Source organism: Rhodococcus sp. IEGM 27 (genome assembly GCF_033142305.1).
Lineage (GTDB): Bacteria > Actinomycetota > Actinomycetes > Mycobacteriales > Mycobacteriaceae > Rhodococcus_F > Rhodococcus_F oxybenzonivorans.
On the sequence record NZ_JAWLSG010000021.1, the window covers coordinates 1 to 57,490 of the forward strand.

The following is a 57,490-nucleotide window of genomic DNA, read 5'->3' on the forward strand; positions in this document are numbered from 1 at the left end:
GCGCTGCTCCCGGCGCTCCGCGCCGGGAGACGGAGCGAGTCGCTTCGCTCCCCGCCAGGGAGCCGCTGCGCGGCTCGCAGTGGGTCGATTCCCGTTGCCGTCGATCGAGTCGCTTCGCTCCTCTGAGTTTCAGAGATTAGGCTCCTACCAGTGCTTTTCATCGTCCTGTTCGATCCGGTCCCCCGCACCCCAACGAGGCTGGGGAGGCCGGCGGGAGTGCCCGGCCTGCCGCCCGCTCGCCTTCCCGCGCTGCTCCATGTCATACCCACAGCATACCACCCACCCCCACGCAACCCCAAACAACTGAAAACCAATAAATCACCAAATATGTTGTCTCGACACATATTACGAACCTTACAAGCTGACATTCGTGCATAACGCTTCTAAAACCTTATATTCCAAGTTATTAACCAAACATGTTGTAAATCAACCACTTTCAAAACGAGCAAAACCGGGCAAAACAGACACCTCCGCGCCCACCGACACCCCGGCGCCGGCGCTCGCTCGAACAGGTCGCCGGCACCCCACATCACACATCGGGGACATGTCATCACATCAGGTCACAGCACCATTACGGCCCCACACCGTACACGGCCCGCACCCCGGAAGTCGGGTGCGGGCCGTGTACGGAGAGAGGTGATCTAGGCTGCGGGGTCCAGCCAGGGCCGATCCTCGCGGCCCTCCACATACTTCCCGCCGGGCGGACCATCGAGCAGCCCCAGCAGCAACTCACGCGCCGCAGGAGAGGCACCGGCGAGCAACTCGTCCCGGTGCTCGGTCCAGTCCTCCCACTCCCAGCCCGCACCAGCATCGACGCAGCTCTCCACCACCTCGACCGGCACACCATCGACGAACACCCACAAACTGGTCGGCCCATCGGGATCGCGGAGGATCACTGCTTCCACCGTCACGACTGGCTTGCCTTCGTCACCGTGTAACCCAGCGACTCCGCGAGCAGGTGCATCAAGTCCTCCGCCGTGGGCAGATACACCTTGTCCATCCGCTCCCGGATCGCATCGCACTCCGCCTGGTCCTCGCACATGCACTCGGAGTTGCGGGCACCGTCCTCGAGACCCGAATCCAAACCGCACCCATCCACCGTCACCGGGTCCAGCACCCACCGATCGGTGCCGTCCCAGTCCCGCATCAGATACACCCAGACCGATTCTTCGATGTAATGGGTGCCGCGCCCGAGGGCACGCTCAGCCTGTGACATATACGCCTCCGGTGCGGGGATCTTCGTCGTTGTCGCTGTCGCGGGTGCTGCGGGTGCTGCGGCCGGGGTCATCGGCTCACCGCCGCCGTACGGGTGAGGATCGCACCGGACAGCAAGGCATCGCGCACCCGCTCAGACAGGCCCACAGTCTCACCGTGGCGGTCATGGGATGCGAACACCGCGACACCACAGAACGGCTGCCAGATCGCCCCATCGGCCCGCGCAATCGCCGTCGCAACAACGTTGACCTGTGCGTCCGCCAACACCGCGCCATCGTCGTCGATCCACATATCCAAATCCCGGCCCAACCGCACCACATCGAACCAACGGCACCCAATCGCCGCACGGATCACCGCCCCGGTACTCTCCCCCACCCCGAGATCGATCACCTCCAGGCGCCCGTCCAACCCGACCCGCACCGCCTGCACCCGCATCCGCTTCTGCCCCTGGTTCTGGTTCTGTTCGCTCATGCCGCTCAGTCCTCCGACGCGCTCTCGACCGTGAAGTCGTCAATAGTGAACTCCTCGTACGACCCGAACCGGCTGCGCAGCGCCTCCTCCACGTCGTACCTGTCGACCCGGTCCTCCGCGTCGGACTCCCCTGTCGCCGAAATCGTCAACGACACCGACACCGACAGGCTCACCGACACATCCACCGTGAAATCGCGGGAACGGCCCGCCAGACCGTGCTCCTCCATGAACCGATCGAACTGACCGCACAAACTGTTGTCATCGGCCCACTCCCGCGCATCCGAGGCCAGCGATTCGATCCACTCCCTGTGCCCGGTCTGCGTCGTCGTCAATTGCTCCCGCAACGCCCGCGTCTGACGACGCTCCGCCAACACCTGCGCCAACGGACCCGCTACCCGGTCCCACCACACCGGCACCGGACGCTGCAACGACGCGATCACCACCTGATCCGGGCGCACCCGCCCGAACCACGGCGGCGCATCCGGCGACACCGGCACCAACACCACCGACACCCACCGCTCCACCGCAACATCCGCGGCACCCGCCACCGACAACGCCGCCACCTCCGCACGGTCCGCGACCAGCCATCCCGCCGTCCACGCCGCACTCTCACGCACCTCGACGAACACCCCATCCGCCGGGAACACCCCACCGGCAGACGGCGCACCCGCACCATTCGACACGTTTCCGGCAACCGCAACGTCCACAGACATACACACACTCCCAACCCCGGAGAACAACCCCGGGAAACGGGCAGAACGGAAGTGGTCAGTTCCCGCCCCGCACTGACTAAGGCACCCAAAACATAACCCATCCCACCGACACCATGCAACACGAAATACCCTGCACAACATAGGTTTTCGAGCCGTACACCGCTCATAAGAACACGCCTGAATCAAGCCCTCAGACCCCTAAAACACCACCTACTCATCCCGTGCCGGGGCACGGGATGAGTAGGTGCAAGGGCGCATCGCGGGTCGACAACGATGATGGATTCCACCGCCGATGTCGTCGCATCGGTGATCACCAGAGCCCGAGCGATCGTGGCAGGCGTTGATGCCGTGGCCGGGTCTGTGCTTCGTTCGCCACCGGTCGCACAAGGTGTCGGCGGGCACGGTTCTAAGCTGGGTGCTCGTGCATGCCTTCGTCGATGAGAACACCGTCCGCGGGATCATGGTGGCCGCCGCCATCGCCGATCCTCAGTCGCTGGCGCATGCGCGGAAGGTGCTCACCGAACTTCGCCTGAAAGGGCAAGAGCGCCTGCATTTCAAATCCGAACGCGATTCCCGCAGGCGGGAGATCTGTTCCGCACTGGTGAAACTGGATGTACGCGTGCATGTCTACAACGCCGCCACCCTCACCCCGAAACAGGGCCGACCACGCTGCCTGGAGATGCTGGTGGCGGACCTGGCCCAGTTGTCGGCCTCCCGCCTGGTCCTCGAGCAAGACGATTCGACAATGAAGGCGGACCGGCGGGTGCTGTACGAAGCCGTCGGCAAGCACGGTATCCGCGAGCACCTGACGTACCACCACCTGCGGGCTACTGGTGGAGATCCGTTATTCGTTGTGCGCGATATTCCCGGAGCGCTCTGTTCGGTTCTCGGCGCGGAGTGCGGTGTAGCCCGCCCAGTCTTGTGACGCGAGAGCAGCCCAGATAACAGCTGTGCCCGGTTTGATGCCGAGGAGGTCAGCGAGGATGGGGGCGGGAACCTCTGCTGCGAGCTGGAGGAGTGCGGCGTTTCGCGCCGCGCGGACGGTGACCCCGGCTTGCGCGAGTTGGTTGCGGAGCACCTCTGCGCTTCGATGTCGGCCGGGGTGCCCACCTGGAAACAACCAGCGTGTGGGTTTGCTTGCGTAAGAGGATCTTCCACGCCGGTGTAGTAGTGCCCGGGTGAGTTCGTCGAGCGGTGTGGGCAGCAGGATGGGATCGTCGCCGAATCGGACGGTGACCTCGGGGCCGGTAGTGGCGATCTGGTCGGGTGTCATGCGGCAGATTCGTGTGACGGGCTGTCCGAAGAGGAGGACGAACAGGCCCGCGACACGGGTATCGAGGGGCAGGGTCTCGTCGTGGAGAAGTTCCTCGACGATCGACCAGCGATGATCGTCGGCGAGAGTGACATCGGGCTCGCTGCGCTGCTGACGGGGTGTGCGTAAATCGGCGATGAGGCGTCGGTCGTGTGCCCAGGTGAGGAAGCCATCGAGGAACCGGACGCGGCCGGGGTGTTCGACGAGGTACTCGTCCAGGTGGGATTGCCGTGCCGTCGTCAGCGTTGTGCCGTGCTCGGTGAGCCAGCCGAGGAAGTGGCCGGCGGCGCGGATCAGTGCCCGACCGTTGCGGGCGCCGGCTGCGGTGAGTTGTCCACGGTCGGCCTTTGCTCGGGTGCGACGGAGCACGTGCCATTCGGCGTAGGCGTGCACCACTCGTGCATCTGCAACGGGCAAGTCGGCGAGGATGGTGCGCAGCCAGGGAGTGAGGCGTTCGAGCTCGACGTGCTGCGGCGGCAGGACGCCCAGGGCGGCGAGGAAGTCCCTGAGATAGTCCAGTGCGCGAGTGCGCGGCAAGGCGTCGAGGGCGTCGTGGCTGATTGCGATGTCGCCGACGGCCATTCGCCGCAACAGGCTGGCCCCTTGGCTTTGCTGGAGCCAGAACAGGGTCGATTTGGGCCGGTCGACGGCAAGGAGTGCAGAAAGGACGGGCTCGAGGCCACGATTGACGGTGCCGTCGGCAGTGGTGAGCAGGGCAGTGGCTCGCTCGGTGAGCACGCAGACTGCGCATCTTCGTCCGTATTGGTGGTCCTCGCGTCCGCAGTCGGCGCACGCGAACGGAGAAGGTTCGCCAGCACATGTCGCGCAGATTCGGCGTTCGTCGTCGGAGAGGTAGGCGAGGATCTTGATCTGCCCGCATGCGGGGCAGGTGCCGGGATTGCGGCGCAGCTGTTCGTAGCAGAGCCGGCATATGGGTGCTCCGAGCAGGATCGTTCGTGGGTTGCGGTCGTGCCCGCATTGGCCACATCGATCGAGTTTGCGTGGCGCGCAGGTGGTGCATAGCCATCCGGACTTGATTCGGGCGACAGCGTAGGTGTTACGTCCGCAGCGCGAACATGTCTTGTGTGAGATCGGGTCGTGCCGGTAGCAGCGCAGGCAGAGCTGCTCGGTGCTGGTCCGGCGCGTGATGACCCGCATGTTTCCGCACCGGGAGCACGGTTTGGGGTCGGCCTCCCGTCCGCAATGCGCGCAGGCCTTCCGGCCATCGGCGAGACGTCGGCACAGGATCTTCGCACCGCCACAGACCGCGCAGCGCGGCCGGACGATTCTCACCGCGCCAGCGGCGGCCAACCGTTCGAGTAACCGTTGAACGATGGGTGGGATGAGTGGATCACCTGAGGTCAACAGATTCGGAAAACGGTCGAAGTGCTGCAGGAGGATTGTTCGTTTCTCGGGTCGCGGGACCAGGACTTCCAGGATGCCGCGGATGGTCATTTCGGCCAGTTCCGGCTCGACCGTTGCGATCTCGGCGACCAGTGCGTCGAGCGTCTGCGTGGAGGTGAGCGTGCTGCACCGAACCATCAGACAGACGGCCCCGGACGATTCTGATCGGGTCGACGGACACGGGCGCGGACGGGCCGGAGCTCGCCGATGCCCGACGGCCCCGCCTCCTCGGTACCGGTCTTGCTCTCGTGCCGTGGTTGCGCGATCGGTTCGATCAGGTCGCTGGGGCCGACATTGAGGATGTCGCACAGTGCGGCCAGGATCTCCATGTTCAGTCGCTGCGGTGTCTTGGTGACCAGACGGAAGACCTGCTCGCGTGACAAATGGATGTCGCGCTCAGCGAGCAGCGGGACCAGGTCGGTGGTTTGGAACATGCCGCGGGTCGCCATGATCTGGCGCAGATGCCAGCGGATGGTCAACTTGTCGGTCACGGTTGCTCTCCTGTCGTGGAGTACACCCTGCTCAGCGCTGACGCCAGGGTGCGGTTCTTGAAGTCGTTGCTGACCGAGGTGTAGATCGCGGTCGTGGCGGCAAACGCATGACCTACCTGTTCCTGTACGAACCTTTCGGGATAGCCGAACTCGACCAGATGCGTGACATACGAGTGCCGAAGACAGTGCAGCGTCAGTTCTGGCGGCAACCCAACTTCATTGCGTAACTGCGCAAATCGCTCGTCGATGTAACGCATCGAGACGCGGCTGACCCGCTCGGTCACCCACAGGGCCGGATGCTGCCGCGCTCGGTACTTTGGTCTACCTTGCTCGACCCACTGGCGCATTCCTTCCAATGCCCAGTCGAACTCCGGCACGGCGAGCACTGTCCGCCGTCGTGGTGGCCCGCCCTTGACGGACTTGCCGTACCGCACATGCAACGACCCGAATTGGCCCCACTTCCTGACGTGGGGGTTCGGCCGCAAGTCGGCCAAGTCGAGCCTCGCGAGCTCGCGGCGCCGTAGCCCGAAACCGTAGGCAGTCTTGAACATCTGCGCATCTCGAAGAGCTGTCAACGCACCCTTACGGCCCGTCCGGGCGAGCTTGTCGACCCGGTCGTCGGCGTGATCGAAGAAGGCCTGCAGCTCGTCGTAGCTCATCGGTCTGCGCTCCGGGTTCCCTTCGTAGTCGCTCAAGTGCGCCACGGTGTTCCATTCGTGGCAGACCTGCGTCGGAATCACGCCGAACCGGTTGCGGCACTGCTCCAACCACTCGTATCGCGGATCCGTGACGTAGTCGAGAAACATACGCAGAGCCAGGTGATAACCGCGGATCGTCGATGGAGCTCGCCGATCCGTTCCCGAGGTCAGCGAGGTCGTGAAGTCCTCGACGTCGCCCGGCGTCCACCGCCAGGGATACTCGCTGGTGAACTCTGCAAACCGCCGCACCAACCGAGCCCTCGAACCGATCGTCGACGCAGCCAACAACCGGCTCCGTTGTTGCAGTGACCAGCCCTCGACCATGGCTTTGAAGACTGCGGTCGGCTCGTCGAGGTGAATGACCCCATTTACCAACACTAATCGGGCGGAACCGGGCACTTCCGTCACGCTTCACCCCCAAAAACGGCGGTTGCATTTGAAGCAACATACTTGCACCGGGTCCGGCATTGCGTCAACGATGCTGGTAGATCCGATCACGTCTAGAGTCGGAAGGGTTCGTAAATCTCCAGATCAGGCCCTGCTTGTTGCATCTGCTACGACAATGCGCGGTTCAAGCAGGAACCTATGTTGTGGATCCCCGACGCTGTGGCCTGGTGCCTGGCCAAGGGCGGAGAGTGGCCCGCCCGGGTGCGGCCACTAGTGACGAAGACCGTGGACGTCCGGTAGAAACGCGAAACCCGGCTCACCTACCGTCCGGAAGGCTGCCGGGTCCACTTCACCAGGACTAGTGCCCTGGGCACCACCATCATGGCAAGAAATCCTGCCGCGTTCAAGGCGCGGGCCTCCACCGCCACCTCGGCAGCGCCCGGAAGGCCGAATTCACCCAAGCCCATCACCTAGAAGTTTCACACAAGCGCGAACGCCTATCGGCTCCCAACCTGCAGTCACGTTGCCGGTAGCACAACGTGGCTACGGCGGGTGGGGTGCATGTACGGCGGCCGAAGCCCCATTGGCCCCTCGCCGCCCGTTCGCATCTCACCGTGGTCGCGCAGACATGCAGTTGGGACAGTGCGGCCAAGGCTGCCGTCCGGGTGCAGATGCGCAAATTCCCACCGGCCGCCGTCGGAATGTTCGTCGACCGTCCAGGACAGAACGTGACCGTGGCCCGCCCCACGTTTCTTCCCGATCGACACGATCGGCGCGAGGAGCTCGGCGACCGCGGCCGGGTCGCCGACCGCCCGCCACACCAAGTTCCGGCAGATGGTGAGCGGCAGCGGCATCACCCGCGAGCGGTAGCGGCCCTGCCGCTCGGACACCAACGCCGGCAACGCGGCCGACATGTGGGCGAGGGCCTGTTGATCCGGGCGGGCCGACCAGTACTGCACGTGCGGGCCCGGGACCTCGTCCTCCGGGTAGGCGAACGTCGCCGCCCAATGCCAGTGCTCATCGCCACCGGTGGTGCAGCGGGCGAGTGGCAGGTCCAGGTCCTCCGGGACGGTGTCGAGGCTGTAGGGCGGGTAGTCGGTGCCGGCCTCGCGTGCAGCGGCCTTGGTGTTCTCCCGGATCTCGGAGGCGAGGAGGCCGTCGAGGCTGATGCCCCACGGCACACCGTGCGCAACCCCGGCGGCCAACTTTGCGCGGATGACCAGCGGCACCATCCCCTCCGCGATCTGAACGGTCATGCCGGGAGGGAAAGCAGCATTTGCAGGGCCTCATCGCGTCGTGCGGCGACGATCTCCCGCCAATCGACCATCGGGGCGCCTCCGGTGGGTTCGGTGAGTGTGGTGGCGATCTGGCCGTGCCCGATCCCCGTGCGTCCACCCAGCCAGCCGGCCCGGGTGAACTCGGCCAGCGCGTCGGCGGCGAAGGCGTGATCGAGGTCCGAGCCGCGGCTCAGCTGCACCCAGGACTCGAACCGGGTGCCCGGGGCCAGGGTTTCGATGTCGTACCGCATCACCGGGGACCCGGAACCGGAACCGTCGTCGGTGGGGTCGGTGAGGTTCCGGCCGGTGGCGACGTCGTCGAGGTGTGAATAGGACTCGAGGGCCTCGATATCGAACCGGGACGGCAACGGGCCCGGATACTCCCGCCGCAGGATCGGGGCGGCTTCGGTGACGATCGGCACGACATGCCCGACCCGTAGGCAGCCGTCGATCGGTGCCGCCCCGACCGCACCGCCGAACACACTGATCTGCGGGATCAGCTCCCGCAGCTGCTGCAGGCGCCGCCCGGTGACCGGTTCCGCCGAGGTTTTCACGATCGCGCCGCCGTTGCGGAGGGTATGTGCGACCGCCAGGGGCAGCTGGTTCTCGTAACCGAGGACATCGCGCAGCAGCTCCTCACCGATCCGGCGCAACACCCCACGAAACGAGTTGCCGGAGATCACCGGAACCAACTCCACCGACCCATCCTGTTGCAGGATCTTCATCCGCCGGCCGATCGCGGTGGTACCGATCAGCTCCCCGCGGTGCGAGATCGGGGACTTCGCGGCCATTTCGATCTCCCACACCCGGGTCACGCTCACGACGCCAACCCGTGCTCGGTGCGGGCGGTGCGGACCGCGTCGGCGACGATCCGGGTCCGCAAGGTCAGCGCGGTGGTCTGATCGCGCATCACCTGCAGCACCGGCCGCGGCTCGTAGGTGAGCAGCAACGCCAGCTCGGCGCGTTGCTCGTCGGTGCGCGGGGCCGAGCCGAGCCGGGCCGCCGAGGCGGTCCACCACTGGTGCAGATTCACGCTGTTGTAGGTGGCCAATCGGATCCGGGTGGGCAGCAGGTTGTCCCAGTAGTCACCGCGGCGGGCGGCCACCCAATTTCCGTCCGACCAATCGACTCCGTAGTGCAGCAACAACATCAACCGCTCCGCCACGACCGCGGCCGGGTCCGACAATGCCGGCAGTTGCCAGGCCGTGGCCAACCACCGATCCGTGACCGAAAACGTGTTCTCCCCCAACGTGTTCATCACGGTCGATCCTAGAGAAGATCCGGGATTTTCTCGAGTCCAGAGTTCTTCGATCCCTAGCGGGTGGCGCGGATGCCGACCTCCCACCAGGGCTGCGCGCGCCGCCACGGCGCCAAGCGGTTCCAGTCGTCGAAGACCTGCGGCCACTGGTCGGCTGGTATGCGCCGTAGCACGGCATAGGCGGGAGTGTCCTCGCGGAGCACGGTCTCGGTGAAGCCGTGGCCGCGGAGCCGGTGCAGCACCGCCAACCGTCCGGCATCGTGATCCTGCCAGGGCAGGCGGGTGTCATCGACCGTGACCAGACCCCAACGGGCATCGGGGATCAAGTGTTTACGGCCTGGGCGGAGCGGCACGATCACCGCCGTGTCCGCGTCGACCGTGGTGGAGAGGACTCGGTGTAGCAGTGCCGGGGTTGCCGATGTCAGCGTGGCCGGATTACGGGTGACGACATGCACGTCAGTGCGCAACGGGCGGTGCCGGTACCCCCACACGCACACCTGACACAGGTTGCGGCCGGACAGGTTCGTCCACGATTCGAAGCCGGTGAACCGCCGGGAGATCACCTGACCGACCGGGGACATCACCGCAGTGGTCCGCCCGCACCGCGCGCACCCGGTCATCCGATCATCAGGCGAGGCCGCGTCGACAGGCTCCACGGCGGCGGTGTAGGCGGCCCAGACGACATCGATGTCGGCAGCGATGCTCATGCGCGGCACCGTAACCTGCCACCTGTGATGGATGCAGCGGACCCCGGCCTGGACCTGAGCGTGCTCCGTGGTCTGCAGGCACCGTCGGCGAAGGCCGGCGCGGCCGCCGTCGACGCAATCCTGACGCGGATCGAGGCCCATCTCACACGACATGACGGATACGTCGCGTTCTCCGGTGGCAAGGACTCCCTCGTCGTCCTCGACCTCGCTCGCCGCGTGGACCCGGATGTGCCGGTGGTGTTCTTCGACTCCGGCCTCGACTACCCCGAAACCTACGCCTACCTCATTGAACTGGCTGCTCGGTGGCGGTTGGATCTGCACCGCATCCCCACCGATCCGCCGCTGTTGCAGGTGCTCGCCGACTCCGGGTTGTGGGATCACCACGCACCCACCGACACCACCGCGGCCGCCGTGGATCTGCACCAAGTACTGATCACCGAGCCCGCCCACCGCGCCCACCAGCTCCTCGGACCGGGCGAGTTGTGGGGTGTGCGCGCCGACGAATCCGCCGCCCGCCGAATGCTCTACACCCGCGACGGTCTCCGCAACGGGACCATCACCCGCACGGACGGCACCACTGCGTACGGGCCGATCTGGAACTGGGCCACCACCGACGTCTGGTCCCACATCGCCCGACACCAACTCCCCGTCAACCCCCTCTACGCCAGACTCCACCGGCTCGGGGTCCCCGAGCACCAGCACCGGCTCTCACACCTGATCGACGGCAGTCACCTCGACCGCGGACGGTTGACCTGGCTGCGGCGGGGCTGGCCTGCGCTGTTCGAGGAACTCGCCGATAGACTGCCGCGCCTACGGCAGATGACCTGACGGCCTTGTACCGCAATCGGCACTCCGCCTTGTATCCTCAGAACACTGAAGATGCACAGGATGAGCCGGAGGCGTCACCCCTACTCGGGGTTGGTGTCTCCGGTCTTCTCTTTCTTCTTCTCCCGTGCACGCTTCTCAGCGCCCAACCGCGTCTTCAGCTCGCGCCGCGCGCGCTGCTTCGGTGTTTCCTCCCGCTCCGGCTCGTCGTCGACAGGCCGGAAATGTGCACGGCTACCGAGAAGGACGTCCGGGTTCATGACCAGCTCCGGTCGGCCCTTGCCGTCGGTGAACAGTCCCATGTCTATCCCTCACCCTCCGTTGTGATGTCTCTGAGCTGCACGATCATTCGCTCGCCGATCGACCCATCCGGGCGGCGGTAGCGTCCCGGACCGGACGAGACCACCTCGAACCGCATTCCGCGCGGCAACAAGTGCGCGGTGTCGTCGACCGAGTCCGACCGGCCCAGATACATGCCCCGGTCGGTTGCGATCTCGAACACCACATCCCGATCGGTCAGCGTCGGGTCGAACTGGTGAATCGTGTGCGCCGCAGAAGTGTGCCGATCGAACTCGAGACGCGAACCCGGCTGCAAGGTCGACGGCAGGTTCACCGCTTCCTGCGGGGCGGCGTGCGGGAGCCGGACTGCGGCGTAGAGGATGTGGCCGCGGTCGTTGAATCGTTCCACAGTCTGAATCGCGCGGTCGACGCGCTGGACCTGTGAGCGCATCGTCTCCTCCAGCTGCTGGGCATCGCCGCGCGCGCGGGAGAGCGCGCCACCGACCTCCTCCCACCGGGCCGGGTCGGTGATCAGTTTCTGCACCGCGGTGTAGCCGACCTTCGGTAACTGGGTTTGCGCCCGGTTCTTGTTCACCGACCGGACCTTGCGCTGCCGCGAACTCGGAGGCTGGCGAATCGAATCCGGGATCGGCAACTCCCGCCGCTTGCGCACCGGCACCTCGGGCACCGTAGCCCGGGGAAAGGCCCGCTCCAAGTCCTTACGGGCGCGGGTGAACTCCGCGTCTTCGACCATCCCGTCCAATACCCGGGCCCCGTCGCGGTCGGCGGCGCGGTCGTCATAATTCGCCGCCGGCCGGTAACCGGCGGGTTTGGCCGCCGGAGTGTTGCCGATGCCGGCCTCGGGGTCCAGCCGGGTCGCCGGCGCGTCCGGACTCAGTTGGTACGCCACCGACGATCGCCTCCCCGACCTTGAGCCCCTGGATACGACGAAGCGTGGCAGACGGGCCTTAGTAACCATCTGCCACGCTCGGACCCACTTCAGGGTGGGTGCCACCGGAACGTGCGTCACCTGGCGACCAAACCATCAACAACGTTCCCGTGCGTATCGCCGGCCTCACCGCCGGATGCCCGTCACTATACCGAAACATCCAGTCGCAGCTCAGCCTCCGCTTCTTCGTCTCCACCGATCAGCAGTGGATTTTATCCGCCGGCCGCGCCGTGGTCTCCGAACCCATGAAGATTCCCCGACCCGCCGGTGCAGGGTTGTATTTCTTTCGCTCCCGGATCGATCTGCCGCCCGTCGCGCTCGCCCACGCAGAACGGGTGCTCGTCGACCTCGGGCATCCCGGTTCACTGCCTACGCCGTGGCCACTACGTCCGCTCCCCAGCCTCCGGACCGCTCTGCTCGGACTACGGGATCTGGTGAGTGTGTGGGAGCCCCAGGGGTGAGAATCCGTGGCAGCGGCTCCGGGATTGTGCGGTTTCACCGTGCGGGTGTGAGCACCCGTTGAGATGACAGATGAGGGAAAGCCTGCTAGAACGGGCCGGTGCCCGGGACGCCACCGAGGCCGAGCCAGTAGAAAATCCACATGAAGAGGGGCAATGTATTCACCTTTCGGGGTGCTGTGAACACCGGACTGTGTGACCGGCGAGCGTCGAATGCGTTCGTGTGGGCTCCGATCCTGTTGCGGTCCTTTAGTCATCGGTCCACCGTCAGCGTGTACGAGGGTTATGGCATGTCATGACTGACCTCGATCGAGGATGTCGAGTTGAACACGGTTGCGGTGACTAATCTTCGACCGGCCGGCGTCGAGGTCGTCGACGAGGAGCTGGCATTGTTCGTCGGTGCGCACGTCCCAGGCCTGCCCGATGACGTTGATGGGTCCGCGGACCCCGTTCCTCCAGTCGATGACGGTGTAGACGACGTCACCTTTGGGGGCGAAGTCGCGTTGGCGGGTGCAGACAACGAAGTGTTCGGACGTCGCCCGGACGGTGTAGGGGCGGCGTGGTTCGAGTCCGAAGCGGATCCGGTCACCGGGTTCGAAGGTGATGGGTGTCGTCGGCGTACCGGTCGCATTCATCAACGTCACCATGCACCCCCGGTGTCGCGATGTCGTTGATGGAGCGAAACTCGTTGGCTCTCGACAAGTGCGTCGCGGCCGATGCAACCCCGAGTAAGACCCTTAGGTCGGTGCCCGATGTGGAAGCCGTCGCCGGCATCGCCTTGGTGTGGGCAGGGGTAGATCGACAGGCCGCGCCGTTTTTCGTGGTGTGTGCGGGCTGCGCGGGCGTCTTTGCGTGTGAAGTAGGTGCGTTTGTTGCAGTGTGGGCAGGTCGCCCAACGGGCGGTAGGTCGGTGGGCGCGAGGGGACAATTCGGTGCTCCTATTCGACTGGGAAGGCTGCCGGGGATGGTCAGACGGCGCGGGTGATCTGCAGGTTCAGCCAATCGGAGACCCATTCGATGGCATTGCGGCCGGCGTTGTCGACGACCAGGGTGTGGTAGCTCTGGTGGGCTCCGGAGGCGAAGAAGCTGGCCGCGTTCAGGCCCTCCCCGACGACCGCGGCGAGATCCTCGGCTCCCTGCGATTGCGCCATCGTCGATACCGATCCGGCGAGTCCTTGCAGGTCGAGGGTTTGCGCTTGCGTGGTGATCGCGTCACCCACGGGGTTGGCGTGCTTGCCCAGTAGCGTGGGGTCGGTCTTGCTGGCTTTGCCGGTGAGCATGTTCGCGGCCACCGAGGCGAGTTCGAGTCCGAGGGGGATCAACGCCGCGGTCTGCGACGCGGCACCGACCGGGTCGGGAAGCACTCCGGGCGGGGGGAAGAGTTTGTCGGCGGCGGCCCACGCGATTTCCTGGGCCTGACCGGCGATGTTGGCCAGCTTGATCACGTCGACGTTGCCGAGAATGCTGGTGACCAGTGCTGCGATCTGGGTGTAGCCGGTCGGGTCCGGGATGATCGAGAGGATCTGGGAGATCCACTTCAGGTCGACACCGGCGACCATCTTCACCAGGGGTTCGAAGTGCACGTTCAGCTCCCGGGCGGCGTCCCGGGCGGCGCGGACATCGCCGGCGGCGATCTTCTGCGGGAGCACGATCAGGTTGTGCAGGATTGTCGGGATGTCGAGCGCGGTGATGCCGGTGACGACGCCCAGGGCTTGGTCGACGACGACTGTCGGTTTGAGGACCGATAACACGCTCGACGCGGTCGACAGGGCATCCGCCGGGGTGGTTGCCACAGGGGCGATCTGGCTACCGAGTGACGCGGCCGTGGTGGAGAGCTGCGAGATGTGAGGGTCGGTGGCGGGCAGTGTGGTGGTGCCAGAATTGGACAGCCTGGCCGCGGTGTTCGCGATGGTGGCTACCGAGTCCAGCGCACCGGTCAGGTCCGCGTGGCTGGCTGTGGTGAGGACCTGCGCGGCCGCGTTTTCCGGCGTGCCGGCCGGGGCTGCGGCAAGACCCTTGGTGGCGGCACTGTTTGCGGCCCCGGACTCGAGCAGCTCGGCCAAGGGACCGAGGGTCTTCGACAGCGAGGTCGCAGTCTCGGCGATCTGGTTCACATCGACCGAGCCGCCGGTGTCGATGCCGGACAGTTGCTTTCCGAGAGCGTCGACATTCGTGCCGAGACCGGGCAGGTCGGCGTCGGTGAAATCGGAGGTCAGCGCGGTGGCGATTGCCGCGTTATCTCCACCGGCACTGGCATCGGTGTTGCCTGTGGTCTTCGACAGGATCGAGCCGAGCGATCCGAGGAACGGGTTGGCGCCCTTGTGGATCGAGCAGTACAGGTCTTTCGGATCACAGATCGATGCCACCCGCCCCGATAGCTTGCCCATGCCCTGTTCCCGGGGACCGGCGATCCCCTCCCCGGAGGTCTTCGGTCCGACCGTCGCGGCGCCCTTCGTACCGGCACCGGGATCGGCGAGCAAAGCCACACCGAGGACCCGGTCCGCATCGACGGGTCCGTGATCGTTTCCGATTGCCGACGCGAGATCGCCTGCTGCATCGGAACCTTGGGAGTATCCGGTGATGGTGATCTTCGCGTCCGGGCATTTGTCGGTGTAATTCTTCAGCACGGCGGTGGCCTTGCTGACCGCGTCGGCTTTGCTGTCGGCGTAGGTGTGGCCGTTGTCGAACGCGCTCGCCATGTACGGCAGCGTGTATACCTGCGCGCGGGCACCGTTCTTCGCCTTGATCGCCTCGGCGACGGGAGCCAACATCCCCACGGGCTGTTGCGGGTCGGCGTTCTCGTTGGTTTCCCATGTGCCTGGGATGAACAGGTTGAACGCCGCTGCGCAGTTCATCGGGGCGGCGTTGACGATCGCGGGTGCGGTAAGCGCGACGCCGCCGCCGGCGACGGTCGCAGTGGCGATCAGCGCGACGGTGCGACGGGTTCTCGAACGTCTGGCGGGCATTGGCACCTCGATTACCGGAACGGACACTGACGCCTACCTTCACCCATTTCGGCGTTTCGCCTCAACGGGGTATCGGCGTGACCCAGGCTCCTTTTTCGTCCTCTGACCGGCGAATATGTCCGCCGGAGGGTGTTTCAGTCGCGATGCGACAAGGGCCACCCGGTCGGTGCCGCAGCGATCCGGTCATGGTGGCTTCCGGCGTTTAGTTCTAGTCGATGTGGACGGAGTCGATGGAGTCGAAGTGGAATCCGAACTGGTCGCTGTACTTGTCGAATCCTTTGTTCTCGGGGTAGTCGAGGGTGGCGTGCCATTCGAGGAGTGCAACGACCCGGGCGTGGTCGTCGTTGGCCAGGGCGGCGGCGAGTTCGCGCGATTCGTCGGTGCCGAACGGGGTGTCGGAGTTCGCGAAATCCAAGGTGCGAACTCGGTAGTCGTAGCCCTCGTCGGCACCGTTGCGGACCATGACACCACCCTTGACCCGGATGACCGCCGTCTTCGGTGTTCCGTCCGGCCGCAACACCCCGGCGCGTTTCATGATGTCCTCGGCCCGGACATTCCTGAGTTTCTTACTGGTGTCCGCCCGCAACTCGTTCGCTTCCCCGGATCGGTACCGGGCATCTGCTGCGCCATCACCGGGCGCCCCTCCGCGTCGAGCCCGGTCATGGTCTCGATATCCGCAGGAAACTGCGCGAGCACGGGAACCGTGATCGCGTCCCAGAAGGACAACCGCTCCGCGACATCGCCCACAGGAATCGCTCCCGGGTAATGACTGGACTGCTCACCCTGCTCCTGGCGCGCGGTAATGCCACGCCCGCCCCGCTCCGAGGTCATCCCGATCGATCGTCGATCTGGTGCAGCCCGCCTCCCCGGCACGGTCGGCGGTGGCCGAACTGCGCGAGCTCAAACTCGGTTCCATCGATCTGAATTTCGACGGCACGCGCATATGCATCTACGCCACGCACTTCGAGGTCATCCCCGCGAACCGGAGATGCTACAACATCTCCGTGAACAACTTCGGCGCTGCAGTCCTTCACATCTGACGAACTCCAGCACGGTCTTACTTGCGGCCTGCAGAGCGCCCCGCGCACCGACGATGGCCTCGGGATCACGACGCAGCGATGTGATGCGCCGCACCGATTGTTGCCGGTCAAGGCGCGACGATGCAGGCGGGTCCGATCGGTGTACCCGGGTTCACCGTGACGGTCTCGACGGGCCCACCCGCCGAAGTCTGATACGCCATGAGGTTGTGTTCGCCCGGAACGGTCGGGGTCCAGAGAACGAGCGCGTGATCGAACACGACGGGTGTCACGTAGTAGTCGGAGACGAAATTCTGCGGAAAGAAGGTAGCGATTTCCGGCCCGAACGAACCGCGGGTCTCGGAGTTGTAGTCGAGAAATGTCACATCCCGCTCACTTGGAGTCGACAACGAATCTGCGGTCGTGGCCACCGCGAGATAGGTGCAACCGACGCCGAACGCAGTCGTGGGGCCTACGCTCAACCCGGGCACGATCGTGACGTCGACGACGTCGGCTGCGGCCGACGGTGAAACCCAGACGGCCGCAGCTGCGCAGAAAGCCACCAGCAACGGGAAGCATCGGGCAAGCCGCGAGAGTCTCATGCCGGGAGGTCGGTTCGGAGGGCGCAACCGTTACAACCTTCTGCCGTCCCGACCACCGGCGCCGGCTCAGGACCCCCGCCAACCCGCCAACCCGGCATCGAACCATCGCCGAAAGCCATTGGGACAGAACATGTATAAGAAGAGACGGCGAGACGGAGGAAACTTTCGCCGAACCAGTACGCACAAACGTCAGTCCCATTCCGTCGACCGAGCGGGACAGGTTGCTAGAAAGGACCTGTGACAAGACGTAAACCGACGATCCCCGAACGTGCGCAACTTACTCGCGCCGCGGTCGAGTACATCGAGCACTGCACAGCTAGCGAACCCGACGCGACCGCTTACGAGCTGGCCTTCCGAGGCCTTGGCAAGATCGCATGGTTGCATACTCAGAGTAGGGACGGCATTGCGGCATACGCGGCTCGCTGTTGGACAACGGGGCACGAGCCGTATGCGGGCCAAAGTGCATTCGACCTTCAGACCGCGGAGCTTGATCGTCGAGCACAGTCTCAACACAACCGCCACGTAGCACTCGAGCGAAGCGCTCTACTTCGCGCGCACCGTGACGCAAGAACATGAGTGACGCCACCGCTCATCAGAAGACACCAAGCGTCTCCCCATGCCCGCTCCGCAGTCGGCTCGGCACGGGCTACGTTCCCGAGAAGGTGTCCAGGTCGAGGCTGACCTCAACCCCGTTCTTCTCCACCACGATGCGCGGATGCTCGGCCCCGGTCGCCGCCAAATACTGCCGCAGCGTCGAGAGCAGCAGGTCGTCACGCCGTTCGAGCTTCGACACTGCCGCCTGCTCCACCCCGAGCACCTTCGCCACCTCGGTTTGCGTGAGATCTCCGGCCTTACGGATGTCTGCCAGGGTCTGCACGTAGACCCGGTTCATCTCCGCCGTCTCCTCGCGGACCCGCTCCACCTCGCCGGCGATGGCGGGGTGCGCCGCGAGCTGCGCGATCCGCTCGTTCGCCCGCCGGAACGTGCGCTTATCGGTCATGATCCTCACCTCGGGTTTCGAAGAGCCACCGCTCGATCGCCGCGTCGGCACGAACACCGACGCTGTTGTAGAACACATCCCCCATCTGCGCCTTGTCCCCCGCGAACAGCGCAACCACCACCACATCGGTGCCCGGTGGGAACCAGCAGATCACCCGAACCGCGACACCCTCGTCGAACGGGTGCGAGGTCCGCCATACCGGATACCGTCGGGACTGACGCACCCGCTTGAGCCCCGGCAGATCCACCGACGGTGGTTCCTGAAGCGCCGCTAGATCCGCCAACGCGGCCGTCACATGCGCCAACACCCGCACCGCGTGACCATCCCCACGCTCCACCTGCTCCTCGAGGCGATCGAGGTAGACGAAGAAGTCTTCCGGCATGTCAACGATCACCCCCACAGTATTCCATTGATGGAATAGGCCGTCAATGGAATTATCGGTTCTGAAGCGATATCCGGCGATCCGTCCGCGCCGTGCCATGTCGGGCGAGATCCCTATCCGTTGTGCACCGATTTCCGGGCCGGTCACGGGATACTCGATGCACGCCCAGACGCACCCCGTGCAGTCGCCGAAGAAGTGATGAGAGTGTTCGAGCGATTCAGTGACCAGGCACGCCGCGCTGTCGTCCTCGCCTCCGACGCCGCGCGCACCCACCAACACGATCACCTCGGCACCGAACATCTCCTCGCCGGCATCCACGCGGCCGGCGGCCCCGCCGCAGCCGCCCTGACCTCCTGGGAAGTCACCACCAGCCGACTCGACACCGCCCTCGACGAAATCGCCCCACCACCGGACTTCGAGGAGACCCGACACATCCCCTTCACCCCGAAAGCAAAAAAGGTCCTCGAACAAGGCATGCGGGAAACCTCGCTGCTCGGCCACGAGGAAATCGGCACCGAACATCTCCTGCTCGGCCTCCTCGCCGACACCACCTCCACCGGCACACAGCTTCTCACCCGCCTTGCCTCCATGAGCGCAGCCGACATGCGCGAACGCCTCCAACACCAACTCACCGAGAACCCCGGACACAGACCCACCCACATCACACCGATTCGTCTCACTGACACCGAACACACTCTCTGCGTGACCGCCGCCCGCGTTGCCGGTCAGCGCCTCGACACCTGGATGCGCGACCGCCTCGTGGCCGCGGCACACGCCGAACAACAGCAGTGAACCGCGGGAAGTGTCGTGAGTGCGTTCCGAAGCACGATTCTTCGCGCATGGACTCTCTGGAATATTGGCGGACAGGTCACGGTTGAAGAGGCTGACGGTGGCGGGCATACCCCGGGTACCACATCAGAATCGTCGCTGCGAGCGACCACTTGCCGAGAGGCGATATGGCGTCACCGTCTTCCCGACCGGGTAAGACCTACATTGCGTAGCGTTCTCGGGCAGGAACCGAAGCCGCTGTCACCGGGGAAGGGGACAGCGGCTTCCCTTTGCTCGGATACGTTCCATCACAGGGAATCCCGGGTGATCGACCCCGGATCGAGATCTCCTCGTTGCCCTTTGAAGCTGGGATGCCGGAGCCCGCCGGGGAGGTATTCGCGATAGTCGACGTCCACGACGATCACCGGTTCGACCCAGCGCACGATCCCGTGCTCCTCCGCGGCTGTGGCATCGGTGCCGAGCGGGCTGGTGCGGCGTTCGAAAGTGGCCAGCTCTACCCACAGCTGGCGGCGGACGGCCATCGTGAATCCGGTCCCAACATTGCCCACGTAGCGAAGAATACCCTGGTCATCGTAGGCGCCGAGGACGAGGGAGCCGACCATGTTGCGCTGCGCACCGCCTCCAGGGATCCAGCCGATCACCAGCACAGAGCTTCTGGTGCGCAGAAGCACTTTCCGTCACGACCGGGCGCGCTGGCCGGGCTGGTAGGTCGACGACACCCTCTTGAAAAGCGCACCTTCCATAGACGAATTTCGAGCGGCCTCCAGAATGACAGCGCTCTCCACGGAAACCCAGTGCGGTGGGATCTGGATGGGCAGGCCGGCGCCGTGTAGCTCGTGGCCGAGGTCGGTGAGAGCGGCGCGGCGGTCCAGGTACGGGGCGTCCATCAGATCGTCGCCGTCGAGCTGGAGAACGTCGAACGGAAGGTAGGTGACTGGCACCTGCCGCCGCAGGGCGGTGGTCGGGCGCAGGGTGTTCGCCCGCTTCTGCAGGCGCGCGAACGACGGCCGCCCCTGGGCAAGGGCCACGATCTCGCCGTCCAAGACGATGCGGCCACGACCGCCGAACACGCCGGCCAGTGCCTCGGTCACCTCCGGGTACGAGGAGGTGACGACGTTGAGGTTGCGGGTCCACAACACCGGATGCTCGTCGCCGCCGACCGCAGCTAAGAGGCGGAACCCGTCGTACTTCATTTCCGCGGCCCAGGCACCGTCCATTTGCTCCGGTGGCTTACCCGGGGTGGCCAACATCGGCGAGATCAGCCGCATGGGCCGATTGTGCGCCCATTTGCGCAGCTCGGGCGACCTTCTACGGTTGAAGCCTGAGAATGCGGCTCGTTCATCCCCACCCGCCGGCCTGCTCGACCACCGCCGGCATGACACCCTGTCCAACGAGATTCGTCGAACGTCGGAAGGACCCGCGACACCCATGACCACCTGGACCCTCTGGCTCGGCGCCCTGCTGGTCGTCGGCGGCTCAGCCGCCCAGATCAAACGTCAGGCAGTGGCGGCCCGCGCCCTGTGGCTGTTTGCGGTGCTCGTCTTCGCGGCCGCGGCTGTCGGGGCGGTGACCGCGGCCGAGGTCTCGCTGCCCCTGCTGCTGGCCGTCGTTGTCGCGATCGTTGCGACCGGCGCCCTGGTCGCGGTCACCAATCAACCGAAGAAGCCCGCGGTCGTACGAAGGGGTGCGAAATGATCACTGCTGTCTGCGCCATGATCTTCGGTGTACTGCTCGGGGGATCGGATCTGGCTGACCGGTGGCGCACCCGCCAATTGGAGCGATCGCGCATCGATGAGATCGCCAGCAGCCTCGACCGTTTCCAATGGGCGGTGCTCGAGGACCTCGCAGAGGCACGCCACCGGTTCCTGTACCGAGATCGCAGGCAAGGGAACGCGGAGGTCCGGGCGTTCATCGTGGCCCGCGATGCCGCCACGAAGGTTGGTATCCCCGACGAGCGGGCGGTGTACCGCCTGACTGACCGGATCATCCGCGAACGGGTCAGACACGCCCTGAGATAAGCCCACACGCAATAGACGGCCTGCCTTCTTTCTCAGCGCTGGCGGTCCTCGGTGGCGTCATTTTGGGCTAGTGGTGGAACCTGCGCCAGGTGCTCACGAACAATCTCTGTCAGCGTCTTACGCTGATTGATGATCGTCGAGTAGCACTCGCGTAGTCCAGATAGGTCGGGCACGGACCGCTGCATCACTGCTTGTTTCGAGGCTGTCGTGCTCAGTTCGATGAATCGTCGCGTATCTGAGGTAGAGCGTCTCAAGCGCTGCCTGAGTATGTGGCTCACTCACGATGAGGTGCGCTTTCTTTGCGTCACGAGTGAACTCTCAGGGTGCCGGGAAGCGCTATCGGGCACCAGCCCAAACCTCCAGATCATATACAGCGTCACTGGTTCACAGAGATGGCGACACACCTCCGCCCACTAAGCGGAGGGCGGTTCGCTGATGGCGTCGGCAGTGACGATCATGTCGAGCTCGAGGCTGTTCATACCCGCGGCGTCGGTGACATACACGGTGATCGCCGCCAACCACTGCGAGTCGTGGATTTGAAACCAATGCGTTTGAAGCGCTGGCCGCATACCCGACAAGTAGACCGATGAGCTCTTCACCCTCATGCTGACGTAGTCGGCGCGCGCTGCTCCGCCACGCCCGAGCGGCAACGCCTTGCTGATGTCCACCTGGACTGCCCGCGGCGGGTCGAATGTCCTGATGACCGGGTGTTCGGGCCAGCGTTCGGTCCAGCCGTCGGTGTTCATCACAGCGCAGCTCGCAGTGGGCCGTGGTCGGTGGCCTGGACCTCGGGGACCGTTCGCCAGGCCACCGACCCGGAGTCTCCGCGGATCTCCATACGCCGTGTGCGCCGTTGGAATCCTTTGCCGGCGGCCGCGACGTCGAGTTGTATCCCAGTGACGCGGCCGTGCCTCTCGCCGAGACCTGAGTATCCGGCGACGCGGGACTCGATCCGCAGATCCACCCCGTCCCAGCGCCCTTCGGTCACCAGCAAGACGGCGCCCTTCGACCGTGCTCTCGCCACCACCGCCCGCGCCCTCGAGGGCGTCACGACCGCGCCCGAAAGCCCGAGAATCACAAGGTCAACGCTATCGAGAAGAATCGCCGCGACCTCGACAGCAGAGTCCTGCGGCTCGGGCACCAGCGCAATCTTGGAGAGGTCCGCGCCTTGCTCGACAGCGGCGAGCAGACTCAGATCCGGCATTCTGATCACGGCCGCGTGTGAGCCAGCCGCCGTGACCGATGCGAGTAGACCGACCAGCACCGACGTCGTTCCGTCGACGATTGCAACGGTGCCGCGGGCGAGTCCTCCACGCGGAAGAAGTTCCGCGATCGGAGAGGGCACGGGAAGCGTTCGCAGCGTGGTCTGAGCGGTGGCCACAATGGGCGCCGGTTCGTCGACGGACCGGAGCATCACTGCGGGCACGGCCGGTTCAGTGCCCTCAGATCGAGCAGGGATCGCCGCCATCTTTCGCCGCAGCTGTTCGAGTTTCTCCGCTTTGGTGAGCCCGTTGGAGGTGGGCGCAATGGGCAGTTCGCTCATACTCGCCGCCTTCGCACATCCCTGAACCCGATCTGATTTACCCGACAGTGTAGTCGAACATAGGTTCGATACGCGCAATCCCTCAATGCTCACCAGCGGCCTTGCGCCCCAGTTCACGGCGCCATCCGGACGGTCCAGCGCATCCCGGACCGTTCTTTCGCTACAAACCAGACAGCACCGACGGCGTGCAAAAAGGACCGCCCCATATGACGGCATCCGGGCATGCTGGGAAACGGTGCTGATACCCCTTGCGAGGGGCGCGACCGCAGAAGATCGGTGGTAGACCCCGCCTGCGAAGTAGGTCTGGACCGGTCGTAGCCGCCTTGTAGTCCGGCGATTGTACGATTGCCGGACTCCCGGGTGCACGCCTCTCTTCGTCAGTGATCGGATCACCGCCGCCGCGAAAGCATTACGAAGAGCAACAGGCCGCCCCTACGCCGACCAATCCGCGAGGAACCCCGCAGATCAGGACCGTGACTGGGTCATCGGTCTTATTCGGTGTGTGGGCGACCTGTTGCTCGTCGCGGCCATCACCATAGAGGGTGCCTACGACAGACTCTCGCGCGGCAGCGCGCCTCCGGAGGATGCCGGGTTATTTGTCCTCGCTGGCGACAGAGCGCCGTGACGGTGGCAGCAGCGGCGACTCCGGGAAGATCCCGTCCAGGTATCGCCACGCTCGCTCGAATCCACCGGCGGGGTCGCCGTAGTCACCGAAACCGCCGCTCAGCCGGAATCCGGCTCGCAGGATGCGGTTGGTGAGGTTGATCCGCCCGTACACCCAGGCCAGGCCGCCGCGGCGGCGCGCGACAACAGCGGCCGGATCATTGAGCGTGTCGCGCACCAGCTCCAAGCTAGGAAGACGTCCCAGCAGGACGCAACGACCATTGAGCGCCCCGTCACGCATGGTCCACCCCTCCGGTGCCGGCGGCTCATCCCTCGACTGGACCTGGATTTCGTGCAGGGACCGGGTGATCAGCTCCCGCGCGTAGACCTCACCGGTGCCGGCGTAAAGAACTTCCCACGATTGGGCGGGATCAACGTCGTACACATCCGGCTGGATCGAATAGAAGCGGTGCCGCCGCCGCGGATTGTCCTGGAAAAACGCGTACTCCGACTCCCACCACTGTGCCTGCGGGGCGACGTCGGCGAGCGCCAGAACACGATCCCCCCGATGGTCGTCCCATGGCAGCGGCTCATCGACCTCGCTCACTGCCCGCCGCAGCACCGCCGGGTGCGGCGGCCCAGCGGCGATCTCGCGCAACTCCCCCGCGCTCAGCCCAGTCGCGTCAGCGATCTCCTCGACTGTCGGGCAACCCTCCCAACCAGATTGTTCAACGCCGATGCGGATTCTCCGGTCCCGTTCCTCGTTCGCCGCGGCGGCCGTGGCCACCGCGGCTGTGAGAGTCGGTAGATCGGCGCGCACGTCGATCGCCCCAGTGGGCAACGACGGGTCGGTGATCCTCGCACTGCGTCGGATCGATCTGAACAGTCCCACGAAAACTCCCCCTCTTGTCAGTCGGTGAAACACAACAGCGTTATCAGATCATCACGGTCGGACACCCCGGCTCTCGAGGTTTGCAAGGCCTCGTTCCCACAGCAGCTGGACTCGATCGCGGTCCGCCGCATGGTCATCAGAACTCGAGTTGTTCAGGGAGGCTGTCAGCCAGCTACATCTGCGTGAAGGCGACCATGCCCCACGCCCCAGGTGTCGACCCAGTAGTTGATGCCATCCTCATCGGGATCCCCCGGCGGCCGCCACAGCGCGCGCAGCTGGTGGAGATCTCGACCTCGCGGGTGCATACCCGCAGGATTCCGCTTCCCCAATCGGGTTCGACAGTGCGGTCGCGGACGGTGACCGTGATGGTGTCGGTCATGCTGCCTGCGTGTCCCTGTCGAGCTGAATTGTTTGCGGCATTGGGGTTTTGAAGTTGTGGTCTACCCAGTGGCCGAAGTCTTCACTCGGATGTTGTGCATGCTCATAGCGTCTTTCGTTACTCGTTGCAGTTGACGTGCAGGGACAAGTAGATGCGACGTTGCTGATCTGCCCGGTTCCAGTCCTGCGGGGCGTCGATGGTGGCGGCGATGTCGACGTGGTGGGGCTGGGTCCAATCCACGGCCTGCAGGGCGCCCCGGTACTTGTTGGTGGTATCGACGTCGGCGGGGGCGAGGTCTTGGTCGGTATTCTCGATCGTGAGTATCTGGGACCCGTGGCGTGCGTGGATCTTCCAGCCGTGGGGGGTCGTGATGTCCATGGCGAGCTGTTCTCCACGGCCGTAGCAGCGAGCGGAAACCTCGTCGGGTCGGGGTGTGGTGATCTCGGTATCCGAGTGGGTCTCGCCCCATCCGATGACGATGCTGCCCAGGTCGGTACTTTCGTTGGTGACGACTGACCCGCTGATCGAGGCGGTGACCGCCGCGGCCGCGCGACCGTCGTCGTCACCGCAGGCGGTCAGTGCTGCGAGAGCGAACCAGGACAATGCTGCGATGGTGGCCGCAGATCGCGGCCGTGTGCAGGACACGGGCATCAATTTCGTTGAGGTCCTTTCGGGGCGATGCTCAGTTGAAGACGTCGACGTACCATTTGCCGTCGACTTCCTGGGTAGTGACGGTCTGGGTGCCGCGTTTGGCCGGCTGGGCGGGCAGCATCACGGACAGATCGACCAGGTAGACCCCGTAGGACAGTTCGACGGTGCGGAGGCAATAGTTGGTGCCGATCGGGACCGCGTCGATGACCTTCTGCAGGTCGGGACCGGGCAGCACCGATGAGGTGTGGGTGGCGAGGGCGCGGGCTGCTTCACCGTTGCGCTGGCTGTAGTACGCATGGTTGAAGGCTGCGATCACGCCTGCGCCGCTCTTCTGATCACCGCGGTCTGCCCGGCAATCCCCGTCCGACGCGGATGTCCTGTCGGTCTGCTCGGGTTCGGGCAAGTTGAGGATGGGTAACCCGTTCTCGTTAACTGCAACGGCGGCGGTTGTGGCCGCCGGAGAGGCAGTTTCACTGTCTCCGCTACGCAGGTGGCTGATGGCCACCCCGCCGGCCACCACGGCGGCGACCGCTGCAAAGCCGGCCACCGCGTTCTTTCCAAGGCGGCGACCGCGCGGGGACGGTAGAGGAGACCGGGGTGGGGGCGGTGGTGTGGCCGGGCCGCCGGGCGCCATGGTGCGGGCGCCCGGCGGATGGTCGACGGTGGATGGGCTACCGAGAAGGTCGAGTACCGCGGGATGTCGCGGCGTCGATCGGCCGATGGTCGGCTTCTTCATGGTTGTGCACCCGCCTTCGTGGTTTCAGTTCGCGGTTGGAATGCCGCCGCCGATGGCGCCCGACAACAGGTTTGCGGCCAGGCCGGGCGTGGCGTCGTTGAAGAACGAGTTCAGGGTGCCCTCGACCTGCTCGATGATCTGCTGCCCGCCGGGCTGCGCAGCGACGAAGTCGCGGGCCTGGTGGTCGATCGCGGGCGCGGCCTCGACGGTGTCCTGCACGGCCGAGGCGGCGGCCTGCCCGATCGGGCCGGAGTTCTCCCAGTCCGTGAGGACCGTCTCGGTCTGAGCGGTCACGGCTTCGGAGTCGATGTCCGGGACGTCGATCTCCTTCGGTTCACCCTTGTCGCCGGCAGCGAGAGGTGTCACCGTGGCCACCGCGATTCCGCCGCCGACCAGGGCGCCGGCAGCGGCGGCGGGGATACCCGCTGCTGCGGCACCGATACCCGCCCCTGCGGCGGTGCCGACGATCCCGGCGGGCACCCACCCGATTCCGGGGAGGAAGACGGTTCCCGCGGTCATCCCGGCGATGCCGCCGATGGTGCCACCGACCAGAGCGCCTGCGGTGGCCGCCGCCCCGCCTGCGGTGAGGGCACCGAGCGCTGCTCCGGCTGCTCCGGCACCGACCTGCGCGGCGGCGATCCGGTCGGCCCGCGAGGTTTCCACACCGATCGACCGCCAACCCGTCGAGACCCCTGCCTGCACCACCGCCATCGTGTTGTTCGTACGGTCCCGGTCCATGTCGGACACCCAGTTCGGCTGCTTGATGTGCAGCTCACCCAGACGAAGGGTGTCCCGGGGCGCGATGAACGGCTTCGTCGGCTCCACCGGCGTCGGAAGGTGCAACTGCTCCCACTGCACCGGCGCAACGTAGTAGTCCTCCGGCGTCACATACGCGTTGGTCTCGTAGTCATAGTTCGGGAGGGGCTGGTACTCGATGTTCTGGTATTCGGCGGGCGGATCAACCCAGTACACCGGTTCCGCCGGGGTCTCAGGCACGTATGCGGGCTCGGGTGCAGGCATCGGGGTGGTGGTTCCAGTCTGGGTGTCACCGCCGGTGACCCCTTCCTGGTTGCTGTCGCCGGTGACGCCGCCCTGGATCGGTTCTGCGACCGCGGACGGGGTGAGGGTGAGACCGGAGGCGAGGGCGGCGGTGATCACCGCGAGCACGGTCGCGGCCTGGGTGGCGCTCTGGCGGCGGTGCCGGCCATGGCGGCGGGTGGCGCGGTTGGTGACGGGCATGGTGTTGCTCCTGTTCTGTGGTGCTCGAAAGACCGACGTGAGCGAAGGATTACGAGCGGATACGGGTGATGGGCTGTGGGCGGGCGATCGAGTGCAATTCGGTGGTGTCGATCAGTCCCTCGGTGGTGGGGTCGATGGTGCTCAGCAGCTCGACGACCTTCGCGGCGGCGGCGATCAGCGCTGTTCGGGTCTTCGGCTGGAGTTGCGGGTAGTTGATGCGGCCGCTGTGCAGCAGCCTGTCGTAGGGAATGCGCACGAACCTGTCCGGCGCGATGCCGCCCCTGATGAAGGTCTCCACGTCGTCGAATTCGGTTTCCGGGTCATCGTCGGGCCCTTCGGTGATCAGCATCAGCACTCGGTCGAGAACTTCTGGTGCCACACCCGCCAAGTCATCGATCATCTCGGCGACCGTGCCGGGAATCGTGCCGCGCAGGGGGACAGGAATGACGACGACATCGGCTTCGGTGGCCCACTGCCATGCCGAGGAGTTTGTGTTGTTGCCGGTATCGACGAGCAGCATCTGTCGGTGTCGGCGCAGGACCGAGGCGAGGGTCTCGCAGGCGTGGCGGTCGATAGCCGCGGCAGCGATCCGCCGGTAGCCGGGCACGATCTCGACGCCGGTGGGCTGTCGGATCGTGAACCTTCCCAGCGCGCTGGCCCGCACTCCGGGGGCTGTCAGCTCTTCGGCGTGTTCGAGGACATCCCATACGTCGGGTCCGTGGTCGGCGCCGACTGCGGCCCGGTCAGCGAGGCCGCCGCCGGAGTCGCTGACGTCGAAGGCGACGATCGAGGTCGCCGGCCGGTACATCGCGAGGGTGTCGGCGATGCCGAGCAACAGCGGTGTCTTTCCAACGCCTCCTTTGGGGTTGAGTACAGCAATCGTCGCGTCGGCGTGCACCTGCCGGCCGATGGTAGCGATATACCGACCGGTCACAGCGGCGGTGCGGCGTGCGCGTTCCTCGGAGGATCCCGATTTCGGTGGGAGCTTGAAACCGAGCGTGTTGAGGGTGCCGCGCAGTCCTTTGCGGGCGGGCGAAACCACGTCGGGTGAGTCGTCGAGGGTTACGTGCGGCGCGGAGAGCGGCGGGCGCACATCCAGTGGACCCTTGATCGGGTCTGTGACCGGCCCGGTCGGCCGCTGCCCGACCCGGGAAGGTGAAGAGGCATCGACGGGTTGCGGGGCAGCCTCGTAGGCCATCTGTTCGGCCGCCACCACCACCGGCCCACCCCTAGGCGTGGAGACAGACTCCACAACCGGTCCAGGTGCGGCCTCGGTGATGATCGACAGGGGCATGCTCGGAGCACGCTCCTCTGCCTTCCCGTCCGGGCCGACGGTCAGAAACCGAGTGTCCTTGGCTGTCCGGTAGACCACCTCGACATCAACGCCCTGAGCCTGCGCCATATTGTGCAAAAACTCGTGCACCACCGTGGAGAGGGTCTTGCTTTCGTGCGCCTCCAGATTCATTGGAGGCACGTTGGCGTCCGCAAGGGTGGCGCGGGCGGTGGTCTTGGAGGTGATCTCGACATCGACAGTCGGCGTCATCTCTAGCTGACCCCGAAGGCGCTGGCTCCGGACAGCGCGTTGTCCATGTCGTCGACAACGGCCTCGGCCGTCTCCAGCTCGGCAAGGGCCTTCTCGCGGGCGCTTCCCTCGGGCAGCGCCTCGATAACGACGCGGCGCTTCGACGAGGCGGCTCGAATCTCTGCGAGCCGGTCGCGGGTCAGCTCCTGCTCCTCGCTGAGCTTCGCCAGCCACGCGGGGACCGAACTCTTGAAGTATTCCCGCAGCGACTTGATGACAGGGTCGTTCGCACCCTTGGCAACGAACGGACCGCGCAGCGCGGCCACGTCCTCGGTCGTCGGGGTGATCGACTGGGAGATACGGCGGCTCATGGGTGTTCCCTTTCAGCGATGGTGTTGGTGTAGCTGGGGGTCAGTCTCGGGAGGTGCCCTCGAGGAAACTTGGCGTTACCTCGAGTGGTCATACAGGCGCTCCGACGAGGTCGGGTTCTGGGAGGACGACGACGCCGGTGGCGTCGTAGGTGATGCGGGTCTTCACGCGGCCCGTGCCGACGGTCAGGACGGTTTCGATGACCTCACCCCTGGTGCCGCGGCGAACATCGACTGAGTCGACGGTGACCGCGACGAGCTCGCCGTTGTCGTCGTCGACGAGGACGGTCATTCCGGCCTCGACTGCGGAGGCCGGAATGACGTCTGAGAAGTCGTCATCGTCGGTGGGCGCGACGTCCACCATCGGTGCCGTGGCCGCCCGGTCGCCGTCGGTGGCGGTCGTGCCGATGACGATCGGCTCGGGAGCACTGCCGTTTCTCCGTGCCCGCTTCGCGAGGGCGCGCTCGGATTCGATGAACGAGGCCAGATCCTGCGAGTAGCAGGTGAACTGCGGGGCCTCGGCGGGCATGAGGCCGTCGATGATCGCCTTCTCGCTCTGGGCGAGCTGGTTCCACTTGTTGGGGTGGCGGTCGACGTTGGGGGTCCACCACATCTGCGCGTCGACGGGAATGCCGTCGTCGCCGAGCGCGATGCCGCGACCCTTGACGGAAGTGTCGACCTCGCGACCGACGGTCGAGTCGCCCCACATCATCAGCGCGCCATCCTGCGACAAATTGCCAAGGCTGATGCGGGTACCGAAGTTGTCCCGCGCGTTGCCGGAGGCGCCACCGAACAGGCTGGCGTCGGGACGCTGCACACCGAGCAACAGCCGGATGCCGGCTGAGCGGGCGAGAACAGCGAGGTCGGCCCACGCACCGAGAGGGTCGAGTTCTTTGAGCAGTGCGCGGGTCTCGTCGTCGCCGGTCTTGGCCAACCGCTGCCACTTGCCGGAGAGAATGAAGAACTCGTCGAGGACCGCGATCATCAGTGGTAGCTGCGAGCCCTCGATTTTCATCTGATGGATGTAGGCGTTGCGGGCCATCAGCTCGGCATGCAGTGCGCGCACGAACATCGCCGCGCGCAGTGCGTCGTAGATGATCGCGCCGCAGCCGGGGTAACCCTCGAGTCCGTCGAGTTCGATCATCTTCGGATCGACGCCGACGAACGGGATTCCCCGGCGGGCCGCTTCGGTGAGCAGGGTACGGATCACCGACGTCTTGCCACCCCCGGTGGGACCGACGATCAGGCAGTGCGGTTTGTTGGAACTGGTGGAGACGTCCCAGTACATGATTCGGTCCGCGGTACCGGTCGCATACGGCAGGTGCCGCAAGTTCTCGTCGACCAATTCGAGCGGATGGTCGACCCGAGGGGGCATCGCGGTCACCAGACGCATCACCAGGTAGCCCTTGTCTGGATACCAGTCGATAGTCCAGTTACGGCCGGACTCGTGCTGCCCTGCCAGGGAGGCGAGGGCTTCCTCGACCTTGAGCTGGAAACCGTTGGCGCCCGCGTTCATCGACTTCTCGAACGCGATCCGGTAGCCGGTCTCGATACCGGCTTCGTCGACAGTGTCGACGGTGACCTTCGGGTCCTTGAAGATCGAGGCGTCGTCGAGCGCCGTCTGGAGGACCTTCTGACGGTAGGAGCGGGTATCCGGCTCGATGGCCTCCCGGGCGATGATGATGCGGTCGCGGTGGGCTTCGTGGCGTACCTTGACCTCCCATTTTTCACTGCTGGGAAACGCAGTATCGATCGCTCGGGACAACTCCTCGAACTGCTTGGGCCGGATGACGGTGCCACGGTGCAGTTTGATCGTCGCGCGTCGGATCACACGCCATCCGGACGGGAACGGCACGGCGATCGCCTTCGGCAGGTGCCCGATAGCCTGTCGGACCACCGATTCGAGCATCTGCGACCACTTGTGCACGCGGTGGCGCAAGACGTCGACGATGACGAGAGCGACAGCCGCGACGACGAGCAGCACCCGGTAGCCGTGCAGCTTCGTCAGCATCTCGACGACCGTCTCGTTGGCGGCGGTAGCCGACATCAGGCGCTGGGAGTACACAGCAACACCCGCGGCGACGACGGCGATCGGCGAGAGCGGGGTGAACCGGCGGATGCGCGTCGGCTGGCCGTCCTCGCCGACCTGGTTGCCGCGACCGTCGCCGGAATCGCCGAAGGTCTCGCGCCACGTCGCGACCAACCAGTCTTTGAGTGGGTCGTGATTTCCGCTCACCGCCTGCACCTTTCGATCGTTTCGACCTGGACACCCTCCGGGAGGCGTCTTTGAGCACAGTGACAGAAACCCGCGATTTTCCTCAACGGGGTGTCCCCCTCATGTGGCGCACCACGGCGGCGCGACGAACATCGTTCTCGCGCCGAATCTCCAGGTCGGATCGCCGAATCGGATCCTCAACGCATTCCACTCGCCCTTGACGGGAGCTCTCACCCTTGCGTGAACGGTGGTTGCATCGGCCCGTCAACGCTCTTGCCTGGGCGCTCGGTCGCCGCTGATCGACACGCTAGGTCGAACGCTCATCGGAGCTTTCCCCGAGCGCTCTACTGGCACAGTGTGAGGCGCGGTCTTCAGCGCTCGTGCGAGCGCTCTTTCGAGCGCTCTTTCGAGCGCTCTTTCGAGCGCTTCGCCGCGCGCCTCTGCGGGCGGTTGTGCCAGCTCGATCGAGAGGTGTTGTGAGCGCTGCGGAACGCGTGGACATGCGTAGCGGTGCGCGCTCGCCGACGGCAGTAGTTCTGGCACCGCTCATAGCGTTCCACATGGGCGTTCCGAATAACGTTGGCGCTGAGCGCAATTCTGGATTACACTCCCCCCCAAGGAACGCCGGGGGGGAGTGGCCCCCGGAGGGGGTGGGCGCGGGAGGCGCTTTTTCGAGCGCTCGAATCCACTGCCGAAATCTTACGCCGAATCCGGCGCCGTTTTCACCGCGCATCAGAGCGCTCTCTCCGCGCACCGGCTCACCAACGCTGGATCCGCTCGCTGCGGACTGCCCGTCTCGGTTCGGCCTCCGACGCCGCCTGCACCGCGTACGCGGACCGCCCGACCTCGCGCTTGTGAAAAGCCTCGGTGCGTACCCATAGCCTCGACGCTCCGTGGCGCCTATACGCGAGTCTCCAACCCTGTGCCCCATAGGGTCCTGATCACCGCAACGACACACGGGCCGCCCCCATCGTGCGAAACACCGCGCGGGGAATCCGCTCACGCGAGCCTGATTACCGGCTGCCCATCGAGGTCGAAGTCGTCCGCGCCGCCACTGCGCGCCCATCGGAAACGGCATTCCCGATGCCGCATCGCCCCCGTTCACCTGCACCGATGGCCCGACCCCCGCGGGGCACCCCGTTGAGATGAAAAGCGAAATCGACTTACGGTCGTGCGCATCCACATTCAGGTGCACCAAATCTCAGCGATGGAGAGTGCTTATGTCCCTTTCGTCCGCAGTCGTCGATCTTGCGATCACCACCACCCCGGGTATCGACATGCTCGCCCAGAACACCGAAGTCGATACCGACACGCTGCGCTCGTGGATCGGTGACAACATCGTTTTCACGATCCTGATCTTGATCGCGTGTGTGGTCCTGATGGGCGGTGCGCAAGGCAAGCTCTCGAAGGTCTTCACGGTCGGCGGGCTGTCACTCGTCGGTATCGCCTTCTTTTCCCTGGCAAGCAGTGAGAGCGCCGCGACCGGCGTCGGTAACTGGCTACTCAGCCTATTCGGTATCGAGGTGGCCTGACCTACCGTGCCCGATCACCAATCGACGATCGAAGGGAGCCGACTGTGATCGACAACGACGACCTGCTGCACCGGGTGGACCAGCACTACCTCGGCCCGACCGGGTTCACCCTGCCGATCCGGATTCGGTACGCGTCGCTCGGACTCGGGGCCGCATTCATGGCAACGATCTTCGTCATCGCCCGCGGCATCGTCCACGTGCCGCTGGGGTTCAAGTCCCTCGTCGTAATGGTGGTCATCACTGTCGTGCTCACCGCGCGGGTGACGAAGTTCGTCAACGCCGATCGCCCGGTCCGGTCGGTGGTCCGGGCGGCGTGGAATGACCTGAATGCACCGCGCCCGCCGAAGCCTGGTCAGACCGTCGTACTCCGCCTTCCCGCCATTTCCCGCCCTGCTGGCAGTGCGGGTGCCATCACGCCGATCGAAGGTGAGTCCTCCCGATGACTTTGCAGCCCGACAACGAGATCGCCGCATTGTTCGATCCGAACTTCGACGAGCCCGAGCCGGCCATCGTTCCGCCCGGTGCGTTGCCGCCGTCGTGGGCGGCGGCAATGGCCGCGAACCGAGCGGCTGCCACACCGACCGCTCCGGCGCCGGTCCCGGCCCAGGAATTGGCATGGTCTCAGGCCCCGGACAGCAACATCGCAGCTCCCGCACCTGTCGTGGTCCCCTCCCCCGCACCTGACGCGGAGCCGGGACCCGCCGCGCAAGGCACGCGGCGCGGAAAGCGGGACGGCCGCCGTGGGGACCCGGACACGGAGGTCACCCGGCAGGTCACAGCGGCGAAGAAACGCGCGGACCGCGAACGCAAGGCGGTGCGTCTCGGACTGGTCGGGGTGGAGGGCAACGTCACTCGCACGCGCCGGCAGTCGACGGCATGGTTCGTGCAGCCACCGGGACCGTGGAACATGCGTCCGGTCGGCAAACAGCGACGCTACATCCAGAACGAGGGCTTGGTTGTGGCGAACCTCGCCGAGTCCGGTGTGACGGGGCTGCACCGGCGGCTGGTGCGCACACCGTGGCCAGTGCGGCAGTGGGCGCAGGCACATGACGCGTGGGCCGATCCGATTCCGGACGTGCCTGGGGCGCTGTCGTGGGCGGATTACCTGCGCGGGCAACAGCACGCGATGCTGTGGGGAAACCCGACGCAGAAGGGCCGCTACTGGGGTGTGGAGCTGCCGCCGCGCTCGGTGCTCGCGCAGGGTCTCGATACGGTCGGCCAGTGGCTGCTTCCGGTCGTCGACTGGCCACTGCTGGGCAAGTTCGCTCAGCTGTGGCGCAAGTGGGCGCGCGATGCATTTCTGGGCGAGCAGAAGGCGATCGCCGATCACCTCTCCACGATCGAGCGGCACCTGTCCGGTCAGGGTGTGAACGCTAAACCCGCAACTCCAGGCCAGATGGATTACCTGTTGCTGCGCTCTGCGACGCTTGGGCTGCCGCTGGATGCGGACGGTGTGATCTCCGGTGCCGGCGACTGGGAGGAATCCGATGTCGCCACACTCGAAGACCTCACCAATCTCGAGCTGACTCCTGGCGACGGCTACACCACGGTGCGCGGGCAGGTCGGCGGCAGGGACTACACCGGCTACGCGATCGTCCTGACGGTCGGGCGCATGGCGCCACTGCCGATACCGGAGAAGATGCTGCCGTGGCAGGTGATCGGTGATCCGTCTGGGGAACCGCTCGAATGGTCCGAGCGCATCTCGCTCAAGACGAAGGGGCAGACGCTGCGTAGCCTGCGCCGGTTGACGTCGAAGATCGAGGCCCAGTTCGACCACTACACCGTCGAACACGACCAGTCCCCGCCGCAGGAGCTTGCCGAGCAGCATGCACTCGCCCAACAGGTGATCTCCGACATCGATGAGGACCATTCGGGCCTGTCGGTGCGCACCGAGGGCTGGTACCGCGTCCTCATCGTCGGCTCGTCGCCGGAGGAGGCGAAGGAGAAGGTTGCGTTGTTGCAGGAGATGTACGCGCCGCGGATTCGCCTGGAACAGGAGCACGGCCAGTACCAGCTGCTGCGCGAGTTCATTCCGGGCGAGCCGCTGGCGAACATCGCGCACTGCCGGCGGATGAACGTCGAGGCACTGTCGGCGGGCATGGCTGCGGTCGGTGACCGGATCGGTGACCGCACCGGCGTGGTGGTGGGACAGACTGCGTCGATCGCTCCGCGGCCCGCGGTGTGGGATCTGTTTGCCGCGCACGAGAAGAAGCACAAATCGGGTCTGACGCCGATCGTCGCTGTTCCCGGCTCGGGTAAAACGTTCCTCGCGGGTTTGCTTGTCTACCAGGCAGTGCGTGCGGGTGCCTACGGTGTGGTACTCGACCCGTCCGGGCCGCTGAAGAAGCTTGCTCAGCTGCCCGAGTTCCGGGGCATCGCCGAGGTGCAGGCCCTGACAGGGCGCACCTCTCGGCCGGGATCGCTCAACCCGTACCGGGTGATCGTCGACCCACGGCGCGAGGACCCGGAATACGACCCGATGAGCCCGGACTACGCCGACGACACCGATCCGGTCGCAGCAGCGCAGTCGCAGTACGAGGCGGATCTACGAGCCGCGGAGGCGGAGCGGATCTCGGTGGCGGTGTCGGTGCTGAAGATGATGCTCACACCCTCGCGGCTCGAACATCAATGGACCGAGACGGTTCTACAGACTGCCGCGAACATGGTCGGCGGCCAACGCAACCACAACCTGAGCGAAGTCCTCACCGCCATCGCCACGATCGGCGAAGGCAAGGACGAGACCAACGTCGACCTGATTTCCTGCGCGCGGTCCATCCACCAGGACCTGGCGATGATGTCCCAGCTCGCCGAGGCCCGCGTGCTCTTCCCGGAGGAGGGAACCATCGGCGACGGCGAGAGCGTCGACCGCAACGTGCGCCTGACGGTCCTGACAATGCCGGGCCTGCAACTGCCCCCGACGGGCACCGACCCGGCTCAGTGGACCCCGCAGCAGCGGATGGCCGGCCCGCTCATGCATATGGCGGCGTGGATGGCGAACCGGCTCATCTACGAGCTGCCGCGTTACGAACGCAAGGTCCTCTTTCTCGATGAAAACAAGTACCTCGAGCAGACCGGCGCCGGACGCACCCTGAACCTGCGGATCGCCCGCGACAGCCGGAAGTACAAGGTTCGTGCGCTGGTGTGCTCGCAGCTGCCCGACGACTACCTCGGCGTCGACGGCACCGACGACAAGTCCGCGCTGACGTACGAGGTGATCATCGGTGACCTCGGCGGCAACGCCCATGCGATCGAGGGCGCGCTCAAGCTGCTCAACCTTCCCCTCGGCGAGGGCTACGAGTCACTACTGGCCGGTCTCGGTGGCGGCGGCGAGGACACTCTCGACGAGGACACCGACACCGAGCACCTGGACCAGGCCCGCCGGTTCATCGTGAAGATGGCCGACGACATCGAGCTGATCCGTTCGGACTGGACGCATTACGTGCACCTGGCCCATGTGTTCGACGCCCTGGACTCGCGAGCAACCCGCACAGCGATGGGGGGTGCGGCATGAGCCCGCTGCGGGCCCAAGCCGCACAGATGGACCGCTCCCCTTCCCCGCTCCGCTTCCGGTGGCGTACAGGGATCGTGGGGCGCGTCCTGGTGGTGCTGATGATGGCCACGGTGTCGCTGATCGGACTCGGTGGCACCGTCGCATCGGCCGGCGGATTCGACTGCCAGGACGTTCCCTCGCCGGAGTTCCCCAACGAAGTCCTCGAAACAACCTTCGACTCGACCAGCGCCGATCTGCCGGCCACCGGCGGCACCGGCTATCAGACCTATGGGTGGGCCGGGCTCAAGTGGCACACCTACGACCTGGGTTGCGGCGCAGACCTGGTCAAGGCACCAGGTGCAGTCGGCGACACCACCCTGGGCAATACCTTTTTGACCATCGGCAAGTCGATGGCGGCCGCCGCGTTCTGGCTCGACGACCAGACCAAGACCGGCCAGGACGCCACCGAGGCCGGGGTAACTCCCGCGCTCGAGCGGTTCGACCAGATCGTCTTCTCGATCACCGAAGGCATGCGAGGCCTCTACGGGCAGTGGGTCGGCATCGGCCTGGTCATCGTGGCCGCGATCATCCTGTGGAAAGCCCTGAAAGCCGACGCGGCCGGGGTCACGAAGACAGCGGCGATCTCGGCGGCGGGGCTCGCGCTCGGAGCGTTGATGGTCGGGGCTCCACAGAAGGCGCTCCAAGTTGCCGACGAGACGTTCGGGGCGCTGATCACCGAGACGCAAGACCAAATCTTCGCGGTCCAGTTCGGCGACGACGGTGGCACGCTCGCTGCCGGCGGCACTGACCCACGCAACGTGCTAATTGACAAAATCTTCCTTCCAGACTGGCGCAAGGGATGGTTCGGCACCAACTACGACCCTGAGGACAAAGCTGGCCTCGGTGTGAAGCTCCGAGACTCACTGGCATTCACCTATGACCAGCAGAACGCGGTGAAGGACGACCCGAAGGCGCAGGCGCAGCTCGCCGAGGAGAAAGCCGACCAGTTCCGGGAGATCGTCACCGATCTCGAAACCGACTACCAGCTCTCCTACTACCAATTCCAGGGCAAGGACTCGGGCCGCACATCCACCGGTTTCATGGGCATGATCAAGCTAGCCATGCCGTCATTGCTGTGGATCGGCGCGTCCCTGCTGAAACTCACTGCGCTGCTCGCAATTCGGTTCGCCGTCCTGTTCGCCCCGATCTGGATTCCCGTCGCGATCGCCTACGGCGGGTGGCTTGCCCGCGTAATGCGCATGCTCGCCTCGGCCTACATGTGGGGCGTGGCCGGCGCGGTGATCGTCGCGCTGTACCTGATGGCGCTGGTCCAGCTCTACGCCGATTCGAACGGTGTCGTCGACGGGTCCTGGCGTCTGTGGTTCATGGTGCTGCTGACCGTCGTGTGCTGGGCGATCATGCGGCCGTTTAAACGGATGAGCCAGACGTTCACACAGAACAGCGCGAGCATGGTCAACCGCAAAGCCCGAAGCGTCAAGAAGTCCATCAAACGCAAGGCATTCGACGCTGCGAGCTTCGCGGTCGGTGGGCCGGCGCAGGCGATCGCGGAGAAGGCCGCCGAGCGCTTCGCCCGTCGCGGCCGCGACGGACACGAGGACGACGACGGGGCGACCACGATCACTCGGCCCGAGGGTCGCGCGCTGGGCAACCGTCGCCAGCAGGCGCTCACTCAGTCGCGTGCGGATGCCCGGAAAGCGCAGGGGCTGGGCCAGGCTGCACGCCTGGGACAGGCGTCCGACCCCGCGATCGAGCGCGATGCACGTATCGCGGGGATCGCCGCCGTGGCGAGCCGCGACATTGCCCGCGGCAAGGGCGGGGTCGACGACAGAGACGCCGACCGCGCAATCAGATCTGGCGCCGCGGCGTGGAAATTCTTCGACCAGAACGAGGCTGACAACCGCGTCCAGGAACGTCGGGCCCGCAGGGAACTGCTGACCGCGAGCGTCGGGCAGCGGTGGGACGGCGGCGACCGCTCGGCCATCGCGCCAATGAAGGTCTATACCCCCACCCGTGGCCAGCGAGGGAGATCTCGCGCCACCGCGTCCTCGCCGCACCGCTCACCGGTGAAGGCGTCGCCGAACGCGAAGGTGTGGAACGCCGCCGTGCCGGCCCGCACGACGCCTGAGGACCGGTACATCTGATGTCGGCATCCGGACCCAACCCTGTCCTCGCACCGATTCGCCGGTGGGTGCTCTACTCCCGCACCCACTTGGCGATCACGGTGGCCGGCGCCGTTGCGTTGTTGTTCGCTGCCGGCGCGGTCTTCGGAGAGCCCCCTCCGCCGCGGGCGGTCGCTCATGAGGCGGACACCACCGTGGAACCGGTCACGCCCGCGGAGACGATCAGCTACGACCTCGACGAAGTGACCGAGTCCCTGGTCGTCGCGAAGACCGCAGCCTGGGCCGCCTCGAGCGCACCTGCCACAGCGATGGCCTACGCGCACGCCTTCGTCAACACAGCACCGTCAGATTCTCTGTGGGCCAATACTATCGGCCGACACACCGCCGACAAGCTGGGAGAGCACGTGGTAGCGGCCAGGCCGCGGACCCCAGTGGCCATTACCGGCCCCACGGTCAGCACGCTCACCGACGAGCCCGACGGCACGAAGGCCGCGCGGGTGACCATTCCGACGCAGGCCGGGGACCTTCGGATCACGGTCACCGTCGACGAGGCCAACGGCGAGAAGCGGTGGGTGGTCGACACTCCCCTACCGACCCTCGACCTCTCCGAAGTCGAGAACATCGCCCCGCCGACCACAGCCACTCCGCGCACCTCGACGCCACCGACCACCACCGCGACCGACACCACACAGCCGCAGCCGATACCGACGTCGAGCCCGTCAACGACGCCGCAGCCGGCGGTCGATCTTGATGAGCCGACGACCGCCGCAAGCCGCGGCAACGACCCGACGCCGGTTCCCGGACCGATTCCGATCCCGGAACTCGACACCCCGATCCCGGGGGGACGGTGAACATCCGCCGCGCACGGTCGGCGCTGCTGTTCACCAGCGCCATCAGCATCCTCATCGGGACATCGGCCTGCTCACTGGGCGCACCGGTCATCCCAAGAGATCCGTGCCGGACCGTGAGATCCGACAACACCGACGGGGTCGGGTCGATCACTAAGAACCTGACGCTGACCGTGTCAGAACCAATCCGTCTGCCGGTCGAACCCGGAACCACCACATTCACCTCCGGATTCGGTGAACGCTGGGGAGCTCAGCACCAAGGTGTAGACCTCGCCGGGCCGGTCGGCACAAAGATCCTCGCCGCGCTCGACGGCAACGTCGTCAAAGCTGGGGCCTCCGGTGAAGGACCCGGGGTCGGGTTCGAGAACTGGGTGGTCATCGACTCGAACGTCGATGGCAAGCCCGTGAGCACCGTCTACGGCCACATGTTCGCCAATGGAATTCACGTCAAACCGGGCCAGCAGGTCAAGGCTGGCGAACACATCGCCGATATCGGCAACGCCGGCGGATCGACAGGCCCGCACCTGCACTTCGAGTACTGGCAGGGCGGTCGACTGCAGGGCGGAACAGCCCTCGACCCCGTCACGGTCCTGCCCGACATCGCCGAACAGAACAGCACCGACGGAGGCGACCTCGACACCGTCAGTAACAGACCCGTTCAACTCGTGGCCGCCTCCCGGTCTACGGCTGACTGCTCGGGTTTCGGCATGGCCGGCGGTGGCGAGCTGGCATTCGGGATCGTGCCGGCCGAGTTCGAGCCGTGGCTACGCCGCGCCGGCAGTGTCTGCCCTCAGATCGACGGCCCTTTGCTCGCCGCTCAGCTCCAGCAGGAGAACGGATTCCAGCACGGCGCCGATGCTCCGGTGTCATCGACCGGAGCGCTGGGCCCCGCACAGTTCATGCCCAGCACCTGGGCAACGTGGGGTAAGGACTACGACGAGGACGGGAAGGTCGACCCGAACTCCCTCGGAGACGCGGTGATGTCGCAGGCGCACTTCATGTGCGCCCTGTACCACGATGTTTCCGGCTACATCACCGACGGGAAGGCCAAGGGCGACCCGATCGAACTGACGCTTGCGGCCTACAACGCCGGTCCCGGCGCCGTGCTGGAGTTCGGCGGTATCCCGCCCTTCGCTCAGACCGAGAACTACGTCCCCACGATCATGCAGGCCCGAGCGCAGTTCACCAATCCCAATGCCCGCGGTCGCTTCATCCCGAACACCTCCGGTGACAGTAGCCAAGTCGTCACGGCCGCTCGCGAATATCTCGGCACCCCGTACGTGTGGGGTGGCGGCGGAACCGGCGGGCCATCCGGCGGTGGGTTCGACTGCTCAGGTCTGACCTCCTACGCGGTGCACGCGGCCAGCGCAGGCAAGGTCTCCCTCCCCCGCACGTCCGAGCAGCAGTGGGGTGTCGGCATCGAGATCCCGATCGATCAGGCCAAGCCCGGCGACCTCGTCTTCGGAAGCTGGGGCCCGAACGGGCCTGGACACGTGGGGGTTTACTCCGGCAACGGCCAGATGGTCCACGCACCCACGACCGGCGACGCCGTCAAGGAAGCCGCAGTCCAGGCAGGGATGAAAGCACGTCGCGTGATGTAGGGGGACGTGCTATCTCCGCAGGTGCAGATGCTGAAGTACCTTTCGCCTTCTCACCTGTTTTTCGTCAATCTCGCGTATGCGCAACAGAATGTTCGCCGGTCAAACGGTACTTCCCCGCCAGATTCTGGGGCGTGCCTCTGGCAATCGTCCCGGCCCGCCTCGCGCGGACCACCCCTTCGGAACCCGGGAACAATTCATTTACCCTGGTAAACAGCCCAATTCGGCTGACAGAAGGGATGCTGGTGTGAAGGCACGAAAGCTTGTCATCGTGGTGTTGGTGGTCGCTGTCGTCGGGTTACTGACCTACACGTACCTCTTCCGAACCAGCAATGACGGGGACTCGGCAAGCGTGGCGCCGTCGACGTTGACCAGCGTACCCTCGACCACAGCCGCCGCGGCGACACCAGTCGACGCCGAGGCCACAGAGCTGCCGACAGCCTCCCGCGCCGCCGAACAGGCCGCCCGACAAGGCCTGACCGTGGCGTTCACCTGGTACCCAGCCACCGACATCACCCAGAATGACGCGTACGGGCGGGCCCGGAACTGGCTGACCGCCAAGCTCGCTGACCGCATGCTCGTCGACGCCCGCACCGAGCGCGGGCCGGGTGTGCAGTGGGACGAGTGGGCGCAGCAGCAGGCGAAGGTCATCGCCGATGTCAGCATCGAATGCTCCGGGTGTCCCGAGGACACCGACACCCTCGTCCACCGCGTGGCTACCATCAAACAGACCGCGATCTCCGGCAACAGCACCGATTCGGTCAAACCTGACACCACCGTGTGGGTCATCCTCGTCCGCGAGGGCGACCGCTGGCTCATCGACGACATCCGCTACTGACCGGAGGGCCCTTGACCCGCAATAGCATTACCGCAGCACTACTCACTGCTACTCTCGCCGTCGTCCTGACCGCATGCAGCAGGGACGGATCGCCCACCACCGCCCCCAGTGTCCCGAGTACCACCGCAGCCGCATCTCCATTCGGGGCCGAGGCGAATAGCGCCCTCATCACCAAGATTCACCGTGACAACGCGACAGCGATTGTCGAGACCGTGGAGGCACGTAGCGGTTCCCCTGACCAGGCACTCGCGGCCCTCCTCGCGGCAGAGGCGGAAACCGGATGGAGATCGGGACTTTCGATGGCCCCGCCATCGGTAGACATCCGGGACATCTACGGCTGGCGCTTCGGGTACAACATTGCTGCGGACTCCACGGATGCAGTCAAGGCCGCGACGAACACATTTATGGACAACGCCGCCACCATCACCGTCAGCGCCGACGACCCGGCCGTCTACGCGCTGGCCGTCCAGACCGCAGACCCCCGCGGCTACAACGAAAAGGAACACTTCTACAAAAAGGGTGAGACCGCAGCCACCGAGTACGCCGTCGCCCTGCCCAAGGCCCAGGCTGCGTACGCCGAGCTGCGCGATTCGCAGTAGGTGGGGCTACGAGCGGGGACGTGCCGTTTGCTCAGGTCATTGGCATGCTGCGCTGCAGATAGTGCCGTCGAAATTGATGCCGGGTCCGGAGATGTTGTAGGCGGCTTTCGACCAGTTCGGCTAGCTGCGTGACCAGCGGCGCGCGAGGATGATCGCGGTCCCCACCAGCACGATGCCGACCACAGCACTGAGGGCGGGCCCATAGCGGGTTCCCCACAGGATCGCGGTACGGGCGTCCTTCGCTTGTCGGGCAAGTCCGTTGATCGTCTCGTCGTCGAAGTGGGTATGCGCTTCCAGCGTGGTCACCGCATTCGGGTCGTCAATCGACCGCGCCAACCATCGTCTCGGTTGCTCCTCCACAGCAACGATCGCACCAGAGGCAGGCTCGACCCACACATCGCGGGTGGTGGAGTAGTGCAGATCCATCGTGGTCGGCTCCGTGCCAGGTAACCCCCACTTCTCGGCGGGCAAGGTCATCGTTGCGACACTGCCGATCGATTTCCCAAGATTGAGAGGGCCTATCGTCTGCTGGAAGTGATACAGCTGCATGCCGTTGATCACACGATCGTCGTCGACGTACTCGATCGGATGGGTCTCACGTGCGGTTCCGTCGTAGTACGGGTAGCTGATTTTCTCGACGTCGAACGGAAACTTGTACTGAATACCCTTCCGAGGCGTCTCAGTCGGGGGCTTGCCCAGCTCGGTTTGGGTTGTCGGGACGGGCTCGGCGAGCGGCATGCCTGATCGTCGGTCGATCGTGACGCGATCGACCATTGCCGAGACCGGGCCCAATCCTTCGCCCCAGTCGGTCCGGACCGTCTTTTGCGCCGCCTGCAGAGTTGTCGAATCGGCTGAAACCGGATTCTCGGTCGTCACATAGACCTGGATCCGCAGCGGGACACCCCGGTCGGTCTTCAGCGGACCCTTCATCACTACCGAGGTGGCCTTGAGTACCGCCGTGTCCTTCGCAACCGACACTGTCGCCGACTGCACATCAAGAGGGATGACCTTCAACCTGTCGGCACCGTAGGTAGGGACCAAGACAGCGACGGCGAGCAGGCACGAGCCGAGCGCGAGGAGAGTGCAGACCGCTGCGGATCTCCTCCAGCCTCGACGGTCGGTGGCATCCGCCTTGTGCACGTTCTCATCCAGTACGGTGTCGACTTGAGCACTCACGTAGCGCACCCTAGCCGCCTCAACAATGCGGATTCCCGGTCGGCCGGTATCTTCGTCCTGAGGTATTTGCCACATCGCAGAAGGGAATCTGGTGCTCGATCCGTTTGCGCCCGGCCTGAGTGTCGCGGAGGCCGATCGCTTGCATGAGCGCCTTCGCGCCGCCGGCCCAGTTGTCGAGGCCACCGACGCCGACGGACTGCGCGTCTGGATCATCACCCGGTACGACGACGTTTCTCGACTGCTGGCTGACCCTGGAATCGTCAATGTTCGGCCAGGCGGACCGTCAGGTAGCCCGGGTCTGCCCCTACCACCGGCGCTGGCCCGCAACCTGCTCAATATGGTCCCCGATGATCACCGCCGCGTCCGCATGCTTGCAGCGCCCGCATTCTCACGGCGACGGATCGGAGCGGTGAGGCAGATAGTGACCGCCCGTGTCGATGGGCTCCTGGACGACCTCGCCCCGAACGAAGCCGGTGTTGTCGACCTCTTCCCTGCCTACGCCTCTCCCCTGCCGGCTGACATCATCGCCGAGATCCTCGGCGTGACCGATGCAGACGCCGACGAGTTCCGTACCGCCGCGGCGACCGTGATGGCAATGAATCCCGGCGAACCCACCGCGGACGACCCCCGTATCCCGGCCATGACCACGATCGTTCTCGTACTCATGCGTGTTATCGAGGCCAAACGGAAATCGCCCGGTGATGACGCCATCACTGACTGGATCACCGCCCGCGATGCCGAGGACCGCCTGACCGAAGAGGAACTCATTTCCCTGGCGTTCCTGACGTTTCTCGCCGGATTCGAGAACTCCGTCTACCAGATCGCCAATGCCATCGGCATTCTCGCAGGACTCGATCGGGACCAGCTACTCGTCGAAATGGCCGACGACCAGCTCTGGCGCGACCGGGTGACCCAGCTGGTCCTCGACGCGGCGCCCGGGTCCTATGCGATACGGCGATTCCCGGTCGAGGACATCACCGTCGGCGGAACCCGCATCCCAACCGGCAGTCCTCTGTATCTATCTCTGCGCGCAGCGACCAACGACCCCGCCCGCGGCGATCGCCCGGACCTGGCATTCGGCCGCGGACCTCACTACTGTCTCGGTGCCGATCTCGCCGTGATGCAGCTCGACATCGCTACTCGCCGCCTGTTCCAACGCCACCCCGGCCTGTCCCTCGTGAAGCCATGGGAAACACTCGACCGGCGACATACCTGGCGCACTCACGGCCCCACCGAGATACCAGTAAACCTGACTGATCCGAAAGCCAGTACGGGAGAAACGGATATACCGATGACAGCTGACGCCCTCGTGCGCGCCCCCGCCGAACCCACCCACCCGATCCGCGAATGGACGACGGTCTTCGTCGGCACCGGTGACGAGCACCATGTCGTCGCCGAAGGCCCCAAACACCGCGACTGGCGAAAGATCGGCAATGTCTTTCGTGGACCTGCTCGCACAGCTGTCCTGGGGTTGATCCGTAAGTGCATCGCCGATCGCGAGCTTAAAATCGATACGTTCGAGGGCAAGGTCGCCGAAGCCCTGGGCCCGGTAGGGGCAGCCCACCCCATCCTGACTCCCGACAAAAACGTGGTCGTAGCAGTTCAGATCTGGAGCGGTGACCCGAAGAAGAACCCGCCGGACCGCCCCAATGTCGGGGCATGGGAGTGGGTTCTGAGCTCCGAGGACACCCCTCCCCCGCCGCAACTGCAGTTGGACCCCGGAGCTATCGAGCTCATCGGGATGTCCGCCCGGCATCAGGATCGATCGGTTTTCGGTCCCGCGGATCTCTACACCCGATCGGCCCGCCTGTCCGACACGTTGCGGCATGTACGCCAAATTCGAGACTGCCAAGTCGATGACACTTTCGACGGCACGTTCACCATCCGGGCCGAGACCGACGTCACCCGGGAGCTGCGCTACGCCGAGCGGTGTGTGGAGGGTCCGGCGGGTAGACGCGTACGCGGGATCTGTTGGGACGCAGGCACCGACGAAGCCCTTGTCCACGAATCGATGCTCGACGCGTGGCTGTCGACGATGTTGGCATCGACATCGGGGATGTACATCGCGGTCGGGGATCTGTCGTACCAGTACCCGTACTGGCTGAAGTGGGTGACCGAACACGTTCCCGGCCTCGGACACGGCGTGAGCACCGGTCAGACATTCGCGCTCCATGAGGAAGACTGGCCGAAGATCATCGAGTGGGTCCAGCAGGTGCGTAAGGGGCCAGTCTCCGGCACGGTGCGGGCACGACGCGGCGGCGGCGGCTGGTTGAAGGCTGAATTCCGGGGCTTCCTTCTCGATCCTCTCGTCAGCGACTCGATCGGTGTCGCTGTGATCTCCCCCGAAATCGAAACTATCCCTGACGAAACATTCTGACGGAGACGATCTTTCGGAGGACTGAACTCGTGTGGAGAGTGTTTTACAATGCCGCGTTGGTTGTTGCGTTCATGACGACCTACAAGACCGCCGGAATCTTCGCGGCGACGGTCGTCGTCATGGCCGGCGTCGTCGGCGAGATCATCGTGACGCTTGCCCGACGCCAACGAGTCGACAAACTGCAGTGGATCGGCCTCTGCCTCGTCCTCGTCCTCGGCGGTTCGACTCTGTTGTTCCACAACGAGACCTTCATCAAGTGGCGCGCCACAGGAGTCTATTGGCTAATCGCCGGCGCTTTCCTGACGTCGTTGATGGTCGCGAAGCGTGACCCGGTGCGCCTCATCATCGGACGATGGGTGAGCGCACCGGACGCTGTCTGGCGCTTCCTGAGCTGGAGTTGGTTCGTGGCACTGGTCGCGGTCGGCGCCGCCAACCTCGTGGTCGCGTACACCATGTCCACGGACACCTGGGTCAACTGGCGCGTCTTCGTCGCACCCGGAAGCCTCTTGGCTCTCGCTGCTACCCAAGCCACCTGGCATCGCAACTACATCCTCACGGCATGGCGCGACCACCAATCCGACGAAGCTATGTAATATCCCCTCCGACGTTGGTTCGACATAGAGTCCGCCGAGCGGACTGACTGCGCGATGCCCCCTCCGGCACGTGCCCGGTCGGCCGACGTCAGCGCACCTCACCCGAGGTTGCGGCGCGACCTTTTCGCGTTGCCCGCGCAGCACGCAGAAAGCCCCTCCTCGAAGGGGCTTTTCGTCATGATCGCGGGAAGGTCGAATGAACACTCACTTTGCTTACTGCACCACCACGGTTGCCAACACCAACGTCCAATACGACTGGAACCGTCTTCGCATCCGCGACGCCCGAGGGCTACGCGGGAGTGCCGCCGGGGCGGGTTCGTACCCGCTCGTAGCTCGCCCGCAGTTCGCTTTCAGGGATTTGAAGCGCTGCAGAGAGCTTCCTTGCCACATTGTCAGACAGCGAAATCTCGCCTCGTTCGACACTTCCAACTATTTGGGTGGTGACGCCGGCAGCGGCGCCGAGCTGTGGCTGGGTAAGCCCTCGCAGAATCCGCCAATCGCCAGGGTAGCGGTCACCCTCCGGAACCTTGACGAGGTCGGAAATGGACACCCCAATCGCGGCGGTGACACGGGCAAGCAAATCAACCTGCGGCGACGAGTCGCCAAGTTCCCATCGCCGAATCGTGTCGGCATTAAGTCGCGCCAGGCGCGCGAGTTCGCGCTGCGATACACCAGCAGATCGGCGGGCTCTCTCCAGTTGATCAGGCTGGAATCCGCGCATAACTCGACGGCTCACAGAGTGAGCCCTACCAGAAAAGTCGTCATCACTAGACACTGTGCAATCCCCTCGTTACGATGCGCACATAACGGTACTTATAAATCAATAGGTTTAGATTCGGAGAGAGCGGTGGGAGTTTTCACCAAACATGAACGGTCCCCCGGCTGTTAGCGCAGCCAGGGGACCGTCAGAACAGCAAGTCGACTGTTAGCGCAGTCGGACAAGCCATGAGACCAGCGGGTTAGCGGCCCGCGGCCTCGAATGCAGAACGGAGCCTGCAAATGCAAACGTTAGATGGCGCTGGTGCTCTACGCCTAGCGACTGGAAGTTCTCATGCTGGTCGGGAGAAGATCGACGGGCACGGTCGCGTGACCAACGGCCCTCTCCGCGAGATCCTGGCCAAGCACCGTCCGAGCTATGACCACGCGTCGTGCACGGCCTGCGGGTTCGTCTACACCCCCGATCTCCCGTTGTGCCCGCCCGTCGCTGACGCTCTGCGTGAACTGTCCACGGGGGCCGTGCGGCCCCAGGACCTGTCTCTCGGCCGCTACACAAGCGGTCGACTCCGCGCGATGGCACGCGAGCACACCGGTGAGGGCCGGTGCCGGCGGTGCGGGTTCGTCTACGCCGGTCAGGTGCGTCTATGCCCGACGTCGCGGCGGATCGCCGCTGAACTCGAGACCCGCGGCCAGGCGCCCGCGACCCAGCCCCACACAGGTCAGGGGTTGTGCGTAGGTAAGGGCTCCGGTTGGACCGTCACCAGCACAAAGGCGGCGGCCTGGAAGCGTGCGATGGCTGCCTGTTCGGTGTGCCCGCTGCTCGCGCAGTGCGAGAGGCAACTGGAAGACAGGCTCGCTTCCGGTGTGAAGGTCCGCGAGCAGATCATGGCCGGACGGCTGTTCACCGTCACCGGCCGCGAGGTCGAAGCCGCTGGGGTCGATGCGTTCGCAGTTTCCCGGGGGCGGACAAAGAAGAAGCAGCAGCAGCAGAAGCCCCAGGCACCAAAAGGGATCCCGTCTAGGCCGGCCACCAGAACTCGCGAGGTTGCGGCATGACATCACTCGCCGACCGAGTCTATCTGATGGCCAGCGGACAGGCAGAGACTCCCGCCGCCGAAGGTCTCGCAGAGATCCGATGGGACTGGTTCGCTGACCTGTACGCCGACCCTCGGTGGGGGCTTATCACTATTCCGGGCTTCGGTACGGCGGCCGCGCACGCCGTGGCCGGACTCTGCCGGGCGACTGCTCTCGGTCCCACAGCTGATGTTGTCGAGGTTACTGGTCGGGTCAGCTCACTCACGGCACGCTGGCACGCCATCGATCGCCTTGCCACGATCAAGGGCGGCCGCGCACGGTCCGAGGCCGCCAACTATGCCTGGGCTGCAGTGTCGGATTCCGCTGTCGACGCCTACGACTACCTGGCTGGCATCGAGTTCAGCGGCGCCGAGACTGTCTCTTGCGCGTTCTGGGCCCAACTTGTCACCCAACCCGCCGACGTCGCGGAGGTCCGCATCAACGCCGCTATCGACGCCTGGGAGGCTCGTCTTCAGGGTTCGGCGACAGGAGTCGCTGCATGACCACAGTCAGTGCTGTCGACGTCCACGGGCGTCAGTGGGAGCTCGTCCCGATACGGGATGTGATCTGCGCCAGGATTATTGCGGACGGTATCGCGACACCTATCGTGCTTTCCGAGCAACTTCTCGCCGAATGCGGCCCTCTTATGATCTCGGCTGCGGCGCCCACCCTGAGTGTGGGCGCCCGAGAGAAGCTCGCCGATATCATCGACCTGGTCGTGACGGCCCCTGAAACGGCTTCCATCGAGCAGATCCGTGAGGTCGCTTCGCTCGCCCGTCTACTTCTCCACCGACATCCCGCGTAGCAGTAGTCAAGATTCTGCGCGCTTCAGAGCAGGGCAGATCGGGTCCCGATCACCCAATCTTGTCGCGCCCTGGCCGGAAGCGGGATCGCTGAACCCGCGGCCAAGTCCGTTCAGTTCTGACACACCAACTCGTTCACGAGAGGCAGCCACCTTCGATGACCACTTCAGTCACATGCGACACACCGAACAGTGACGGTTACCCGTATCGGTTACAGATTCGATCTAGGGTTTCCTCATGGCACAGCACAACAAGGGGCCCCGCGGGCAAATCGCTACCCGCGCGCCCCTCAGACACCACAAGGTTTACGAGAGTCGGGCAGCCGAACTCGGCATCCCTGCTGGCGACTACTCCGTGCTCATTCTCGCCATCACGCACGGACTGGACATACCGGAATACATCAGCGAGAAACTTCGACCGGAACAGCTCCGACTACTCGAAGTCGAAGCTGCAGGGTCGCTGCACCGCGTCGAGCAATTGGCGATGGGCGCATGAACGACACCTAAACACGGAACAACCCCCAGGGCTTGGCGGCGTCGGGGGTTGTCCGTCTATGAAAGTTCGGGACCTTACCAGCTCCCTGACCACCACTACCTCGAAAGGAAGAGGCGGTGCTTACTCCATGATAACGCACGGCCGCAACTCTGCCTTGCCTGCGAACCCCCAGTCGGTCACGTGTCCGTCTCAACGAGACCACATGCCGGCTACAGCGTTCCCACACGGTCAGGACCCTTTCGACGGCGCTATCCCTGTGTTTGCTTACCAGGGCTCCCATTACACAACGGAATCTGCGGGTTCTGAGCTTCCACTTCCGGTGCCGCTTACGCGCGCCCCGGCCCTTCTAACCGAGGAAGGCGGTGGGCCTGGCGGATAGCTGATCGGAACTAACTCGATAGCTAATTCAAGAGCAGCGGTACCACCCAAAGGGACCCCCAGGCGGGGGTGGGTTTAGTCAATGAATCCCGCTGGGAGGACTGGCAGGTCCTCCCGTCTAGGGCGATCGTCTGGCAGGACGGTCATTCCCTGAGGTGAGTGGAAGAAGTGAGCAGCTTCTTCGACTCGGTACTGCATTCCCCGAAGGGACTACCTGTGCTAGGTACGTCTCAGGGTAACGCATACCCTGAATATCTCTCAACGGTTCAACATTCCGATCGCGGCGTGTCGTGGGACAAATCACACAACTCGCCAGTTCCTCAAACCGCTACGCAAGCAACGCAACCACTGGAGACCCCGTGGATTGACGAGCTGCGTCGACTCAATGCGGACACCGATCAGCGCGGCAAATCCTGGACGCTGCCCGTAAACGCCGGACAGGAGGCGAGAATCCCGATCTGGACAAGCCGCGACGGATGGATGCGACAGGTCCGGTACGCAGTCACCAAGACCGCCGCCGGCCGCGCCGCAGTCGCCAAACACAGGATCGGCGTCGAAAGCATGGTCGCCATCGCCGCCGCGCACGCGTCGTCAGCCGACTCGAAAACTGGGCGTCGCGTTACTGCCACAGTCCAGAACCTCGCCGCCCGAGCAGGTGTGTCCGAGTCGGTGGTCAAACGAGGTCGACGCGTGCTGAAAGCACTACACCTGGGCTTCGAGTTGGTCCGGGGCCGCACCCTGACTACGCGTGAATTCCAAGCAGCAGAAGTCCACCACGGTGGGCGTCAGCACCGCGCTGCCAGCGTATGGGCCCTGTCCTCCCCACTCGATCTCGTCGCAGCCATCCCCGCTCCCCCACAACCAAAAAAACGCGGCAGCTCCCACGGCAGGAGGCACCGCGCGGCGAAGCATGCTCGCCACACCGCCACGGCTGGTTCGAATCTCAATCCCCAGGCCAACGGCCGTGACCCCCTATCTTTGAGTGGTTTTTCCCCGAAGGGGATCTCTTGTAGAGAAGTAATCACCAAACGCGCGTGCGCGCGCGAGAACCGATCCCCATCCTCGAATCAAACCAATCCTCGCCCCTTGAACCTCCAACGAGCAGCCTCCGCACTGGTCGCTGCAGCTCCAGCCATCGCCCCCAGCGGCCACATCGGAATCGTGTGCGACGTCCTCGTCCGTTCAGGAATCGACACCACCCGCTGGACAGGACGCGATATCGCTCGAACTTTGACGGCTGACACAGTCTCGCGAGGTGAGCTTTGGCCAAACGAGGTGCGCTCGCCAATCGGATATCTGACCTGGCGTTTGTCCAGACTTGACTGGTCGGGCCCCTCCCCCAGCGAGCAGCGCGCCGCAGAGGCTGCGCACAGCGCACAGCGCCGAGCTGCGCGTGACGCCGAACGCGAACGAGCTCGTCGCGCAGCAGCCTCGCCTGAGCACCGGAGGGCACTCATGGAACAGATCCGCGCCACCCTGGCACCCCAAAGGCAGGCAGCCTAACCATGCCCATTGATGCTCTGCGCACTATGCACATACGGCAACGAGCGTGGGACCGGCCGCGGACGACAACCACCGCGCCGACCGAGGTACCACTCGCCACCGCATCCCGGTCATATACTGCGAGAATCATCGTGGCCTCGCACCGGACGGAGTGCGCTCGTGGGTAGGAAGAAGACGGCGTCCCAATCGACCCATCGCCACCCGCGCGTGTATGTCAGCCGAGTCCAGGCGGCTTCACGCATCAGCCGCAACGCCGACTCGATCCGCGAACGCCTCCGCAGCGGCGCAAAAACTGTCGTCGTTGACACGGCAGGTCAGCTAATTGAACTCGACGACAAAACATTCGCATCGGCCGGCGACGAATGGACCCTACGATTCACCGCTGGATCGCAAGCACGAATTCATCTCGACTCACCACTACCCGCGACCGCGCACATCGTTGCCACTGACGCGACGACCATGGAAGTCACAGGGCAAGTTCATGTCTGGGCCTACACCCACGCGACAATTACTGCCTTCGACCAATGCAAGGTGGTAGCCCACAATCATGCATTCATCAGAGCATGCGACCACTCCACTGTGTGGGCCGACGACAACGTCGTTGTACACGCCTACGACGAAGCCACGGTCCAAGCTAGAGACCACGCGATACTCGCGCTTTCCGATGAAGCACACGCAGTCGTGGACACCGCAGTTGAGGTTCGCGGACCGGCCCGCAAGAACGTAACCATCAGGTGCACAGCATGATTCCCGGATCATCCGCAGTCTCCGCTCCGTTGACGCACCACCTGTCCACCCGCAGTTGCAAGAGGGCCTTCATATGCCTGGCTGTGAAGCTACGTAACCTAGCTCGCGTTGCTAGCAACGCGAGCTAGCATCGCTAGGCGACTCCCGCGAGCCTGAATAGTCAGGCAAGCGTTGATACCCGGGGTACCTCCGCTTTCTGTCACGTGACGGCAGATACGGACGTCGCCGAAATCTCACCGAACGGCGCGTCATGATGACGACTTGGTCGGTGTCTGTGGTGGACTGCGAATATGCCCAAAAGCCGAGGCCGCCGCAAGGGCGGCAAAAGCCGACCCATTCGCCGTGCTCCCCGGCAACTCCACCCCGCCGATCTTCTGCTGCGCGACGCCCGGCAACTCCTCGAAATCAACGATGTGCTCACCGCCGAGACCTGGGCCAGCGGCTGGCTCGGCGAGGCGTGGTCGACAGCGGCAGTGACCGAACGCGAGCCCGAGCATCAACTGTGTATGCAAGTCACCGGTAGAGCATGCACCACACCGTCTCCGCACTCACTGGCCGCGATCGACGCGCTCGCGCGGGTCGCACCTGCGCCCGACCTTTCCATGCTGACCGACACCCTCCACATCTTGGCCGAAACCCAACCACTGCCGGCCTGGCACACCGTCGAGGCGTGGACTCCGACCGCGGCGTGGCGCGCGGTCGACGTGTACGACAGCGAACGGGTCCTGTTCATCGACTACGACGGACCCCACCCACACACATTGATGGCAAATATCTACCAGGTCGGCGGGCTGATGATCGACAAACTCGCTCTCCTGAATCCCGGCGCAGCCGCCACGTGGGACCAGCTGCGCGAACCTGACGAGGCTCCGATGCCGCTCCAATCGGCCCCGGTCGCCGAGGTACTCGCTGATCTTGCGCACGCGTTGCGCACCACCGACATGACCTGGCCCCGCACCGATGACGAGGACTTTTTCGATCACCGGGCGCTGGCATGGTCCCGCTGCCGGGACTACCTGCCAGAATGGCCCGAACATGCCGGACTACCCGAGCAAAGGCGCCGCCAACTGGTCGAGAACTTCCTCACCGATATTGGAAGCGACGACGAGGTGAGCCGGTCGCTGGCCGAGCTGTTCCTGGACTACGGCGACGGCTACATCGGCGCCGGACCGTTGTGCTGGAGCCCGGGCGAAGTGATGCTGCTGCTTACAGATTGGCTTCCCCGCAAAGCTGTTCTCGACGCCGACCAACGAAACGCACTGCCCTTCGTGTTTCGCCGATGGCTGACCTTCGCGCTGACCCAGCAGGGGATCGACCGCCAGTGGATCAGCCCTGTCGTCGATGCTGTCGATACCTTCCTGCCCGAGTTCCATGACGCGTTCGACGATGAAACTACCTGGGGCCCCGCCAAACACGTGGCCGCAGCGCTCACCGAGCGAGGCGTCGGCCTCACCGACCGCGACGCCATGGACGACGCCATTCGGCAACTCAACGCCGAACAACTCGCCCACCGATTACTGCCCTGATCCGTCGGCTCCGTGCACACCCGATTTACACGTCCGATTCGTTCTGGACCCGTGGAATTCCTGCGACGCGCTGGCCAGCGTATGCGCGCTCGTTGGGCAAGCGACGTAACTCTACAGTGCGATGCTAGTAAGGCTACCTAGCGTTGCTAGCGGCACTAGATAGAGTAGTAACGCGATTCAAGGTATCCCGACTAGCTATGCAAGCGTTGGTTGCTTGCCCACCTATAGCTGCTAGGACTGAAGTAGTAGCTAGCGGTGAAGGGACCGTCGCACTAAGGACGCTGGCGGAAAATGACAGGTTTCGCTCACAGAGATATGGACGCTAGCCTAGCTAGCGGAGCGCGGCTAGCCCGAAAGTGGCGCACGGTTGCTCCGGGGCGAGACGCTCGGGCAGCATGTCGAGCTGTGAAAGCTCGAAGCCTGGGCTGCTCCGTTTCGCGGCGTTCCGCCGCGCCTCGGCAGATGCGATCGGGCTGGAGGACGCGTTTCGCGTGACGTTGCCTCGTGGCATAGTTGTGGCGGCGACCCTCTGACCTGCGCAACTATCAACGCTAGTTTCTATAGCATTGACGGGATCTACTTTTGTTGGCAGGAAGGGAAGCGTAACTATCCAGGCTATCTGGACTATCGGTTCTAGCCTTCATATCGTGAATAGTTCTGCTATGGAGACGATCACAGCTACCGAGCGTATCGCAGCAATGCTCGCAACCGTCGCTATCGGAGAGATGTCAGCAACGATATCTACCGGAGCTAGACGCCCTATGTGCGCTACAGTAGCGCCGCATTCTATGGACCCTCGCATGTCTATGCGAACTCGCCGTTCTAGCCTAAATAAGCTGGCTACGCAGCCTAGTGGTCGTAGGCGTGCATTCAGAGCTATGTGTGCGAACAGTACTACGAGCGCAATGCTTGCTAGAGAAGTTCAATTATCGACCATCGCTGTCATCGCTATTGTCGAAATCGTATCTAGCGAAGCTATGCAAAATAGTGAAGTAAGCGGTGCAAGCAAAGCAAGTGCAGACAGCGTAGTTACGTTCGCATTCATAGAGAGCGCAGCTATGGCTGCGTTCGCAGCGTCGATCGCTACGAAAGCTGAACTAGAGAGACTAGATACGCTATGCACGCTAGCTCACCTAGCAAATAGGGCTAGCGTTGCTCGGCGTGTCGAGCTAGCCCAGTAGCCAAGCCTCGCTATGCTCCCTACGCGAGCGTGCGGAGTTGCACTAACGCTCATCGCGCGCATCTGGAAGTCTCCTGGCCTCGACGGAACGGAACCAAGTCATGACACGCAAATGCGCGATCTGCAATCAGAAAGGGGGAGTGGGCAAGACCGCCACGACCCTCGGTCTCGCGAGCGCAATTAGCAACGCTGGCGGACACGTCCTTGTTGTCGATGTTGACCCCCAGGGTAACGCCACCAACGGCGTGGGCGTCACCATCACCGACGAGATGCTGACAACCTACGACCTGATGAGCCGAACGGAGTCGGGCACGGCGATCGACGCCGTCATTGCCACTCCTTGGGACGGCGTCGATCTGATCCCGGCCGACCAGACGCTCGCGAACATCGAGTCGGATGGGGCCAACGACCTCATCTTCCGCCTCGACATTGCCTTCGAGGGCCTCGACCTGTCCGCGTATGACGCTGTCCTTTTCGACTGCCCACCGTCGCTCGGAAAACTGCTCTTCGCCGTTTTCTGTGCAGTGGACGGGGTCATCGTAGTAACCGAGCCCACCATTGACAGTGTTCAAGGCGTCACCAAGCTCCTCGAAACCGTCGAGAACGTCCAGCGACGCCCGAACCCGAACCTGGCTATCGACAAGATCGTCCTCAGTCGACGACGGGGGACAGGCGAGCACCAATACCGGGAGAGCGAGCTGCGGGAAGTCTACGGCGACCTCGTCGCGCGCACCGCCATCCCGGAGTACGCCACTCGGCAGGACGCACACAGTGCGCGCACCCCCATCCACAAGTTCGCGGGCGGAAAATCGCTGTCATTGCAGCTCGCGTACACCGACCTACTCAGCGAACTACCCTTCAAGACCGCAGGAGCGACCGTATGAGCGTCCAACGTGAACCCGCTATCCGCAGGCCCGCGCACCCTGCCGCAGATCTTCCTGAGCGCCCCCGGGTCGTCAAAGACCCCACCCCGGCCGCCGTCGACGAGCAGCCGACGCAACTTCCGCCCGAATCGACCATCAGATCTGTCGCCGACGCGCCCGTCACGCCAGTCTTGTCTCCTGCACCCGAGGCGGCATCGGCTGTCGAGAAACTCAGCGAACAACACAACGTACGGGTGCGGCCCTCGACCAAGGCTCGCCTGACGCGCGGTGTGGACAAGCTGCGCTACGAGACCGGGGACCGGAGCATCACCATCTCGTCAGTCACCGACGCCGCGCTCATCGAGTACCTGAACAACAACGGCTGCTAGCACCAATAGCAACACTAGCTATCCGTGCTAGGCGAGCGCTCGTGGTTCGAGGTATGCCCACCGCGACCGCGCTGGCCGCACCAACACAAGGAAGCCCCCGCCGATTGCGCCGGCGGGGGCCTCGTGGACCGGGACCCCGTGAAAGGACACCCGATCATGAACGACCTTAGTATCCGAGCAGCACGAATCCAGCTCCGCGCCCTGATTGCCGCCCTAATCGTTGCCATCGCCATTGCGGTCGGCATCACCACCGGAGCGTTCGTACTCTCTTTCGCCGTGCAACGCGACCTCGCATTGCAGGCCGGAATCCCGCACTACCTCACCTGGATCTTCCCCGCCATTGTCGACGGCGCAATCCTCGGCGCAACGATCGCCATCGTTGCGCTAAGCAAGATCAACGGCAGCGCAACGGGCAAGCACTTCTTCCTCTGGCTCGCAGTCGTCGTCGTCTTCATCAGCGTCTTCGGCAACGCCTACCACGCCTACCGCGCCGGGGAAGCCGCCGCACGAAGTGTTGCAGCTGGCATCGACCTGGGATATACCCCACTGACTCCAACCGGCGCCTCGCTCATTGCAGTCATTCCGCCACTTCTGGTCTTGGCTTTCACCCACGGTGTCGGAATCCTCATCAAGGCCATCGGCACCGCCCACACCGAGTACACCGCGGTCGTCCGAGACACCCGCGACCGCGAACAGCGGGAAGGTGAGGACATCGCGACCGATCCCCCGACGGTGGCGGCCGAGGCGATGCCTGCATCCGAACGGAACCTCGGCCATATTGCGGCCCTCGTTGCTCGGAGCATTGCGCCGGATCCCGACGTTGCACGGGACTCCGACGTTGCGCCGGGCCTGAACGTTGCGCCGGGCCTGAACGTTGCGCCGGGCCTGAACGTTGCGCCGCGCATTGCTCAGGCCGTTGCGCAGTTCGCCGACGTTGCAACGGCAGACGACTCCTCGGCACCCGACGACAGCCGTGTGGCCGCCGCGGCCGGACCTGAGAGTTCCACTGGCGTTGCGGATGCCGCGCAACCAACCGAGGCGAACCCAGATGACCTCACCGACGTTGCGACCCTCACCGAGGAGCACGTTGCGCCCAGCGCACTGAGCAAGCGCAATGACGATGCACTGACGGTCGGCAATGCGCCGGAGGACTCGCAAGAGCCATTCGTGTTGCCGGACGAGGCCCAGACCATCGAGAACCTCCTCGACTTCATCGACACGTGCGCCGACTTCGAGCCCGTAGTGAAAGAGACGGCCC

General features: G+C 64.8%; 57 protein-coding genes and 2 pseudogenes (1 of these 59 cut by a window edge). 26 read left to right on the top strand and 33 right to left on the bottom strand.

The features are described 5' to 3' along the window. Window positions 1-641: 641 nt before the first annotated feature. From R4P95_RS32375 to R4P95_RS32390, 4 genes are read right to left on the bottom strand one after another with little or no spacing between them, the layout of a single operon-like run. Complete coding sequence (locus tag R4P95_RS32375) at window positions 642-911, bottom strand: hypothetical protein (protein WP_317747545.1); 270 nt, start codon at window positions 909-911, stop codon at window positions 642-644. Further along, window positions 908-1,288 carry a hypothetical protein gene (locus tag R4P95_RS32380; RefSeq protein WP_317747544.1) on the bottom strand — a complete coding sequence of 127 codons (381 nt, stop codon included), beginning with the start codon at window positions 1,286-1,288 and terminating at the stop codon, window positions 908-910. Before R4P95_RS32380 ends, R4P95_RS32375 begins: the two co-directional genes overlap by 4 nt. After that, a complete protein-coding gene (locus R4P95_RS32385; RefSeq protein WP_317747543.1) occupies window positions 1,285-1,686 on the bottom strand; it encodes a DUF3846 domain-containing protein in 402 nt (133 codons plus the stop codon). Before R4P95_RS32385 ends, R4P95_RS32380 begins: the two co-directional genes overlap by 4 nt. A gap of 5 nt (window positions 1,687-1,691) precedes the next feature. Then, complete coding sequence (locus R4P95_RS32390; RefSeq protein WP_317747542.1) at window positions 1,692-2,399, bottom strand: hypothetical protein; 708 nt, start codon at window positions 2,397-2,399, stop codon at window positions 1,692-1,694. Window positions 2,400-2,787: 388 nt separating this feature from the next. On the opposite strand from R4P95_RS32390, the gene R4P95_RS32395 reads away from it, so the two are divergent. After that, window positions 2,788-3,324, top strand: a complete 537-nt coding sequence (locus R4P95_RS32395; RefSeq protein ID WP_317747541.1) for a hypothetical protein — start codon at window positions 2,788-2,790, stop codon at window positions 3,322-3,324. Here the strand turns inward: R4P95_RS32395 and R4P95_RS32400 are convergent. The 8 genes from R4P95_RS32400 to R4P95_RS32435 all read right to left on the bottom strand — a co-directional run bounded on the left by R4P95_RS32400 (window position 3,244) and on the right by R4P95_RS32435 (window position 9,933). Next, window positions 3,244-5,253 carry a hypothetical protein gene (locus R4P95_RS32400; RefSeq protein ID WP_317747540.1) on the bottom strand — a complete coding sequence of 670 codons (2,010 nt, stop codon included), beginning with the start codon at window positions 5,251-5,253 and terminating at the stop codon, window positions 3,244-3,246. The two genes, R4P95_RS32395 and R4P95_RS32400, sit on opposite strands and share 81 nt — an antisense overlap. Next, window positions 5,253-5,606, bottom strand: coding sequence for a helix-turn-helix transcriptional regulator (locus R4P95_RS32405; RefSeq protein ID WP_317747539.1), 354 nt, complete (start codon window positions 5,604-5,606; stop codon window positions 5,253-5,255). The genes R4P95_RS32400 and R4P95_RS32405 overlap by 1 nt, the downstream gene beginning before the upstream one ends. Continuing rightward, window positions 5,603-6,712, bottom strand: a complete 1,110-nt coding sequence (locus R4P95_RS32410) for a tyrosine-type recombinase/integrase (RefSeq protein ID WP_317747538.1) — start codon at window positions 6,710-6,712, stop codon at window positions 5,603-5,605. The genes R4P95_RS32405 and R4P95_RS32410 overlap by 4 nt, the downstream gene beginning before the upstream one ends. Window positions 6,713-7,011: 299 nt before the next feature. After that, window positions 7,012-7,152 (bottom strand): hypothetical protein, encoded by a 141-nt coding sequence (locus R4P95_RS32415; protein ID WP_317747537.1) that lies wholly within the window; start codon window positions 7,150-7,152, stop codon window positions 7,012-7,014. A gap of 57 nt (window positions 7,153-7,209) precedes the next feature. Further along, a complete protein-coding gene (locus tag R4P95_RS32420; protein ID WP_317747536.1) occupies window positions 7,210-7,947 on the bottom strand; it encodes a hypothetical protein in 738 nt (245 codons plus the stop codon). Further along, window positions 7,944-8,789, bottom strand: coding sequence for an RAMP superfamily CRISPR-associated protein (locus tag R4P95_RS32425; RefSeq protein WP_317747535.1), 846 nt, complete (start codon window positions 8,787-8,789; stop codon window positions 7,944-7,946). The genes R4P95_RS32420 and R4P95_RS32425 overlap by 4 nt, the downstream gene beginning before the upstream one ends. Beyond that, window positions 8,786-9,226: a hypothetical protein gene (locus tag R4P95_RS32430; protein ID WP_317747550.1), complete on the bottom strand. Its 441-nt coding sequence runs from the start codon at window positions 9,224-9,226 to the stop codon at window positions 8,786-8,788. The genes R4P95_RS32425 and R4P95_RS32430 overlap by 4 nt, the downstream gene beginning before the upstream one ends. A 56-nt stretch (window positions 9,227-9,282) precedes the next feature. Continuing rightward, window positions 9,283-9,933 carry a hypothetical protein gene (locus tag R4P95_RS32435; protein ID WP_317747534.1) on the bottom strand — a complete coding sequence of 217 codons (651 nt, stop codon included), beginning with the start codon at window positions 9,931-9,933 and terminating at the stop codon, window positions 9,283-9,285. 27 nt (window positions 9,934-9,960) lie between these two features. Between R4P95_RS32435 and R4P95_RS32440 the strand changes: the two genes are divergently transcribed. Next, on the top strand, window positions 9,961-10,761 hold the full coding sequence (locus R4P95_RS32440) for a phosphoadenosine phosphosulfate reductase family protein (protein ID WP_317747549.1): 801 nt from the start codon (window positions 9,961-9,963) through the stop codon (window positions 10,759-10,761). A gap of 80 nt (window positions 10,762-10,841) precedes the next feature. On the opposite strand, the gene R4P95_RS32445 is transcribed toward R4P95_RS32440, so the two are convergent. Together R4P95_RS32445 and R4P95_RS32450 are read right to left on the bottom strand one after the other, a co-directional pair. Then, the gene (locus R4P95_RS32445; protein ID WP_317747533.1) at window positions 10,842-11,060 is read right to left on the bottom strand and encodes a hypothetical protein; all 219 of its coding nucleotides are present in this window, start codon (window positions 11,058-11,060) and stop codon (window positions 10,842-10,844) included. Between the two features lie 2 nt (window positions 11,061-11,062). Further along, window positions 11,063-11,947, bottom strand: coding sequence for a hypothetical protein (locus R4P95_RS32450; RefSeq protein WP_317747532.1), 885 nt, complete (start codon window positions 11,945-11,947; stop codon window positions 11,063-11,065). Between the two features lie 149 nt (window positions 11,948-12,096). Between R4P95_RS32450 and R4P95_RS32455 the strand changes: the two genes are divergently transcribed. Continuing rightward, window positions 12,097-12,447 carry a hypothetical protein gene (locus R4P95_RS32455; protein WP_317747531.1) on the top strand — a complete coding sequence of 117 codons (351 nt, stop codon included), beginning with the start codon at window positions 12,097-12,099 and terminating at the stop codon, window positions 12,445-12,447. 290 nt (window positions 12,448-12,737) lie between these two features. Here R4P95_RS32455 and R4P95_RS32460 read toward each other — a convergent pair whose 3' ends face one another. From R4P95_RS32460 to R4P95_RS32470, 3 genes and pseudogenes are all read right to left on the bottom strand, one after another. Then, the gene (locus tag R4P95_RS32460) at window positions 12,738-13,079 is read right to left on the bottom strand and encodes a hypothetical protein (protein WP_317747530.1); all 342 of its coding nucleotides are present in this window, start codon (window positions 13,077-13,079) and stop codon (window positions 12,738-12,740) included. 333 nt (window positions 13,080-13,412) lie between these two features. After that, window positions 13,413-15,410, bottom strand: a complete 1,998-nt coding sequence (locus R4P95_RS32465; RefSeq protein WP_317747529.1) for a cutinase family protein — start codon at window positions 15,408-15,410, stop codon at window positions 13,413-13,415. A 208-nt stretch (window positions 15,411-15,618) separates the two neighbouring features. After that, window positions 15,619-16,169, bottom strand: a pseudogene (locus tag R4P95_RS32470) (hypothetical protein); the annotation flags it as partial. Between the two features lie 92 nt (window positions 16,170-16,261). On the opposite strand from R4P95_RS32470, the gene R4P95_RS32480 reads away from it, so the two are divergent. Further along, entirely contained in the window at window positions 16,262-16,450 is a 189-nt protein-coding gene (locus R4P95_RS32480) for a hypothetical protein (protein ID WP_317747527.1), read from the top strand. A 107-nt stretch (window positions 16,451-16,557) separates the two neighbouring features. Here R4P95_RS32480 and R4P95_RS32485 read toward each other — a convergent pair whose 3' ends face one another. From R4P95_RS32485 to R4P95_RS32495, 3 genes are all read right to left on the bottom strand, one after another. Beyond that, window positions 16,558-17,028 carry a hypothetical protein gene (locus R4P95_RS32485; protein WP_317747526.1) on the bottom strand — a complete coding sequence of 157 codons (471 nt, stop codon included), beginning with the start codon at window positions 17,026-17,028 and terminating at the stop codon, window positions 16,558-16,560. A 646-nt stretch (window positions 17,029-17,674) separates the two neighbouring features. After that, window positions 17,675-18,028 (bottom strand): helix-turn-helix domain-containing protein, encoded by a 354-nt coding sequence (locus R4P95_RS32490; RefSeq protein ID WP_317747525.1) that lies wholly within the window; start codon window positions 18,026-18,028, stop codon window positions 17,675-17,677. Then, window positions 18,018-18,422: a hypothetical protein gene (locus R4P95_RS32495; RefSeq protein WP_317747524.1), complete on the bottom strand. Its 405-nt coding sequence runs from the start codon at window positions 18,420-18,422 to the stop codon at window positions 18,018-18,020. The genes R4P95_RS32490 and R4P95_RS32495 overlap by 11 nt, the downstream gene beginning before the upstream one ends. 186 nt (window positions 18,423-18,608) lie before the next feature. On the opposite strand from R4P95_RS32495, the gene R4P95_RS32500 reads away from it, so the two are divergent. Further along, a complete protein-coding gene (locus R4P95_RS32500) occupies window positions 18,609-19,202 on the top strand; it encodes a Clp protease N-terminal domain-containing protein (protein ID WP_317747523.1) in 594 nt (197 codons plus the stop codon). Window positions 19,203-19,486: 284 nt separating this feature from the next. Here the strand turns inward: R4P95_RS32500 and R4P95_RS32505 are convergent. Further along, window positions 19,487-20,467: pseudogene (locus R4P95_RS32505) on the bottom strand (ATP-dependent DNA ligase). Between the two features lie 160 nt (window positions 20,468-20,627). Here R4P95_RS32505 and R4P95_RS32510 point away from each other — a divergent pair. Further along, window positions 20,628-20,894, top strand: a complete 267-nt coding sequence (locus R4P95_RS32510; RefSeq protein WP_317747522.1) for a hypothetical protein — start codon at window positions 20,628-20,630, stop codon at window positions 20,892-20,894. Beyond that, window positions 20,891-21,217: a hypothetical protein gene (locus R4P95_RS32515; protein WP_317747521.1), complete on the top strand. Its 327-nt coding sequence runs from the start codon at window positions 20,891-20,893 to the stop codon at window positions 21,215-21,217. Before R4P95_RS32510 ends, R4P95_RS32515 begins: the two co-directional genes overlap by 4 nt. A 413-nt stretch (window positions 21,218-21,630) precedes the next feature. On the opposite strand, the gene R4P95_RS32520 is transcribed toward R4P95_RS32515, so the two are convergent. The 10 genes from R4P95_RS32520 to R4P95_RS32565 all read right to left on the bottom strand — a co-directional run bounded on the left by R4P95_RS32520 (window position 21,631) and on the right by R4P95_RS32565 (window position 31,386). Beyond that, window positions 21,631-21,963, bottom strand: a complete 333-nt coding sequence (locus R4P95_RS32520) for a hypothetical protein (RefSeq protein WP_317747520.1) — start codon at window positions 21,961-21,963, stop codon at window positions 21,631-21,633. Continuing rightward, a complete protein-coding gene (locus R4P95_RS32525; protein ID WP_317747519.1) occupies window positions 21,963-22,760 on the bottom strand; it encodes a hypothetical protein in 798 nt (265 codons plus the stop codon). Before R4P95_RS32525 ends, R4P95_RS32520 begins: the two co-directional genes overlap by 1 nt. Window positions 22,761-23,352: 592 nt before the next feature. Continuing rightward, window positions 23,353-24,255, bottom strand: a complete 903-nt coding sequence (locus tag R4P95_RS32530) for a hypothetical protein (RefSeq protein WP_317747518.1) — start codon at window positions 24,253-24,255, stop codon at window positions 23,353-23,355. A gap of 172 nt (window positions 24,256-24,427) precedes the next feature. Continuing rightward, window positions 24,428-24,634, bottom strand: a complete 207-nt coding sequence (locus R4P95_RS32535; RefSeq protein WP_317747517.1) for a hypothetical protein — start codon at window positions 24,632-24,634, stop codon at window positions 24,428-24,430. A 117-nt stretch (window positions 24,635-24,751) separates the two neighbouring features. Then, complete coding sequence (locus R4P95_RS32540) at window positions 24,752-25,237, bottom strand: hypothetical protein (RefSeq protein WP_317747516.1); 486 nt, start codon at window positions 25,235-25,237, stop codon at window positions 24,752-24,754. Between the two features lie 79 nt (window positions 25,238-25,316). After that, window positions 25,317-26,021: a hypothetical protein gene (locus R4P95_RS32545; RefSeq protein WP_317747515.1), complete on the bottom strand. Its 705-nt coding sequence runs from the start codon at window positions 26,019-26,021 to the stop codon at window positions 25,317-25,319. Between the two features lie 24 nt (window positions 26,022-26,045). Continuing rightward, the gene (locus R4P95_RS32550) at window positions 26,046-27,260 is read right to left on the bottom strand and encodes an insoluble domain protein (protein ID WP_317747514.1); all 1,215 of its coding nucleotides are present in this window, start codon (window positions 27,258-27,260) and stop codon (window positions 26,046-26,048) included. Window positions 27,261-27,309: 49 nt separating this feature from the next. Next, on the bottom strand, window positions 27,310-28,803 hold the full coding sequence (locus R4P95_RS32555; protein WP_317747513.1) for a hypothetical protein: 1,494 nt from the start codon (window positions 28,801-28,803) through the stop codon (window positions 27,310-27,312). A gap of 2 nt (window positions 28,804-28,805) precedes the next feature. Further along, on the bottom strand, window positions 28,806-29,153 hold the full coding sequence (locus tag R4P95_RS32560; RefSeq protein WP_317747512.1) for a hypothetical protein: 348 nt from the start codon (window positions 29,151-29,153) through the stop codon (window positions 28,806-28,808). A gap of 88 nt (window positions 29,154-29,241) precedes the next feature. Then, window positions 29,242-31,386, bottom strand: a complete 2,145-nt coding sequence (locus R4P95_RS32565) for a type IV secretory system conjugative DNA transfer family protein (protein ID WP_317747511.1) — start codon at window positions 31,384-31,386, stop codon at window positions 29,242-29,244. A 1,199-nt stretch (window positions 31,387-32,585) separates the two neighbouring features. On the opposite strand from R4P95_RS32565, the gene R4P95_RS32570 reads away from it, so the two are divergent. From R4P95_RS32570 to R4P95_RS32605, 8 genes are all read left to right on the top strand, one after another. Continuing rightward, the gene (locus R4P95_RS32570; protein WP_317747510.1) at window positions 32,586-32,897 is read left to right on the top strand and encodes a hypothetical protein; all 312 of its coding nucleotides are present in this window, start codon (window positions 32,586-32,588) and stop codon (window positions 32,895-32,897) included. A 44-nt stretch (window positions 32,898-32,941) separates the two neighbouring features. Beyond that, window positions 32,942-33,340 (top strand): hypothetical protein, encoded by a 399-nt coding sequence (locus R4P95_RS32575; protein ID WP_317747507.1) that lies wholly within the window; start codon window positions 32,942-32,944, stop codon window positions 33,338-33,340. Continuing rightward, the gene (locus R4P95_RS32580; protein WP_317747506.1) at window positions 33,337-36,408 is read left to right on the top strand and encodes an ATP-binding protein; all 3,072 of its coding nucleotides are present in this window, start codon (window positions 33,337-33,339) and stop codon (window positions 36,406-36,408) included. Before R4P95_RS32575 ends, R4P95_RS32580 begins: the two co-directional genes overlap by 4 nt. After that, a complete protein-coding gene (locus R4P95_RS32585) occupies window positions 36,405-38,549 on the top strand; it encodes a hypothetical protein (RefSeq protein ID WP_317747505.1) in 2,145 nt (714 codons plus the stop codon). Before R4P95_RS32580 ends, R4P95_RS32585 begins: the two co-directional genes overlap by 4 nt. Further along, window positions 38,549-39,379, top strand: a complete 831-nt coding sequence (locus R4P95_RS32590) for a hypothetical protein (protein WP_317747504.1) — start codon at window positions 38,549-38,551, stop codon at window positions 39,377-39,379. The genes R4P95_RS32585 and R4P95_RS32590 overlap by 1 nt, the downstream gene beginning before the upstream one ends. Next, window positions 39,376-40,977, top strand: a complete 1,602-nt coding sequence (locus tag R4P95_RS32595) for a peptidoglycan DD-metalloendopeptidase family protein (RefSeq protein ID WP_317747503.1) — start codon at window positions 39,376-39,378, stop codon at window positions 40,975-40,977. The genes R4P95_RS32590 and R4P95_RS32595 overlap by 4 nt, the downstream gene beginning before the upstream one ends. A gap of 244 nt (window positions 40,978-41,221) precedes the next feature. Further along, entirely contained in the window at window positions 41,222-41,812 is a 591-nt protein-coding gene (locus tag R4P95_RS32600; protein ID WP_317747502.1) for a hypothetical protein, read from the top strand. 11 nt (window positions 41,813-41,823) lie between these two features. After that, complete coding sequence (locus tag R4P95_RS32605) at window positions 41,824-42,411, top strand: hypothetical protein (RefSeq protein WP_317747501.1); 588 nt, start codon at window positions 41,824-41,826, stop codon at window positions 42,409-42,411. A 120-nt stretch (window positions 42,412-42,531) separates the two neighbouring features. On the opposite strand, the gene R4P95_RS32610 is transcribed toward R4P95_RS32605, so the two are convergent. Then, complete coding sequence (locus R4P95_RS32610) at window positions 42,532-43,587, bottom strand: DUF3068 domain-containing protein (protein ID WP_317747500.1); 1,056 nt, start codon at window positions 43,585-43,587, stop codon at window positions 42,532-42,534. A gap of 91 nt (window positions 43,588-43,678) precedes the next feature. Between R4P95_RS32610 and R4P95_RS32615 the strand changes: the two genes are divergently transcribed. Then, entirely contained in the window at window positions 43,679-45,964 is a 2,286-nt protein-coding gene (locus tag R4P95_RS32615) for a GAF domain-containing protein (RefSeq protein ID WP_317747499.1), read from the top strand. Window positions 45,965-46,020: 56 nt separating this feature from the next. Beyond that, the gene (locus tag R4P95_RS32620) at window positions 46,021-46,557 is read left to right on the top strand and encodes an inner membrane-spanning protein YciB (RefSeq protein WP_317747498.1); all 537 of its coding nucleotides are present in this window, start codon (window positions 46,021-46,023) and stop codon (window positions 46,555-46,557) included. Window positions 46,558-46,846: 289 nt separating this feature from the next. On the opposite strand, the gene R4P95_RS32625 is transcribed toward R4P95_RS32620, so the two are convergent. After that, on the bottom strand, window positions 46,847-47,278 hold the full coding sequence (locus R4P95_RS32625) for a helix-turn-helix transcriptional regulator (protein WP_317747497.1): 432 nt from the start codon (window positions 47,276-47,278) through the stop codon (window positions 46,847-46,849). A 365-nt stretch (window positions 47,279-47,643) separates the two neighbouring features. Between R4P95_RS32625 and R4P95_RS32630 the strand changes: the two genes are divergently transcribed. From R4P95_RS32630 to R4P95_RS32670, 9 genes are all read left to right on the top strand, one after another. After that, window positions 47,644-48,330 carry a hypothetical protein gene (locus R4P95_RS32630; RefSeq protein WP_317747496.1) on the top strand — a complete coding sequence of 229 codons (687 nt, stop codon included), beginning with the start codon at window positions 47,644-47,646 and terminating at the stop codon, window positions 48,328-48,330. Continuing rightward, window positions 48,327-48,851 (top strand): hypothetical protein, encoded by a 525-nt coding sequence (locus tag R4P95_RS32635; protein WP_317840525.1) that lies wholly within the window; start codon window positions 48,327-48,329, stop codon window positions 48,849-48,851. Before R4P95_RS32630 ends, R4P95_RS32635 begins: the two co-directional genes overlap by 4 nt. Continuing rightward, window positions 48,848-49,153 (top strand): hypothetical protein, encoded by a 306-nt coding sequence (locus tag R4P95_RS32640; protein ID WP_317747494.1) that lies wholly within the window; start codon window positions 48,848-48,850, stop codon window positions 49,151-49,153. Before R4P95_RS32635 ends, R4P95_RS32640 begins: the two co-directional genes overlap by 4 nt. 235 nt (window positions 49,154-49,388) lie before the next feature. Next, window positions 49,389-49,646 carry a hypothetical protein gene (locus R4P95_RS32645; protein ID WP_105419088.1) on the top strand — a complete coding sequence of 86 codons (258 nt, stop codon included), beginning with the start codon at window positions 49,389-49,391 and terminating at the stop codon, window positions 49,644-49,646. A gap of 2,040 nt (window positions 49,647-51,686) precedes the next feature. After that, entirely contained in the window at window positions 51,687-52,274 is a 588-nt protein-coding gene (locus tag R4P95_RS32650; protein WP_317747493.1) for a hypothetical protein, read from the top strand. A 290-nt stretch (window positions 52,275-52,564) separates the two neighbouring features. Then, window positions 52,565-53,800, top strand: coding sequence for a hypothetical protein (locus tag R4P95_RS32655; protein WP_317747492.1), 1,236 nt, complete (start codon window positions 52,565-52,567; stop codon window positions 53,798-53,800). 1,281 nt (window positions 53,801-55,081) lie between these two features. Next, window positions 55,082-55,864: a ParA family protein gene (locus R4P95_RS32660; protein WP_317747491.1), complete on the top strand. Its 783-nt coding sequence runs from the start codon at window positions 55,082-55,084 to the stop codon at window positions 55,862-55,864. After that, the gene (locus R4P95_RS32665; protein WP_317747490.1) at window positions 55,861-56,232 is read left to right on the top strand and encodes a hypothetical protein; all 372 of its coding nucleotides are present in this window, start codon (window positions 55,861-55,863) and stop codon (window positions 56,230-56,232) included. The genes R4P95_RS32660 and R4P95_RS32665 overlap by 4 nt, the downstream gene beginning before the upstream one ends. Window positions 56,233-56,388: 156 nt before the next feature. Next, a protein-coding gene (locus tag R4P95_RS32670; RefSeq protein WP_317747489.1) for a DUF2637 domain-containing protein crosses the window boundary here: on the top strand, window positions 56,389-57,490 show its 5' portion. 215 nt of this gene lie beyond the right edge of the window; only the first 1,102 of its 1,317 coding nucleotides appear in the window; it begins with the start codon at window positions 56,389-56,391; its stop codon lies off the right edge, out of view.

Coding starts and splice junctions, on each gene's coding strand:
- R4P95_RS32380 (WP_317747544.1), bottom strand. CDS start 1,288: ATGACCCCGGCCGCAGCACCCGCAGCACCCGCGACAGCGACAACGACG.
- R4P95_RS32385 (WP_317747543.1), bottom strand. CDS start 1,686: ATGAGCGAACAGAACCAGAACCAGGGGCAGAAGCGGATGCGGGTGCAG.
- R4P95_RS32390 (WP_317747542.1), bottom strand. CDS start 2,399: ATGTCTGTGGACGTTGCGGTTGCCGGAAACGTGTCGAATGGTGCGGGT.
- R4P95_RS32400 (WP_317747540.1), bottom strand. CDS start 5,253: ATGGTTCGGTGCAGCACGCTCACCTCCACGCAGACGCTCGACGCACTG.
- R4P95_RS32420 (WP_317747536.1), bottom strand. CDS start 7,947: ATGACCGTTCAGATCGCGGAGGGGATGGTGCCGCTGGTCATCCGCGCA.
- R4P95_RS32430 (WP_317747550.1), bottom strand. CDS start 9,226: ATGAACACGTTGGGGGAGAACACGTTTTCGGTCACGGATCGGTGGTTG.
- R4P95_RS32435 (WP_317747534.1), bottom strand. CDS start 9,933: ATGAGCATCGCTGCCGACATCGATGTCGTCTGGGCCGCCTACACCGCC.
- R4P95_RS32440 (WP_317747549.1), top strand. CDS start 9,961: ATGGATGCAGCGGACCCCGGCCTGGACCTGAGCGTGCTCCGTGGTCTG.
- R4P95_RS32445 (WP_317747533.1), bottom strand. CDS start 11,060: ATGGGACTGTTCACCGACGGCAAGGGCCGACCGGAGCTGGTCATGAAC.
- R4P95_RS32460 (WP_317747530.1), bottom strand. CDS start 13,079: ATGAATGCGACCGGTACGCCGACGACACCCATCACCTTCGAACCCGGT.
- R4P95_RS32465 (WP_317747529.1), bottom strand. CDS start 15,410: ATGCCCGCCAGACGTTCGAGAACCCGTCGCACCGTCGCGCTGATCGCC.
- R4P95_RS32485 (WP_317747526.1), bottom strand. CDS start 17,028: ATGAGACTCTCGCGGCTTGCCCGATGCTTCCCGTTGCTGGTGGCTTTC.
- R4P95_RS32490 (WP_317747525.1), bottom strand. CDS start 18,028: ATGACCGATAAGCGCACGTTCCGGCGGGCGAACGAGCGGATCGCGCAG.
- R4P95_RS32500 (WP_317747523.1), top strand. CDS start 18,609: ATGAGAGTGTTCGAGCGATTCAGTGACCAGGCACGCCGCGCTGTCGTC.
- R4P95_RS32510 (WP_317747522.1), top strand. CDS start 20,628: ATGACCACCTGGACCCTCTGGCTCGGCGCCCTGCTGGTCGTCGGCGGC.
- R4P95_RS32515 (WP_317747521.1), top strand. CDS start 20,891: ATGATCACTGCTGTCTGCGCCATGATCTTCGGTGTACTGCTCGGGGGA.
- R4P95_RS32520 (WP_317747520.1), bottom strand. CDS start 21,963: ATGAACACCGACGGCTGGACCGAACGCTGGCCCGAACACCCGGTCATC.
- R4P95_RS32525 (WP_317747519.1), bottom strand. CDS start 22,760: ATGAGCGAACTGCCCATTGCGCCCACCTCCAACGGGCTCACCAAAGCG.
- R4P95_RS32535 (WP_317747517.1), bottom strand. CDS start 24,634: ATGACCGACACCATCACGGTCACCGTCCGCGACCGCACTGTCGAACCC.
- R4P95_RS32545 (WP_317747515.1), bottom strand. CDS start 26,021: ATGAAGAAGCCGACCATCGGCCGATCGACGCCGCGACATCCCGCGGTA.
- R4P95_RS32550 (WP_317747514.1), bottom strand. CDS start 27,260: ATGCCCGTCACCAACCGCGCCACCCGCCGCCATGGCCGGCACCGCCGC.
- R4P95_RS32555 (WP_317747513.1), bottom strand. CDS start 28,803: ATGACGCCGACTGTCGATGTCGAGATCACCTCCAAGACCACCGCCCGC.
- R4P95_RS32560 (WP_317747512.1), bottom strand. CDS start 29,153: ATGAGCCGCCGTATCTCCCAGTCGATCACCCCGACGACCGAGGACGTG.
- R4P95_RS32570 (WP_317747510.1), top strand. CDS start 32,586: ATGTCCCTTTCGTCCGCAGTCGTCGATCTTGCGATCACCACCACCCCG.
- R4P95_RS32580 (WP_317747506.1), top strand. CDS start 33,337: ATGACTTTGCAGCCCGACAACGAGATCGCCGCATTGTTCGATCCGAAC.
- R4P95_RS32585 (WP_317747505.1), top strand. CDS start 36,405: ATGAGCCCGCTGCGGGCCCAAGCCGCACAGATGGACCGCTCCCCTTCC.
- R4P95_RS32590 (WP_317747504.1), top strand. CDS start 38,549: ATGTCGGCATCCGGACCCAACCCTGTCCTCGCACCGATTCGCCGGTGG.
- R4P95_RS32625 (WP_317747497.1), bottom strand. CDS start 47,278: ATGCGCGGATTCCAGCCTGATCAACTGGAGAGAGCCCGCCGATCTGCT.
- R4P95_RS32635 (WP_317840525.1), top strand. CDS start 48,327: ATGACATCACTCGCCGACCGAGTCTATCTGATGGCCAGCGGACAGGCA.
- R4P95_RS32640 (WP_317747494.1), top strand. CDS start 48,848: ATGACCACAGTCAGTGCTGTCGACGTCCACGGGCGTCAGTGGGAGCTC.
- R4P95_RS32645 (WP_105419088.1), top strand. CDS start 49,389: ATGGCACAGCACAACAAGGGGCCCCGCGGGCAAATCGCTACCCGCGCG.
- R4P95_RS32655 (WP_317747492.1), top strand. CDS start 52,565: ATGCCCAAAAGCCGAGGCCGCCGCAAGGGCGGCAAAAGCCGACCCATT.
- R4P95_RS32660 (WP_317747491.1), top strand. CDS start 55,082: ATGACACGCAAATGCGCGATCTGCAATCAGAAAGGGGGAGTGGGCAAG.
- R4P95_RS32665 (WP_317747490.1), top strand. CDS start 55,861: ATGAGCGTCCAACGTGAACCCGCTATCCGCAGGCCCGCGCACCCTGCC.